This window comes from Ferrimonas sediminum (assembly GCF_900100175.1).
In the GTDB taxonomy this organism is placed as follows: domain Bacteria; phylum Pseudomonadota; class Gammaproteobacteria; order Enterobacterales; family Shewanellaceae; genus Ferrimonas; species Ferrimonas sediminum.
The window spans coordinates 57672-115342 of the sequence record NZ_FNEM01000009.1 but is presented as its reverse complement, the minus strand read 5'-3'; the positions used below and the strand labels follow the sequence as shown (position 1 = coordinate 115342).

The 57671-nt window shown below is 53.8% G+C and carries 42 protein-coding genes and 2 tRNA genes (1 of these 44 only partly in view); 20 read left to right on the top strand and 24 right to left on the bottom strand.

Translation table 11 applies throughout. The annotated features are described in order from the left end of the window. Window positions 1-765 precede the first annotated feature (765 nt). On the top strand, window positions 766-1746 hold the full coding sequence (locus BLT77_RS11775) for a Solitary outer membrane autotransporter beta-barrel domain (RefSeq protein ID WP_090365464.1): 981 nt from the start codon (window positions 766-768) through the stop codon (window positions 1744-1746). A gap of 54 nt (window positions 1747-1800) precedes the next feature. Here the strand turns inward: BLT77_RS11775 and BLT77_RS11770 are convergent, their stop codons facing one another. The 4 genes from BLT77_RS11770 to BLT77_RS11755 are packed head-to-tail and all read right to left on the bottom strand — an operon-like array spanning window position 1801 to window position 5990. Continuing rightward, window positions 1801-3609, bottom strand: coding sequence for a hypothetical protein (locus BLT77_RS11770; protein ID WP_090365463.1), 1809 nt, complete (start codon window positions 3607-3609; stop codon window positions 1801-1803). 8 nt (window positions 3610-3617) lie between these two features. After that, window positions 3618-4511: a hypothetical protein gene (locus BLT77_RS11765; RefSeq protein WP_090365462.1), complete on the bottom strand. Its 894-nt coding sequence runs from the start codon at window positions 4509-4511 to the stop codon at window positions 3618-3620. 1 nt (window position 4512) lies between these two features. Further along, on the bottom strand, window positions 4513-4917 hold the full coding sequence (locus tag BLT77_RS11760) for a hypothetical protein (RefSeq protein ID WP_090365461.1): 405 nt from the start codon (window positions 4915-4917) through the stop codon (window positions 4513-4515). A 56-nt stretch (window positions 4918-4973) separates the two neighbouring features. Then, window positions 4974-5990, bottom strand: coding sequence for a hypothetical protein (locus BLT77_RS11755; RefSeq protein ID WP_090365460.1), 1017 nt, complete (start codon window positions 5988-5990; stop codon window positions 4974-4976). A 325-nt stretch (window positions 5991-6315) separates the two neighbouring features. Here BLT77_RS11755 and BLT77_RS11750 point away from each other — a divergent pair, with 325 nt between their 5' ends. Both BLT77_RS11750 and BLT77_RS11745 read left to right on the top strand, forming a co-directional pair. Next, window positions 6316-7167, top strand: a complete 852-nt coding sequence (locus tag BLT77_RS11750) for a BrxR family helix-turn-helix transcriptional regulator (protein ID WP_090365459.1) — start codon at window positions 6316-6318, stop codon at window positions 7165-7167. Window positions 7168-7319: 152 nt separating this feature from the next. Then, window positions 7320-7853: an outer membrane beta-barrel protein gene (locus BLT77_RS11745; protein WP_090365458.1), complete on the top strand. Its 534-nt coding sequence runs from the start codon at window positions 7320-7322 to the stop codon at window positions 7851-7853. Window positions 7854-8072: 219 nt separating this feature from the next. On the opposite strand, the gene BLT77_RS11740 is transcribed toward BLT77_RS11745, so the two are convergent. Further along, entirely contained in the window at window positions 8073-8963 is an 891-nt protein-coding gene (locus BLT77_RS11740; protein WP_090365457.1) for a LysR family transcriptional regulator, read from the bottom strand. A gap of 100 nt (window positions 8964-9063) precedes the next feature. Here BLT77_RS11740 and BLT77_RS11735 point away from each other — a divergent pair, with 100 nt between their 5' ends. Both BLT77_RS11735 and BLT77_RS11730 read left to right on the top strand, forming a co-directional pair. Then, window positions 9064-9522, top strand: a complete 459-nt coding sequence (locus BLT77_RS11735; protein ID WP_090365456.1) for a CidA/LrgA family protein — start codon at window positions 9064-9066, stop codon at window positions 9520-9522. A 4-nt stretch (window positions 9523-9526) separates the two neighbouring features. Further along, window positions 9527-10219, top strand: coding sequence for an LrgB family protein (locus tag BLT77_RS11730; RefSeq protein WP_090365455.1), 693 nt, complete (start codon window positions 9527-9529; stop codon window positions 10217-10219). A 225-nt stretch (window positions 10220-10444) separates the two neighbouring features. Here BLT77_RS11730 and BLT77_RS11725 read toward each other — a convergent pair. The 3 genes from BLT77_RS11725 to BLT77_RS11715 form a co-directional block, all read right to left on the bottom strand. Continuing rightward, window positions 10445-10521 (bottom strand) — tRNA-Pro (locus BLT77_RS11725). Between the two features lie 562 nt (window positions 10522-11083). Continuing rightward, a tRNA-Pro gene (locus tag BLT77_RS11720) sits at window positions 11084-11160 on the bottom strand. Window positions 11161-11293: 133 nt separating this feature from the next. Continuing rightward, complete coding sequence (locus BLT77_RS11715) at window positions 11294-12424, bottom strand: succinylglutamate desuccinylase/aspartoacylase family protein (RefSeq protein ID WP_090365454.1); 1131 nt, start codon at window positions 12422-12424, stop codon at window positions 11294-11296. 205 nt (window positions 12425-12629) lie between these two features. On the opposite strand from BLT77_RS11715, the gene BLT77_RS11710 reads away from it, so the two are divergent. After that, window positions 12630-13154 (top strand): DUF2058 domain-containing protein, encoded by a 525-nt coding sequence (locus BLT77_RS11710; protein ID WP_090365453.1) that lies wholly within the window; start codon window positions 12630-12632, stop codon window positions 13152-13154. Between the two features lie 186 nt (window positions 13155-13340). Next, a complete protein-coding gene (locus tag BLT77_RS11705; RefSeq protein WP_090365452.1) occupies window positions 13341-15107 on the top strand; it encodes a sensor domain-containing diguanylate cyclase in 1767 nt (588 codons plus the stop codon). Between the two features lie 55 nt (window positions 15108-15162). On the opposite strand, the gene BLT77_RS11700 is transcribed toward BLT77_RS11705, so the two are convergent. Beyond that, the gene (locus tag BLT77_RS11700) at window positions 15163-16002 is read right to left on the bottom strand and encodes a 23S rRNA (adenine(2030)-N(6))-methyltransferase RlmJ (protein ID WP_090365451.1); all 840 of its coding nucleotides are present in this window, start codon (window positions 16000-16002) and stop codon (window positions 15163-15165) included. Between the two features lie 175 nt (window positions 16003-16177). Here BLT77_RS11700 and BLT77_RS11695 point away from each other — a divergent pair, with 175 nt between their 5' ends. Both BLT77_RS11695 and catB read left to right on the top strand, forming a co-directional pair. Beyond that, the gene (locus BLT77_RS11695; RefSeq protein WP_090365450.1) at window positions 16178-16729 is read left to right on the top strand and encodes a hypothetical protein; all 552 of its coding nucleotides are present in this window, start codon (window positions 16178-16180) and stop codon (window positions 16727-16729) included. Between the two features lie 99 nt (window positions 16730-16828). Continuing rightward, on the top strand, window positions 16829-17458 hold the full coding sequence (gene catB / locus BLT77_RS11690) for a type B chloramphenicol O-acetyltransferase (protein ID WP_090365449.1): 630 nt from the start codon (window positions 16829-16831) through the stop codon (window positions 17456-17458). A gap of 8 nt (window positions 17459-17466) precedes the next feature. Here the strand turns inward: catB and BLT77_RS11685 are convergent, their stop codons facing one another. The 5 genes from BLT77_RS11685 to BLT77_RS11665 are packed head-to-tail and all read right to left on the bottom strand — an operon-like array spanning window position 17467 to window position 22370. Next, a complete protein-coding gene (locus BLT77_RS11685; RefSeq protein ID WP_342707543.1) occupies window positions 17467-17820 on the bottom strand; it encodes a cytochrome C oxidase subunit IV family protein in 354 nt (117 codons plus the stop codon). Next, the gene (locus tag BLT77_RS11680; RefSeq protein WP_090365448.1) at window positions 17798-18445 is read right to left on the bottom strand and encodes a heme-copper oxidase subunit III family protein; all 648 of its coding nucleotides are present in this window, start codon (window positions 18443-18445) and stop codon (window positions 17798-17800) included. The genes BLT77_RS11685 and BLT77_RS11680 overlap by 23 nt, the downstream gene beginning before the upstream one ends. 9 nt (window positions 18446-18454) lie before the next feature. Further along, window positions 18455-19111, bottom strand: a complete 657-nt coding sequence (locus tag BLT77_RS11675) for a cytochrome c oxidase subunit 3 (protein WP_090365447.1) — start codon at window positions 19109-19111, stop codon at window positions 18455-18457. After that, complete coding sequence (locus BLT77_RS11670) at window positions 19108-20874, bottom strand: cytochrome c oxidase subunit I (RefSeq protein ID WP_090365446.1); 1767 nt, start codon at window positions 20872-20874, stop codon at window positions 19108-19110. The genes BLT77_RS11675 and BLT77_RS11670 overlap by 4 nt, the downstream gene beginning before the upstream one ends. A gap of 32 nt (window positions 20875-20906) precedes the next feature. Next, window positions 20907-22370: a cytochrome c oxidase subunit II gene (locus tag BLT77_RS11665; RefSeq protein ID WP_090365445.1), complete on the bottom strand. Its 1464-nt coding sequence runs from the start codon at window positions 22368-22370 to the stop codon at window positions 20907-20909. 361 nt (window positions 22371-22731) lie between these two features. Between BLT77_RS11665 and BLT77_RS11660 the strand changes: the two genes are divergently transcribed. The 3 genes from BLT77_RS11660 to BLT77_RS11650 all read left to right on the top strand — a co-directional run bounded on the left by BLT77_RS11660 (window position 22732) and on the right by BLT77_RS11650 (window position 25253). Next, complete coding sequence (locus tag BLT77_RS11660; protein ID WP_090365444.1) at window positions 22732-23835, top strand: phosphoribosylaminoimidazolesuccinocarboxamide synthase; 1104 nt, start codon at window positions 22732-22734, stop codon at window positions 23833-23835. A gap of 231 nt (window positions 23836-24066) precedes the next feature. After that, window positions 24067-24669 (top strand): TetR/AcrR family transcriptional regulator, encoded by a 603-nt coding sequence (locus BLT77_RS11655; RefSeq protein ID WP_218126934.1) that lies wholly within the window; start codon window positions 24067-24069, stop codon window positions 24667-24669. A gap of 89 nt (window positions 24670-24758) precedes the next feature. Further along, window positions 24759-25253, top strand: a complete 495-nt coding sequence (locus tag BLT77_RS11650; protein ID WP_090365443.1) for a DsrE family protein — start codon at window positions 24759-24761, stop codon at window positions 25251-25253. 50 nt (window positions 25254-25303) lie between these two features. On the opposite strand, the gene BLT77_RS11645 is transcribed toward BLT77_RS11650, so the two are convergent. Next, complete coding sequence (locus BLT77_RS11645) at window positions 25304-27448, bottom strand: methyl-accepting chemotaxis protein (protein WP_176819299.1); 2145 nt, start codon at window positions 27446-27448, stop codon at window positions 25304-25306. 439 nt (window positions 27449-27887) lie between these two features. Beyond that, the gene (locus BLT77_RS11640) at window positions 27888-30020 is read right to left on the bottom strand and encodes a methyl-accepting chemotaxis protein (protein WP_090365441.1); all 2133 of its coding nucleotides are present in this window, start codon (window positions 30018-30020) and stop codon (window positions 27888-27890) included. A gap of 667 nt (window positions 30021-30687) precedes the next feature. Between BLT77_RS11640 and BLT77_RS11635 the strand changes: the two genes are divergently transcribed. The 5 genes from BLT77_RS11635 to BLT77_RS20040 all read left to right on the top strand — a co-directional run bounded on the left by BLT77_RS11635 (window position 30688) and on the right by BLT77_RS20040 (window position 41900). Continuing rightward, window positions 30688-31704, top strand: a complete 1017-nt coding sequence (locus tag BLT77_RS11635) for an HNH endonuclease domain-containing protein (protein ID WP_090365440.1) — start codon at window positions 30688-30690, stop codon at window positions 31702-31704. After that, on the top strand, window positions 31704-32294 hold the full coding sequence (locus BLT77_RS11630; protein WP_090365439.1) for a class I SAM-dependent methyltransferase: 591 nt from the start codon (window positions 31704-31706) through the stop codon (window positions 32292-32294). Before BLT77_RS11635 ends, BLT77_RS11630 begins: the two co-directional genes overlap by 1 nt. Before the next feature lie 1079 nt (window positions 32295-33373). Further along, window positions 33374-39217 (top strand): P-loop domain-containing protein, encoded by a 5844-nt coding sequence (locus tag BLT77_RS11625; protein ID WP_143026624.1) that lies wholly within the window; start codon window positions 33374-33376, stop codon window positions 39215-39217. 260 nt (window positions 39218-39477) lie between these two features. Then, window positions 39478-41046 carry an AAA family ATPase gene (locus tag BLT77_RS11620; protein ID WP_218126933.1) on the top strand — a complete coding sequence of 523 codons (1569 nt, stop codon included), beginning with the start codon at window positions 39478-39480 and terminating at the stop codon, window positions 41044-41046. Between the two features lie 2 nt (window positions 41047-41048). Next, window positions 41049-41900: an HNH endonuclease gene (locus BLT77_RS20040; protein ID WP_143026623.1), complete on the top strand. Its 852-nt coding sequence runs from the start codon at window positions 41049-41051 to the stop codon at window positions 41898-41900. Window positions 41901-42286: 386 nt separating this feature from the next. Here BLT77_RS20040 and BLT77_RS11615 read toward each other — a convergent pair whose 3' ends face one another. The 8 genes from BLT77_RS11615 to BLT77_RS11580 all read right to left on the bottom strand — a co-directional run bounded on the left by BLT77_RS11615 (window position 42287) and on the right by BLT77_RS11580 (window position 51679). Next, window positions 42287-43519 (bottom strand): phenylacetate--CoA ligase family protein, encoded by a 1233-nt coding sequence (locus BLT77_RS11615; RefSeq protein WP_090365436.1) that lies wholly within the window; start codon window positions 43517-43519, stop codon window positions 42287-42289. 10 nt (window positions 43520-43529) lie between these two features. Further along, the gene (locus BLT77_RS11610) at window positions 43530-44351 is read right to left on the bottom strand and encodes an ABC transporter ATP-binding protein (RefSeq protein WP_090365435.1); all 822 of its coding nucleotides are present in this window, start codon (window positions 44349-44351) and stop codon (window positions 43530-43532) included. A gap of 66 nt (window positions 44352-44417) precedes the next feature. Next, entirely contained in the window at window positions 44418-45659 is a 1242-nt protein-coding gene (locus tag BLT77_RS11605; RefSeq protein WP_090365523.1) for an ABC transporter substrate-binding protein, read from the bottom strand. A 99-nt stretch (window positions 45660-45758) separates the two neighbouring features. Then, window positions 45759-46832, bottom strand: coding sequence for a branched-chain amino acid ABC transporter permease (locus tag BLT77_RS11600; protein WP_028114769.1), 1074 nt, complete (start codon window positions 46830-46832; stop codon window positions 45759-45761). A gap of 59 nt (window positions 46833-46891) precedes the next feature. Continuing rightward, window positions 46892-47785 carry a branched-chain amino acid ABC transporter permease gene (locus BLT77_RS11595; RefSeq protein WP_090365434.1) on the bottom strand — a complete coding sequence of 298 codons (894 nt, stop codon included), beginning with the start codon at window positions 47783-47785 and terminating at the stop codon, window positions 46892-46894. Continuing rightward, on the bottom strand, window positions 47782-49734 hold the full coding sequence (locus BLT77_RS11590) for a long-chain fatty acid--CoA ligase (protein ID WP_090365433.1): 1953 nt from the start codon (window positions 49732-49734) through the stop codon (window positions 47782-47784). The genes BLT77_RS11595 and BLT77_RS11590 overlap by 4 nt, the downstream gene beginning before the upstream one ends. Continuing rightward, window positions 49734-50531: an ABC transporter ATP-binding protein gene (locus BLT77_RS11585; protein WP_090365432.1), complete on the bottom strand. Its 798-nt coding sequence runs from the start codon at window positions 50529-50531 to the stop codon at window positions 49734-49736. Before BLT77_RS11585 ends, BLT77_RS11590 begins: the two co-directional genes overlap by 1 nt. Before the next feature lie 107 nt (window positions 50532-50638). Continuing rightward, a complete protein-coding gene (locus BLT77_RS11580) occupies window positions 50639-51679 on the bottom strand; it encodes a DcaP family trimeric outer membrane transporter (protein ID WP_090365431.1) in 1041 nt (346 codons plus the stop codon). A gap of 222 nt (window positions 51680-51901) precedes the next feature. On the opposite strand from BLT77_RS11580, the gene BLT77_RS11575 reads away from it, so the two are divergent. From BLT77_RS11575 to BLT77_RS11565, 3 genes are all read left to right on the top strand, one after another. Further along, on the top strand, window positions 51902-55369 hold the full coding sequence (locus BLT77_RS11575; RefSeq protein ID WP_090365430.1) for a hybrid sensor histidine kinase/response regulator: 3468 nt from the start codon (window positions 51902-51904) through the stop codon (window positions 55367-55369). Window positions 55370-55459: 90 nt separating this feature from the next. Beyond that, window positions 55460-56644 carry a potassium/proton antiporter gene (locus tag BLT77_RS11570; protein WP_090365429.1) on the top strand — a complete coding sequence of 395 codons (1185 nt, stop codon included), beginning with the start codon at window positions 55460-55462 and terminating at the stop codon, window positions 56642-56644. Window positions 56645-56823: 179 nt separating this feature from the next. Then, on the top strand, window positions 56824-57671 hold the 5' portion of the coding sequence (locus tag BLT77_RS11565; protein ID WP_090365428.1) for a flavocytochrome c. The gene runs 676 nt beyond the window's last position; the window shows 848 of its 1524 coding nt (coding positions 1-848); its start codon is at window positions 56824-56826; its stop codon lies off the right edge, out of view.

Below are 57671 nucleotides of genomic sequence, written 5' to 3'. Positions count from 1 at the left end.
TTTAAGACAACGCCCCGGCCGCTCAGCGTTCGGGGCGTTTTTATGCCTCCCCCCCTTGCCAGGGCTCATCCATATTGATGATTTGTGGCCAATTCAGCCGCCAAAACTTGACTACAATGGCCCCAAATCTAACGATGGCCAGACCGTGCCTATGGCCGCCGGTGAGCTCTGGTACATTAACGCCGATCTGGAGCATGAAGTGCATCACCTCGGCCAACGGCCTCACACCAGCCTGGTCGTGGACTGCCGGGTTACCGACGCCCTCAGGCAACTCATCGAGACAGCCCCGTTGAATTCAGCACCAACCCCGCGAACATCAATAACCTAAACCAAAATCAGTATACCCGGATGACACAGCCCCGAGTCATCACCAACGGATAACCGAATCCACTAATTGACCATGACCAGTTATGATGCAAACCAGATTTACGCGAGCTATTAAGCTGTTCTTATTTGGCAATTTCAATCAAATAAATTAATGGCTTAGCTGTTCGAATCACTGCACCCGGTGTTCCGCTCATCGAAGACGACACCGGGCTCTGTTTCTTTGCTCCGGGAGCATGTATGTCAAACAAGAATAACCAGAAGATGGTCGACTGGATCGCCGTGGCCTTCGCCGCTTTTTGCCCCGCCTTCATCCTGGCGCTGCTGGCCGGCATCAACTGAATCCCCCGGGCCAAGGATGGCCCAACCTCCTGCCTGATACTCAAACGCCACCATTGCCGCTATAGTAAGGATTGCAGCCCGACTTACAGGATGTAATCTTTGGGATTTCGACTACTTTGCACCGGTTTACTCTATGTGGGCATCGCTCAATCGGCGACGCTGCCGGGCCTGGAAGCCGCCGCTCGTCAACAGCTGAACGAAGTGTTTGCCACCACCGCCCTGTTAACCGATTCCGATGCTCTGACTCTGGGCTTTGTCAGTTTTGATCCCAATGAATACCTGCCCATCGACAACCCGGATTTCGGTGATGGCAACTCAGTATCGCTGCGAAACGAGCTGGAGGTATACACCCTGCCATGGAGCTGGAATCTGGGGCTGTGGCAAGGGTGGCGCAGTTCATTGAAGGCTCGGCTGAGCTACGTGCGCAGCAAACAGGAGTTGTCGCTGTTTATTCTGGATGATCCAACCCTGGACCTGAATGACGATCGCATCTACTCGCTGTTTCTTCAGCCGAGGCTCAGTTACCCGTTGAGTTCGCGTTGGCGGTTTCACCTGGGTCTTGGCGGTCACCTGATGCGCTACGACAACGAATTCACCTTTCGAAACCGGCAAAGCAAGCTGCTGCAACCTGAACTGGATGGCTCCCTGACCAACATCTCCGTCAACGCCTGGATGGTTCAGCCGGAGGTAGGACTGGATTACCGCTTTGAACGCGGCCGCTCCTACTGGCATTACGAAACCAGCTTCAACTACCTGTGGGGCAGAAGTTTTGATGTAGACCGTCCGGCGCTGCGAGCCGAGCCAAAATCCTGGCGCTGGCTCAATGGCGTCTCTATGCGCCGGCCGTTTCCGGCCTTGATGACCCATCAGGATTACCGGCTCAGCCTCAATCGAATCGACATCGGTGGCGACAGCGTCCGCCCCTTTGATACCCATCATTATTACGAGTTCAGTGCCGAGTGGCTGCTGAATACCAAGACTCACCTGCCCCTGCTGGACAACATCGGTATCGGCCTGCAGCTTAACTACGGCAGCGCCCTCAAAGGAGCCAGCCTGATTCTGGTGTATAACGTCGACTGACAAAAAGCCGGCCACAAAGGGTCGGCCGCGATCACGATCATGATCATCCACCAATCACACCACCAGGGCGTCGCTGTTCTCCAGCAGGTTGAGAAACTCGTCGGTGGTTTTAATCTGCAGATCAATCTTGAACTGATCTGCCAGGGCATACACCGCCGGATTCACGTCCTCATCGGCATCGATGGCCTGTTGCATCTGCTCATCGATGGCCTTAAAGCGCAGTTTATCCTGGGCCAGTTTACGGACACTCTCGGCGCTGAAGGCATCGGTGTTGATCTTTATCTGCTCGACCCGGTACTCGAACACTTCGGCAACCCGCTTGGAGCGCAGCTCCACTTTGGTTGAGAAGATGTCCGCCTTATCGAGCAGATAAACCACGATAGTCGACGCCACGCCACTCAAGGTCGTCAGGGCGATCTCTTTCACAAAGTCAGGCATCGCCGCCAGCGGTCCTTTCAGCAGGGTGTTTTCAAAGGTAAACACCGCAAAAGTCACCGCCGTTGCCGCAAACAGCTTCACAATAGCATCGGCTTTCTGTGCCTTACTCATCTGGTCGCGACTGCTGCTCAGAATTTTGGCGGCCCCGATCAGGGCTGAAAAGCCCTCGGAAATCACCTTCATGACGCTTTTGAACATACCGGTGACCAGATCGGCCACCGCTTCTATCATCACTTTGGCAAAATTCTGCAGGAACTCTTTGGCGCTCTGAAGCAGCGTCGGCAGGACTTCCCGCTTCAGGTAGGCCATGACCCGAGTGAAGCGAAACTTCAACCCCTCCAGGGTGGACGACTTGCCGACCCCGTCACTAAACCCATTTTGAATGGCATCGGTCACCTCAAACAGCAGCGGCTTGATAAACAGGATGATGGCATGGCCCAAAGCCTGGTACCCGGTCTGCTCTGCCGCCTGGGTTCCGGCCTTTTTCGTTACCTGCCACTTCTGTTCTTTGACATTGTGCAACGCTTTTTCCCTGGCCTTGTTCAAGATGGCTTGCTCCGACTCCTTCTGTTTCTGAACCCCTCCTTCAATGCTCTGATCACTGTGCCTGGAAAGGTTTTTCAACTGGGTCTTCTCCTCCCGGCTGAGCTTCTCTCCTCGCGCCTGTTTAGACTCAAGGGTTTGCTTCTGCTGCTGCATGTCGGAGAAGTTCTTGGCCCCCTTGGCCCGGTTAAAGCTGTTGGAGATCTCGATGAAGTTATGGTCACCATCGGTGATGGCCATCAGATCACTCTGGGTCAGCAGAGCATTGTTGGCATAGTAGTCATTGATCTGTTTAACCGGAATCACATGATCCGTATCTGAAGCTTTCCACTTATGGCCCTTGTTCTCGGCCACCGCCTGTTTTCGATAGACGGTAATACGACTGCCATCCTCATTGGTTTCAATGGAACTGTAAGCCTGAGTGTTGCCCTTGAAATGGCGATCCTTGTTCTGTTCAAGGTGCTTACGCTTAGACATGGTCTTGCGCACCTCTTTGCTGTATTCACGCGGCTGGCGCATCGCCTCAAGTTGCTGCTTTTTACTGACCGCGGTATCAACCACGTTGATATTATCACCATAGTCAAACCCCTGAATCTCCTGCCAGACCCGACTGGCACTGACCCCGGTACGGTTCAACTTAAGATCCTTGTGGCTGATCACACCATCAAGAACACTCAACGCCAACGGTGTTACCAACTCATCCATCAGGTTGCTTTTCGACTCAAACTCCTGATAGATGTCGTTCAGTACCGTCAGCGAGTCCTGCTGTTCATACAACTCCATATCAATCAGCACCCGGCTGGCCTGCAGCGGCGACGCCCCTGACAAGGCCTTGGTGACCTGATTCACTTCAAATTTTGTTTGCTGATACTGCTGAGTCATTCTCTGTCCTAGGCGGCCTGAATCTGTTGGGCTTTTTCAAATAGTGCTTCGGCAGCCTCGGTATCCCCATGCACCACTTCGCCCTCTTCGCTCAAGTACGCCATCTGAGACATCTGCTTTAACACCACAGACAGGTTGAACAGCGCCTGGAACTCCTCGAGGTGGGCCACCGGCAACAAGCGGAAATCCAGCTTATGGCTGAACAGCTCCGGGCTTACTCCCATCTGGACGATGCGCTGAGTATTGATGCCATACTCGAATCGCTCCAGCAGCGCCGCGTAGTTGCTGATAAGGCGCTCAAAATAGAGGGCGACATTATCGATGGAAGCCACAACCTGATCGATCTTCGCCAATTGCGCAGCCATCTTGGCAACTTCTTCATCGATACGGCAGACTTCATCTTTCACCTGTTGCAACGATTCCGCCGCTTTCTTGCGGGAAAAGATCCCTAACGTGAGTATCGACAACGCCAGTTCTTTAAACGACAGGTTGTTAAAGTCGATCTCAAACAGCTGCTGTTTACTGCGAACACCAGTGTCCGACTTCACTTCGAGGATGTTGTCGTCAAAAAACTCTTCGAAATGGCTGCCAGCAACCCGCACATTGTGCAGACGGTTGGCCAGAGTCACGAAACGGGGAAACTGCTGTTCGAAAATGCTCAGCTTAAAACCGTTTATCGCCTTAAGCTGAGTTTCAATCTCCAGGCTCTTAGACTGTACCGCTTCCTGATAACGGCGCTGCTCCTTCTCAAACCGACGAATGGTTTGCTTATGCAGACGCTCGGCTTCCAGAAACTTGTCTTTACCGCTGATCGCATTCCAGGCCTTTGAGCAACCCTGTTTCACCTTATCAACTACCGCCGACACTCCGCTGCTGACGGCGTTCCAGACTCTTCCCAGCATCTCAGGCGCCCACCATCTGGTAACCTTCGGCTACCATGTCGTTCATGGCAGACACCCAGCGTTCAATCTTGCGAACCTCGTACTCCTCCAACTCAAACGCGGTTGCCAGACGCCCCATGAATGCGCGTTCGTTGTCACAGATGGTGCTGTCGGCCAACATAATGCCGCACAGCTCAATCATCACCGCACGCTTGTGCCCCACAGGCAATGTCACCAACCCCTGAATCGAGCTTTCAATCGCCTCGTCGCTAGTTTTGGCCTGATAACCGTGAAGTTCACACTCATGGACGAACGACTGGAAAATCTGAACCTCTTCGGCCTTGTCTTCGCCGTTCAATCCCATGGCGAACCGCGCCAGATTCAGAAAATGTTTGCGATCGTTTTTCGCCAGTACATTAAGAAACATGTGTCATTACCTTATTCAATCTGAGTGCCGTGATGGCAAAAGAACACTCGCCGACGTTAAAAATCAATGCGGTTCGTAATTTCGCCAGCAGCATTGTATTGGTACTCGAATACCATATTTCCCTGGTCATCAAATTCCTCACCTTTGGTCAACTTTCCATCAGAATCAAAGGTCATTTGATATTTAAGCAAACCATCGGCAAAGGTCTGCGAGGCGACTTTTTTGCCTTCGTTATAGATAATCTCCGTCACCTGATTTGAGGCCTTATCCTCCATTCTGGTGACTTTGCAATCGCCCAGATGCTTAATGAAGTCGGCCGTCTCAACCTTCAACTCCTTGCCGCTTGCCAATCCATTGGTCAACTCGATGGCGTTCTCGATCTTCAGTGCCTGAATCACTCCGGACAACTGTTCAATCATGCTGCGTTCGCCCTGCTTACGGCCAAATTCGCTCTGTCTCTGAATCCGTTCACCGGCTTGTGCCAGTTCATTCAGAGCCTGCTCCGACTGCTGCTGGTGCTGGTTAACACTCTCAGCCAATCCCTGCAGCCACTGTTTGTTCGCATCGCTATCGCTGCGCATCCGCTTGATCAATTCTTCTTTGGCATCAGTCATTTCAGCACCAATCTGCTGCGCCCCTTGCTGCACCTTCAGCATCAACTCCTGGGCACTCAAGGTCTGAGCTTGCAGAACCCGATCCTGACTGTTGGCGATCGACTCAAGCAGTCGTTGTTCACCCAGGCGGTGACGCTCGGCGCCCTCCTGGTGCAACTGTTTTATGGTGCCAACCAGGGCCGTGTCACTCTGTTTAAGCGCCTGGTTTTGCTCAGCCAGAACCTTAAGCACATCGCGGTTATCTTCGCTGATGACCTTTTGCAGAGAGGAACCAAAGTTGGCAATCAAAGAGGAAAGATTCCCCGATACCTCTTTTAATTGTGCATCGGCATCAATTTGATGCTGCATCTGCCGCTCTTTTACTGCATTCAACTGCACCACCAGATAGATACAAACAATAAAATTAATGACGCAAAAACTGACGGTCGCAATGCCGATCTGAATTGAAGATATTTCCATGATGACTACTTATTGTTCAATAGGATAAGGCGGGACAAGCCCATATATTGACGTAATGAACGCCGAAAAACAGTGATTTGCAATATGTTTATTTCATTCCTTTTTCAATATCGGTTCTATCTCCGGCACACCGTACCAGTAACACTATTAGACCTGCCATTTATTCTCCAGCCCACACAGTCCTGCCTGTTGCATCGCATTCGCTGACGGCACATTCGGACTTCACCACTCAATCTGTTAAGGTGCATAATATGTATGCTGAGACGACATGTCATCACTGGCTACATGAACATGTAAACTTTTCAGGCAGGTAGGAACCCCGAACATGCGCGTTGACCAGAAACTGAGATATCGATTGATAGAGATCATTGCCCTGTGGGAGGGCCGATTGACCACCAACCACCTGTGCCAGGCTTTTGACATTGGTCGCCAGCAAGCGTCCAAAGACATCAACACCTACATTCGGGAGTTTTCCGGTGCGACTCTGGTGTATGACCGCCAACTCAAAGGCTATACCCCCGGCGACGGATTTGTGCCTCAATTCTGCCAGGGTCACGCCCATGAGTACCTGCAACTGCTGGACAAACACGATGAGTTGGGCGGCATGTTGTCGCTGACCCACATTCAAAGTGGCGGCACCCATGTGATGGATGCCCCGTCCCGCTACATCGAGCCGCAAATCATACGCACCCTGATCAAGGCGGCCCGCAACCGCCTGACACTGGAAGGCCACTATGACTCACTGGCCCACCCCAGCCCGGCTGACGACCCCGGCCGCCTTTTTGCTCCTCACACGTTGGTTTTCAACGGCTTTCGCTGGCACGTTCGCGCTTGGTGTGAGAAAAACCAGGAGTTTCGCGATTTTGTCATCAGCCGCTTTCGTGGCCAACTCAGCATCGAAGACAAGCCTGCGGCCAGGCAGAAAGAGCAGGATGAGGAGTGGAACACAAAACAAGCCGTCACCCTGATGCCCAACCCCCGCCTCAGCCACCGTCAACGGGTCATCATTGGCCGGGACTATGGAATGGACATGGATAGCTTGTCACTCACTCATCACGTCTCCAGGGCGCTGCTGCCCTACTACCTTCGACGGTGGGCGGTGTCAGAACCTTATAATGATGCCCTGCCGGCCGAATATCAGCATGTTGTGGTGGCGAAACAGCAGCAACTGCCATAAAAATCCTGCCAACATCGGCAAACTTGCTTTTATCTGGTTGTTTACTACGCTCATATCGCAGCTAAATCACCGCAGTGTGGTGGTTGCCGAAGAATCGCACACGCCAAGGGGGCGATGTGCAATAAAGGAAACGTGATACCAAGGAGTAAGTGATGATGAAATGGACAAGCTCATTCGGTTTAGGCGTAATAATCGCAATGGCCTGTGGTGTCGTTCAAGCCAAAGATGAAGGCTTCTATGTTGGTGCTTCCCTAGGCTCTGCCACCATTCAGCAGAGTGGATCCGATCCGGACATCGGTGATTTCGATTTCGATGAAAATGATTTCGCCTGGAAGATCTTCGGTGGCTACCAGTTTAATGGCCTGTTGGCTGTAGAGGGCGGGTATGTTGATCTGGGCTCTCCCTCTAGCTCCGGCACCAAGGTCGACCCCTATGGGCTGGATCTGTTTGCCGTTGCCGGTATTCCCCTGGGCCCGGTTCGGGCCTTTGGTAAGCTTGGCGGCATCTACTGGGATTCGGATCTGACCGATAGTGGCGATAAAGTCAGCGACGATGGCTTTGACGTCGCCGCCGGCGTCGGGCTTGAATTTGAGCTCGGCAGCTTCGCCATTCGCGGTGAAGTGGAATACCTGGATGTGCTCGATGACACCTGGATGTACACCCTGGGTGCGACCATCACCTTCTAAGCCCTGAACCGACACAGCAAGTCGTCTCCTCGACGACTTGCTGTTTTCACCACTCAATCAACAATCCAGCCACCGGAGTCAGAATCACCTCGACCGCGCCCCTCACAACCCGAGCAAATACCTTAACAAGGGCGACCACAGAGCGCCAACTGCGCCATGAGACAGGCAGAGTCCTGTTAGCAGTACCTACCAACGTTAAAAACCAACGCTGCTACCTCTTTAGCGAGTCGCCAGTTGCTCTTTGACCAGGCTGACCATCGCCTGAGCCGCAAACGACAACGGCTGGCTACGTCGCCAAAACAGGGATAACTCCCAACTGAGATCACTGGCCGCCAGGGGGATTCGAACCACACCGGTGACCGCATGTCGCTCGGCAATAAAACCGGGCAGTATCATAGCCCCCGTTCCGGCCGCCACCAGGGCGATACCAAAATCGGGATGGCTGACCCGGGTGACGTCCTTTGGGGTAAACCCCGCCCGCAGGCAGGCGTTGACCACCAACTCGTGGAGTACATACTCAGGCTCGAACAAGATCTGCGGCGAGTCCGCCAACTCACTCAGGGTAAGCTGTGGCCGGGTCGCCAGTTCATGTTGCCTGGGAAGAATCACCACCATGGGATCCTGACGGATCAGCACCCCATCGAACTCGTCGCCAAAGTCGATGATGCCGGTAGCCAACTCAATCTCACCTTTGAGCAGGGCGCTGGTTTGTTCCACCCCTCCCCGAACCATCAGATCCATATGCACTTCGGGATAGAGGTGTCGAAATCTGGCGATCACCGGCGCAAACAGCTCAGCACTTCCCAGTGGCGCCAGACCAATGTGCAACTCACCGGAGGTCAGGCTACGCTGCGCCGACAACTCCCTGAGCATGGCCCGTCGAACATTCAACAGCTCTTTCCCATGTTGATACACCACCTGACCGTAGGCCGTCGGCCGCAACTGGCTACCGCGCCGCCCTCTCTCCAGCAAAACCAGATCCAACTCCTGCTCCAGTTGGCGTATGGCTTTAGACAGGGCCGGCTGAGTAATGTGAATCGCTTCTGCGGCTTTGGCAAAGCCGCCATGGTCAATGATCTCGACAAGATAACGGATGACTTTTAGATCCAACTGATTAACCCATAGTTATGCATTCCATAATTAATATTCATTATTTTTATATTGTTAGCAAGGCTACACTGTCGTTCCATTGATATTAAGACACACCGTTATGACCCGTCATGCTCGCCCTTCCCTGCCCTCTCCCCGCAATCCATCATCACTCCGTCTTGGCAAGCGCCTAGGCCTGACGCTGCTGCAAACTGCAGCGCTCTGCCTTCTGGCCTGGTTCACCCAGCAACTGGCATCCTGGATGGGGCTGCCATTTCCCGGCAGTGTCCTGGGAATGATGCTGCTACTGTTGGCCCTGAAGTTGAAACTCTGTTCTGAGCAGGCCCTGGCACTGGGAGCCGCCTGGTTGATCGGCGACCTGATGTTGTTTTTCATCCCCTCCGTCATCGGGGTTCTGAAATACGATTCGTTGTTTCAACAGTACGGCGCCAGCCTCATCGCCAGCCTGATCACCGGCAGCATGGTGGTGATCGCCGCCACCGCTTTGGTTGTGGACCGCCTGTTCCGGTTTGAACAGCGACGAAACCGACAACTTTCCCAACACCCACAGAGCCGATGATCCCATGCCCCATACCAGCCTATTGGCTCTAATGAGCCTGTTCCTGACCCTAGCCAGCTATTACGGCGCTAAAGCCCTGTATCACCGTCGCCGACGTTGGTGGCTGGCTCCTATTATCCTGGCACCGTTAACGCTGATCGGTCTGGTCAGCCTGCTGGCGATTCCGTTGCCCACCTACTACGTGTATACCCACTGGTTGATGGCGTTGCTGGCGCCGGCCACCATCGCCTTCGCCGTTCCCATCTACCGAGAGCGCAAGCTGATTCGCCAGTACCCTCTGACTCTGACTTTGGGCGTGGCCTCCGGGCTGTTGTTTGGGCTATTGTCATCCTGGTGCACCACCAAGCTGCTTCCTCTGCCTGCCGACGTCGTTCACAGCGTACTGGTGCGGTCGGTGTCGACCCCTTTTGCCGTCGAGGCCACCACCGCCTTTGGCGGCATACCGGATCTCACCGCCATACTGGTACTCCTGACCGGCATCATCGGCATGCTGATTGGTGAACCGATATTGAAGCTGGCCCGAATTCGTTCCGCCCTGGCACGAGGAGTGGCACTGGGCGCCAGTGCCCATGGCGCCGGCGCGGCCAAAGCCACAGAGATGGGTCAGCAGGAGGGCGTCATCGCCAGCCTCGCCATGGTCTTTACCGGGGTTGCCATGGTGCTCAGCGCCCCGCTGTTTGCCGCCATCTTGGTATAGCCGAGCACCGGTTCCACAGTGCGCAGCGCTTTCCAGGGAGCGGTGAAACGAAAAAGGCTCCAACCTTTCGGTTAGAGCCTTTCTCTAAAATAAATGGTCGGCCAGAAGGAGTTCAGCCGGCCGGCGTCCCGGTCCGCCCCCAAAGTGCGCAGCGCTTTTCAGGGGCGGAGGCGTATAAACGAAAAAGGCTCCAACCTTCCGGTTAGAGCCTTTCTCTAAAATAAGTGGTCGGCCAGAGAGGATTTGAACCTCCGACCCCCGACACCCCATGACGGTGCGCTACCAGGCTGCGCTACTGGCCGACAACGCAAGCGATAATACCTTGTCCCGGAGGAAAAGCAAGGGCTGTAAAGTTAAGTGCCTCTTCTTTGGCCAATTAACTACTTCCACCAGTCACGACTTACCCGCAACAGCTACAGCCGGGTTCATCAACCCACTTCCTCTCCTTTACCACTTAAGCCTCCAGAGAAGATTTCTCCCGGGCGGCGCTCCGTCGGCCGGCGTCCCGGTCCGACCCCAAAGTGCGCAGCACTTTCCAGGGGCGGAGAGACAAAAAAGGCTCTGACCTAGACGATCAGAGCCTTTCTCTAGAATAAGTGGTCGGCCAGAGAGGATTTCGCCCGAGCGGCGCTCCGTCGGCCGGCGTCCCGGTCCGACCCCAAAGTGCGCAGCACTTTTCAGGGACGGAGATACAAAAAAGGCTCTGACCTAAACGATCAGAGCCTTTCTCTAAAATAAGTGGTCGGCCAGAGAGGATTTGTCCCGGCCGGCGTCCCGGTCCGACCCCAAAGTGCGCAGCACTTTTCAGGGGCGGAGATGCAAAAAAGGCTTCAATCTCACGACTGAAGCCTTTTTCTGAATAAGTGGTCGGCCAGAGAGGATTTGAACCTCCGACCCCCGACACCCCATGACGGTGCGCTACCAGGCTGCGCTACTGGCCGACAACGAGGCAAACAATACTCTGTCTTCGCAGAAAAACAAGCGCGGCAATGCCGACTGCGCTTTCTTTCACCAAATTACCACTCAGACGCTCATATGATGACCAAGTTGAGCCCTGGTGTCGGTGCCTAATGCCTATGAAACATCAGAGCCGGACAATCGATAATAGTGAGTCAGCACCTTATACAACTCCGTTCCCTGACGCACGCTGGCAGAGGCAAAATGCAGCACCGGAATCACATCCACTGGCAGGCGCAACTCCCGACTCTGCTGCAGAGAGGTGGCCAGGGCATCGAAGTGCCAAATTCTGGCCAGCGGGTGTTCGGCACTGACCGGTTCCCCCAGCGGCGCCAGATACTCAATCTGACCACCGCACGGACTGTAGATGGCACGGTAGTTATCCAGCGAGCAGGCGTATTGAGTGGTCTTAGGCAAGGTCAGCTCAAACGGATCCAGTACGCCGCGGCTCTGAAGGTAGCGGGCAATCCCCAGGGCGTCATCTCGGGCCGATGCCACATTCAGGTACTCCTGAGAGCCCAGCTCCAGGGTAAAGGCATCCACCAACACCGGCAGTGCCCGCCCACGGGCGGCCATGGCATCACTCAGTTGCCACCATGGGCTAAAACTGGCTTCATCCAGCGCACCGGCAAAATCACTGGGAATCACGATGTTGAGCGGAATGTTGAACAGATGCGCCCGTTCTTCCGCGTAACTGGGCACATACAGGTGACGGGCGGAGATGGGGCCGGTATGCAGATCCAGCACAATGTCGGCCTGCAGCGCCATCTTTTGTAATCGTAGCGCCAGATGCTGACCGCTTTTCACCCCGAAGGGCGACGCCAGTTTGGCATCAATCTGTACCCCCATGGCCTGGCGCAATGCCGCCGCCACCTCGGCCTCTGGCGCGTTTAGGTGACTTTGCGCCAACTGGTCAATCAGGCTGGCATCAAAATGATACTGTCGATTCCAGTTTTCGCCGGTAATGGGATCGAACCGCCCCAAGGTAAACTCTCCGCTTTTTTGATTGATGCCCAGAGGGTTGGCCATCGGCACCAGGCACACATCCCCTTTAGGAGGGTGGCAATTAAACAGCTCCACCAGATGGTGGATTACGGCGTTACCCTGGACTTCCGCCCCATGAATGTTGGCCTGAATGTACACACTGGGGCCGTTACCGGTTCCAGTAAAACGGATCACCGGCACCGTAATGTCGGTGCCGGTGGCTTGCTGCCCTACAATCAGGGTGTCAGATGAAACGGTGGTCACAATGAAAAAAGATCCTGTCACTATTGGCCGACTGATGGTTCACCCTAGGTCAGGTGACGCTGAAAATCCACGACTTTTCGAGCCAGCCGCTCCAGACTGCAGTGGCGATGAGGCCGGCACTTAACACCCGCTGCGGTTGGCAAAAACCGCGGAACTGATACACTTCAGCCAAGAAACGATCATTGTTCCCATGGCAGGAGTTCCCATGTCATTAGCAGACCAACTAATGAAAGCCGGTCTGGCCGATAAAAAATCGGTACAGAAGGCAAAAAAAGAGAAGCACAAGCAGCGCAAATCCAAGCAGGTCGTCACCGACGAGTCTAAACTCGCCGCCGAACAGCGCCTAAAAGAGCAGCAAGAGCGCGACCGTCAGCTAAACCAGAAGCGCAAGCAGGAAGCCGACGCCAAAGCCATTCTTGCCCAGATCAAGCAGTTGATTGAAACCAGTGCTCAAACTCGAAGCCGCGGCGACATCGCCTATAACTTCAGCCACAACGGTAAGATCACCAAGATCTACGTCACCAAGACTCAGCAGCAGCAGTTGATTGCCAACCAGTTGGCCATTGTTGTCAAAGGCGACAGCTACGAGTTGGTGCCCACCAAGGTGGCAGAAAAGATTGAGCAGCGCGACCCCAGCATCGTCATCGAGCTGCCGAAGTCAGACAGCAGCGAAGTGGCCGAAGACGACCCTTATGCGGACTATCAGATCCCTGATGACCTAATGTGGTAAGTTACGGATATTGCTGGTCTAATTTAGGTTAGGCCAGCCAACAACCGATAAGCACTGTCACAGCCAACCCCCCATTTCCTAGATTTGGATCACAAAGCGGAATTTTGACGGTGCATCAAAATTTTGACGGTGATAGATTTCACAAAAATTGTAGTCGCCAATGGATTTGGCAGAGTAAAATGTGAGATGAACCGGACACCGCTCGTCCTATTAGCCCTGCTGCTCCTGCCTTTATTATTACGGGCAGAGCCGGTTAATCTGCGCATCTCCTACTACGAAGACAGCCAATCGAACCTGCTGGTGTCAGATGTGGTGCGCCTGGATCCACAACAATGGGTTCCCCTCGATGGCCACCTCGCCCACTTCGGGATCTCCCGCTCCTCATTTTGGCTGAAGATCGCCGTTACCAATCAAGCCGACAGCCCCAAAAACCGATTGCTGGAGTTTCGCTCCGCCACTCAGGATCAGATCGAGGTGTTTTCTGAATTGGCGGGCCACTTTCGCATGGGGGACCAACAGCCCTTCGATAATCGCCCGGTTCAGAGCGTCACTCCGGTGGTGGAACTTGAGATGCCGGCTAACAGTACCTCTGTGGTCTGGGTTCGGTTGAGCAACAAACACGGCTTTTTTGAGTTGTTGCCCATCAGCCTCTACTCTCAGGAGGAGTGGCAACGACATCAGTTGGAACGTAACTTCCTGTACGGCATGTTCTTTGGTTCCCTTGGCATTATGCTGCTGTACGGCATCGCTTTATCGGCAATTATTAAAGACCGCAACTTCTGCTGTTACACCCAATACTTGCTGGCCGCACTGGTCTGCACCTTCATCTATTACGGCTTTGGCTACCGCTGGCTGTGGCCAACCCAGCCCGAATTGAACTACTGGGCCCTGCATATCTCTTTTACCGCGCTGATCCTCTGCGCCACCCGATTTGCGGTCACGTTCCTGGTGCTTAAGCGCCGCGCCCGCAAGCTCTATCGCACACTGCAAATCCTTAGCGGATTGTTGGTTCTTGCCCTTATCGCCACGCTGTCAGGGTTCCCGCTGGGCTCGCTGACCCTGATGGTGCCACTGGCGCTGATCATTCTGGCACTGCTCTGTGGCTGTGCAGCCATTGCCACCTGGCAGCGCCCCGACTGGACCACCTCAATGTTTTTCTTAGCCTGGCCCTGTCTGCTGGTGTGCATCGGCCTGAGCTTTTCCAACGCGCTGGGCTGGATGCTGCTGCCTTTCGACACCAAGTATCTGCTGACCTTCGTGTTTGCCTTTGAGATGCAACTGCTGGGCTTCCTGATCTCGCGACAGTTCCGCCAACTTAAAACGGATCTGGTGATTGCCAAAGCCAATGACTCGGGGAAGGTCAACCTGGATATGCTGGAGCGCAATCGCGAACTGGAAAACCTCAATCAGCAGCTCAAAGAACAAGCCTACAAAGACTCGATGACCGGGCTGGCCAATCGCCGCAGTTTTCGCTACGAACTGGACAAGCTGGAGATTGAAGTCAGCAACCAGACTCGGGCTCTGGTGCTGATCGACCTGGACCACTTTAAGCTGATCAATGATCAAAACGGCCATCACATCGGTGATATGGCACTCAAGCACGCGGCCCGGGTGATCAATCAGGCGGTCCAGCTGGTGCACGGTCGAAGCTATCGGGTCGGGGGCGAGGAGTTTGCCGCCATCTTGATGGCGCCGGATACCCAGGGGCTAATGGCCCAGTGCGAGCTGATTCGGCGCAAGCTGGCCACCACCCCGATGCAACTGGATAACATGACCCTCAACATCACCGCCTCCATTGGCATCAAAGCCATCGACCCCGGCCAGTACCTGTCCTCCAGACAGATCTACCAACTGGCGGATAAGGCGCTGTATCAGGCAAAAAAGGAAGGCCGCAACCGGATCTGTGCCAGCGACGTCAGCGCCCAGTTTGAGGTCAGCCCCACCCTGGCCTGATTTTCGGCACAAAAAAGCGCGGACCAGGCCGCGCTACTGCAGTTCGAGCATTCCGTTACTCAGGCACAATCCAGTGCACCCGGTGGCTGGCCAGCTCGGTCTGAGCCAGCTTTGGCGTCAGCCAGGGCAGCAACTCTCGCATCTGCTGTTCCAGTGTCCAGGGCGGGTTGATCACAATCATGCCGGAGCCGGTCATGCCGTAATCCATGTTATCGGCATCCACATTCATCTCGATCTGCAGAATGTTACGGATACCGGTACGGGCCAGCGCCCGCTCCAGAGTGGTAATCTCCTGGCGACGCACCACAGGATACCAGATAGCGTAGGTACCGGAGGCCCAGCGCTGCACCGCCTCCTTAATCCCCTTCACCAGGTCTTTGTATTCGTTCTTGAGCTCATAGGGTGGATCGATCAGCACCACACCGCGACGCTCTTTCGGTGGCAGCGACGCCTTCAGGCGAGCATAGCCATCCTCCTGATACAACTTGGCCCGGCGGTCGCCACGAAACTCCTGCCGCAGCCGGGGAAAGTCGGTGGGGTGCAGTTCGGTCAGAACCAAACGCTCATGTTCACGGGTCAAAGATTTGGTCAGCAGCGGGCTGCCCGGGTAGTAGCGAAGTTCGCCATTGGGGTTCAGCGCCTTAACCGCCTTAAGGTAGGGGTGCATCGATTTCGGGCAATCCAGTCCCCAGATGCGGGCGATGCCATCGACGTACTCACCGGTTTTCTCCGAGTGCTCAGACTGCAGGTCGTAACGACCGGCTCCGGAGTGGGTATCGTGAACCACAAAGGGCTTGTCTTTGCGTTTCAGGGATTCCAGGATCAGCGCCTGAACGGTGTGTTTCAACACATCGGCATGGTTACCGGCGTGGAAGCTATGGCGATAGCTCAGCATAAGAAAGGGCTCTTGAGTTTAGCAATCGGGCAAGTATACCAAGATGCACTGTAACAGGTGGACGAATCTTTGCATTGCCACCAAAAAAGACGAATTTCGTGGCGCTGTTTATACTGTATGTTTGGCTTTAGGTATTCTTTGTCAGTATCACGGACGATCCCATTGGGAGAGGACCATGACCAGACATTTTTATCTCGCCAGCAGCCTGTGGGAGCTGGAACAGATTGAGCAGCAACTGGAGCGCCGGGGTCTGAGTCCGGCACAGATCCACGTGGTCAGCAATAAACCCAAGCTGGCAGCCCGCTTTCACCTGCAGACCACCTCATCACTGCTGTTTCTGGAGCTGGCCCACTGCACCCTGAAAGGAGCCAAAATCGGCCTGCAGCTGGCACTGCTGTGTCTGGCGGCAGCCAGCCTGTTTGATGTGGGTAACTCCGACTACGGCTGGTCGCCGTTTTTGATGCTGGCGGCCATACTGCTGGGGTTCTGCATCTGGGAAGGCGGCCTGATCGGCATCAATACGCCGGATCAGCTGTTGCGAGACTTTCACCGGCCCATCGCCGGCGGCCAGCACCTGCTGGTGGTCGACATCGAGCAGGCACAAGAACCGCCACTGAAACAGGTAGTCAGCCAACACCCGATGCTGGCCCAGGCCGGCACGGGTGCCGGCGTCGAGTCCGGTGCCGTACGTCTGCAGCACTGGTGGCTGCAACACCCTTTATGGTAAAAGCGTTTATCACTACACAGACAACCGTCACCACCGGCGCTATATTGCCCGCTCCGGTGGTAACCCCACCTTCAACACCAATAACTGATAACCACTCCTATGCAAAACCATTTCGACAGCCCTTTTGTGGGCTCGCTGATACGGGATCAGATCACCAACCCCAATATCATCGCCGGTGAACACAGCTACTATTCCGGCTACTACCACCAACACAGTTTCGATGACTGCGCCCGCTACCTGATGCCGGATCGCAGCGACGTTGACCGCCTGATCATCGGCCGCTACTGCTCCATCGGATCCGGTGCCGTCTTTATGATGGCCGGCAATCAGGGGCACCGGGGCGACTGGACCAGCACCTACCCATTCTTCTACCAGAATAATCCCGCTTTTGAAGGGGCCAAAGACGGCTTTACTCCTGCCGGTGATACTCAGGTGGGCAATGACGTCTGGATTGGCTCGGAGGCGATGATCATGGCCGGGGTCAGCATCGGTGACGGCGCCATCATTGCCAGCCGCGCCCTGGTCACCAAAGACGTGGCTCCCTACACGGTGGTTGGCGGCAACCCGGCCAAGGTGCTCAAGGCCCGCTTTAGCCCTGAGCAGATCGCACAACTGCAACAGATGCAGTGGTGGCACTGGCCCGACAACCGGGTGCAGCAGGCGATGCCGTTACTGTGCAGCGCCGACATCGACGGGCTGTTTCAACTGTGGCTCGGCTGGCAGGAATAACTCCGGCCTCAGCCGCCACTGAAATAGGTCAGGCGGCTGAGGTGGGTGTAATCGGACTCCAGCAGCATCAACAGCATTAACACCAACAGTGCCAGTGGCGGCAACAAGATGGCGTAGATCAATGCCAGTCGCTCCCACATCATATGCATAAACACCGCTACGATCAGGCCGGCCTTTAACACCATAAAGATCACAATCAAACTCCAGCGCAGCATCCCCTGCAGCGCCATGTAGTCGACACTGTAGGAGAGCGCACTCAGTACAAACAGCAACCCCCAGACCTTAAAATAGAGGCCAATGGGGTGCTGGGCGGGTTGTTGCATGGCCATCATCGCCCCCTTACCACAGGTAGAAAAACGCAAAGATGAACACCCAGACCAAATCCACAAAGTGCCAGTACAGGCCGGTGGTTTCGACAATGCCGTAATCACCACTGGCATGGTAATCGCCGCGACGCACCCGGTTTGCAACCACCAGCAGCAGAATTACCCCGATGGACACATGCAAACCATGAAAGCCGGTGATCATAAAGAACGCCGCCCCAAACTGGGACGCCCCCATGGGGTTGGCCCAGGGACGCACCCCTTCGCTGATCAACTTGGTCCACTCAATGGCCTGCATGCCCACAAAGCTGGCTCCCAGAATGGCGGTAATCAGCATCAACCGGGCCGCTATAATGGGTTTATGGCGATAGCCGTAGTTCACCGCCATCGCCATGGTGCCGCTGGAGGTGATCAGGATAAAGGTCATGATGGCGATCAACAGCAACGGTACCGAGGTGGCACCGACCTGCAACGCAAACACCTCGGTTGCCAACGGCCAGGGTTCGGTGGTGGAGGTGCGGGCCACCATGTATCCCACCAGGAAGGAACCAAACACAAAGGTGTCGCTGAGCAGGAAGATCCACATCATCGCCTTGCCCCAGGGCACGCGAAACGTCTGTTTATCCGCCGACCAGTCGGTTACAAACTGCCGTAAATCCGCCATGCTCCGCTCCTAATTCACCGCAATGCCACACAGGGCCGCCAGAGTTTCATAACGGCCCGGCGGCTGACTCACCAAGGCAAACAACACACACCAGAGGCCAAACAGGTAATGCCAATAGCGGGTCAACAGCCGCAACTGGCCCTGGCCACGGTGGTTTTGCCACAACTGGGGCAACAGCCACACCACCACCAGCAGCGCCGCCAGCAAATGCACCGCATGCAAGCCGGTTAACAGATAATAGAAACCGGCACTGGGGCCACTGGTCAGGCCGAAACCGGCCTCGGCAAAGCTTTGCCAGACCGACCACTGACCTCCCATAAACCCCAGTGCCAATACCAGTGCCACCATCAACGCCCAGCGGCCCTCATTCTGATGTTTCTTTAAATACGCCAGCTGCATGGTCATGCTGGAGGCGAGCAACACCAGGGTATTGATCCACAGTGGCTTTAGATCAAACAGGGGTTGCCAGGGCTGCTCGGTCAACGATTGCCAATCCGGCGACTGAGACCGCATGACCGAGGACAGCATAAACAGAAAGAACAGTGACGTGATCACGACCAGGGTTACCCACAACCCCACGGAGCCAGCACTGCTGCGCCTGATCGTGGGCAACACTTGCCCGCCCTGCTCCCAGGGTTTGGTCGCCAGCACCTGAAACGGTTTCATGGCCCACCTCCCGAGTTCGGTGCCAGGGGCGACTCGGTGCCGGTTGGCACCGTTTCACCGGCCTGCCAGGGATCAGTTTGAGTCACCACATCCTTCGGATGGCCGGGAACGCTGTAGTCATAAGGCCACCGGTATACCACCGGCAAGCTGGCGCCCCAGTTGCCGTGGCCCGGCGGCAGCGTCGGCGTTTGCCACTCCAACGACGCCGCCTGCCAGGGATTGGCTTTCGCCAGCGGGCCACGGAAATAACTCCAGGCCAAATTAAGCAGAAACAGCAGCTGCGCCACCCCGACGATCAGCGCCGCCACCGTGATAAAGGCGTTGATGGCATGGGCTTCCGGAGGAATAAAATCATAGTTGTCGTAGGCGTAGTACCGCCGCGGCAACCCCAGAACCCCGAGGTAATGCATCGGGAAATAGATGGCCCAGGTGCCAAGGAAGGTGATCCAGAAATGCAGCTTCCCCAGACCGTCGTGCAGCATGCGGCCGGTGATGCTGGGGTACCAGTGATAGAGGCCGCCAAAAATCACCAGGATCGGCGCCACTCCCATCACCATATGAAAATGGGCCACCACGAAATAGGTGTCCGACAGAGGCAGGTCCACCACCACATTGCCGAGGAACAATCCGGTCATGCCGCCAAACACAAAGGTCAATACAAAGGCGATGGAGAACAGCATCGGCACCGTCATCCGCACATTGCCACGCCACAGGGTCAACACCCAGTTGTAGACCTTAATGGCGGTGGGCACGGCGATGATCAGGGTGGAGACCGCAAAGAAGAAGCCAAAATAGGGATTCATGCCGGAGACGTACATATGATGCGCCCACACCACAAAGCTGAGTACGCCGATAATGACAATGGCCCACACCATCATGCGGTAGCCGAAGATGGTTTTTCGGGCATTAACGCTGATGAGGTCCGACACGATACCAAAGGCCGGCAGGGCCACAATGTACACCTCGGGGTGGCCGAAGAACCAAAACAGGTGCTGAAACAGAATCGGGCTGCCGCCGCCAAACTCGGTGGCCTGGCCGAGTGAGATCAACTCAGGCATAAAAAAGCTGGTGCCCAGCAGCTTATCAAACAGCATCATCACCGCACTGACAAACAGTGCCGGAAACGCCAGCAGCGCCATGATGGTGGCGATAAAAATCCCCCATACCGTCAGCGGCATCCGCATCAGGGTCATCCCCTGGGTGCGGGCCTGCAGCACCGTGGTCACGTAATTCAGTCCGCCCATGGTGGCGGCGACGATGAACACCGCGAGGGACACCAGCATCAGCACAATGCCGCCATCGACGCCGGGTGTGCCAGGCAGAATCGCCTGGGGCGGGTACAGGGTCCAACCGGCTCCGGTGGGGCCGCCGGTGACAAAAAAACTGGCCATCAGAATCAGCACCGCCACCAGATAGGTCCAGTAGCTGAGCATATTAAGAAAAGGGAACACCATGTCCCGCGCGCCAACCATCAACGGAATCAGGTAATTACCAAAGCCGCCAAGGAACAGCGCCGTCAACAGGTACACCACCATGATCATGCCGTGCATGGTGATCATCTGGTAATAGGACGCCGGATCAATGAAGTCGAAGGTCTCCGGAAACCCCAGCTGCAGCCGCATCAGCCCGGACAGCACCAACGCCACCATGCCCACCGCGATGGCCGTCAGGGTGTACTGAATCGCAATGGTCTTGTGATCCTGGCTGAAGACGTATTTTTGCCAGAACCCTGTGGGTTCCGGGTGCGCCTGTTCCTGACTCATGGTCTCTCCCGTTGTCCACAGAGCCATCGCCCTCAGGGTGACAGCTGTTTCATATAATCGATAAGGGCCTGCACCTCGTCGTCACTCAGAGGCATCGGCGGCATCAGTGGCTGATAGCCCTGCACCAGCTCCGCCGCCGGCTCCAGCATCGCCCGGCGCAGGTAGGCATCGTCGGCCACCACCACCCGGCCATCGGCCAGGGTACGTTCACTACCGGCCAGACCGAGCCAGCTGGGACCAATGCCGGCGCGGCCATCGAGGCTGTGGCAGGCGATACAGCCTTTGGTCTGTGCCAGCGTTGCCCCGTCCAGTTCGGTGTCGGGCGCAGCGGGCTCTTTGGGCTGTGGCGGCGGCGGACTGATCGGCGCGGTGTCAGGTTGGCCGCTCTCGGCCCCATCGCCGCCTCGCTCTTTGATGTAGGCGATGATCGCCGCCAGTTGCAGCTCGCTAAGGGCGGTATAGGCCGGCATCACATTGGTGTAGCCCTGAACCAACGAGGCGGCCGGCTCGACGATGGCCTCGATCAGGTAAGCGTCATCCACCAGGCGCTCTGAGCCATCGCTAAAGGATTCGGTTTTGCCGTACAACCCCAGCCAGCTCGGCGCCAACGGACTGGTTTCAAAACCGTGACAGGCCAGACAGCCCTGGGACTGCGCCAGCGACTCCCCTTCACGGGCCTGAGGCGACAAACCGGCATTGGCCGCCGTCGCCGCACCCTCGGCGAAGGTCGGCAGCGTCGCCAACCACTGCTGATACTGCTGCGGCGGTTGAACCACAACGGCACCGCGCATATTGAAGTGGCCGACTCCGCACAGCTCGGCGCAAAGAATCTCAAACTCCCCCAGCTCCACCGGCGTGAACCACAGCGACGACACGATGCCCGGAACTGCGTCCATCTTGTTGCGGAACTGGGGCACATAGAAGTCGTGCAGCACATCCTTGGAACGCAACAACACCTGTACCGGCTTGCCGAGCGGCAGATGTAAACGGTTACTCACCACCAGCCGGTCGTCCTGGCCCATGGGATCGACCGGATCGATGCCAAAGGGGTTGTCCGGGCCGATGCGTTTGATGTCGGTTTTGCCCAGCACACCGTCATCCCCGGGCAGGCGGAACTGCCAGCTCCACTGCTGAGCCAGCACCTCAACCTGATGGGCATCATCGGGAACGGTGACAATATCGGAGTAGACGTACAGGCCCGGCACCAGCATGGCGGTAATGCCAACGGCGGTGAAACCGGTCAGCCACAACTCCAGGCGTTTGTTTTCTGGTTGGTATTGGGACCGGCCCTGACGACGGTATCGAAACCGGTAGACGGCGTAGGCCATAAACACCACTACCGCGATGAACACCAGGCCGGTAATGGCGAGGGTAATGCCGATGGTGAGATCGATGTCGCTCCAGTTAGACGCAAGGGGGGGCAGGCTCCAGCCTCCGGCGAAGTGGAACCATAAGGACACCAACAACAGAGCTATCAGCGCGATGGCGATGGTCATAGGCGACATCCAAAACCGCTTGCAATGGAATCCGAGGCAGAACTCTGAGCTGCTTAACGTTTCCGCCTTAGCGATAACCACTAAGACTAGAAGCAGAACCGTGCTCCCGCCAATGGAGGCCGCGATCGACACCGCAAAACGGCCCCGGAATGTTGCCTAAATCCGCCTCATTGGCGCCAGTTTGCGAACACTGTGTTTTCCAATTTATGGCTAATATATCAACAACTCCGATGGAGCAGAGGTCAATATCTGGTATCATTCTGGCCACTGAAAGCCGGCCGTAGAGCCACACCAACAACCATAAAATAAACTTGGTGAGCTTCAGTACTACCCTACAACCTCTAACAACAGGACAGTTGCAATGAGTCTTGCTGACACCGTATTGGCCGTTAACGACGATCTTCCCATCCGTACCGACAAGCCGGTTCACAGCGGCAAAGTCCGCAGTGTTTACTGGCTGACCGAAGCCGACAGTGCCCGCCTGATCAAGGAGAAAGGCTACGACGTCGCCGCCGATGCCCCGCTGGCGATCATGGTCATCAGCGATCGCATCAGTGCCTTCGACTGCATCTGGCATGGCGAGCAGGGCCTGAACGGCGTACCGGGTAAAGGTGCCGCCCTCAATGCCATCTCCAACCACTGGTTCAAGCTGTTCCGCGAACAAGGGCTGGCAGACAGCCACATTCTGGACATTCCCCACCCCTTTGTGTGGATCGTTCAGAAGGCCCGCCCGGTGATGATCGAAGCGATCTGCCGCCAGTACATTACCGGCTCCATGTGGCGCAGCTACGCCAAGGGCGAACGTGAGTTTTGCGGCATTCAGATTGCCGATGGCCTGGAGAAAGACCAGAAACTGCCTGAGCTGCTGATCACCCCCTCCACCAAAGGCGTTCTGACCGGCATTCCCGGTGTGCCGGCGGTGGACGACGTGAACATTACCCGCTCTGACATCGTCAACAACTACCCCGCCTTCAACTTTACCAAGCTGGACGACATCGACCGCTACGAGCGTTTGCTCAAAGAGGGCTTTGATGTGATCAGTACAGCCCTGGCAGAGCTGGACCAGGTGTTTGTCGACACCAAGTTCGAGTTTGGCTACGTCACCGACAGCCAGGGCCAGGAGAAGCTGATCTACATGGATGAGGTGGGCACACCGGACTCCTCCCGCATCTGGGATGGTGCCCAGTACCGCGACGGCGTGGTGGTGGAAAAATCCAAAGAGGGCTTCCGTCAGATGCTGCTGAACCACTTCCCGGATCCGGACATTCTGCTCAACAAAGACCGGATGGAGGAGCGCAGCGCGCTGGCACGGGATAACGCCCTGCCGGAATCGGTACTGATGGACGTCTCCAAAACCTACATCGATATCGCCGAGAAGGTCACCGGTGAACCGCTGACGCTCTCTGCCAATCCCAAGGCGGAGATCATCGACATTCTGCGCAGCCAGTACGGTCTGATCGACTAAAACCCGCTTCTCCCAGCCAGGCCAGCATCACGCTGGCCTGGACTCCTGAGCCTACTCAGGCACCGCTATACCCTCGTTGCTCCTACGACCGATAAAAAATAAACCCGTCCCCTTCCAAATCTGTGACCCATACATTACAATCAGCTTAATTAGAAAACTCTTATATTAATTATAGCTGCAGTTGCCTACTCTATGAATCACGATTTCCGCTGCAGTTGGCAGCACCCAACCATGATGACATTTGCCACCGTCAAAGACCCGAAGGTACTGAAGAAGCAGGAGCTGATTCTGGCTACCGCACTGAGGCTGTTCACCGACAAAGGCTATTTCAACACGTCGATTCATGACCTCCAGCGTGAAGCCGGCATCAGCATTGGCGCCATCTACCACCACTTCAGGAGCAAAGAGGCCATCGCCGCGGAGCTGTTCCACCGCCTGCTGCAGGCTATCGACGCGCAACTGGAGCAGATCCAGGACTGCCACCACAGCGCCCATGACCGCTGCCGTGCCGCCCTGGGCTGGCTGATGTCACTGAGCCACACCAGTCCGGCAACGATGCAGTTTGTGCTGTATGCCCGCCACCGTGAATTCCTTCCCGACGAGCCGCCCATCTGCTCATCGGTTCCCTTTATCCGGCTAAAGAGAATGATCGCCGACGGCATGGACAACGGTGAAATCCGACCGATGGATCTCAACGTCGCCTCGGCGGCGCTACTGGGGGGCGGGATTCGCCTTATCCAACTTCAACTCGACGGCGTGCTTGATGGCCCCGCCAGCGATCACCTGGATCTTATCTGGGATTGCGCCTGGCGCTCGGTTGCCATGGAAAACTGAAGTGCAACAAAGATTCAAACCAAACACGTTTACCCCGAAAACCGAACGAGCATTCGTTTTGTTTTTCCATCCAACAATAAGGAAACACCATGAAACTCTTTAAATCTCTGTCTTTGTACGGTTTGGCGTTACTGGCGTCGCTTACGTTGCCACTAATGGCACAGGCTGCTCCCGCGGACACCGACGCGCTTAAGGGCGTCACCAACGGCAAGGCACTGTTCGACATCAACCTGAGTAACATCAATCAGGTGCCCTTATACCTGCAGGTGATCGGCATGACCCATGACGGGCTGGTTGGGCAAGGGGTAGAGCCGAAGTTTGTGGTCGCTTTCCGCGGCGCCTCGGTACAGTTCATCAGTAATCAGGGCGGGAACGACGACACTCAGGCCATAAAACAACAGATCGCCAAGAGCGTCAGTGAACTGGCGTCAAAAGGCGTAAAATTCGAAGCCTGTGCCATCGCCACCAACCTGTTCCAGGTCGACAACGACAGCCTGCTTCCCGAGGTCAAGGTGGTAGGGAATACCTTTATCTCGCTGATCGGTTACCAGGCCCAGGGATACGGCACCATTCCGGTAATGTAGAGGAAACCGCCGGACGGGGCCGACGACTGACGCCGGCCCGACTCACCAGACTACACCTTAAACTGGGTGACGATGCCACGCTGCTGCTCCGACAATTGCTGCAACTCTTCACTGAGAGCAGCGGAAGACTCCGCCTCCTCGGTGATGCTGCGGCTGGCTTCGCGGATATTGGTGACATTGAGGCTGATCTCGTTGGCAACGCTGCTTTGCTCCGCCGCCAGGTTGGCGATCTCGGCACCGTTCTCGGTAATGTGCTGAATGTGGTCGACGATCACCGCCAGGGCACTGTTCATCTCATTGACCTGGCTAAGGGTATCCCGCGCCTTATCGTTGCCACTGCTGATGGCGGAAACCACACTGCGACTGCCACTCTGTAATACCTCAATCAGAGCCCGAATCTCACCAATGGAGTTCTGGGTTCGCTCGGCAAGGCCACGGACCTCGCTGGCGACGACCGCAAACCCGCGCCCCTGCTCCCCGGCCCGGGCCGCTTCGATGGCGGCATTGAGTGCCAGCAGATTGGTTTGCTCGGCAATCCCCTGAATCACGGCGAGAATCGATTCGATATTCTCACTATCCTGGGCCAGCTTTTCCACCATCGGCATCGCCGCCGACACGTCCCCGACCAACGACTGCACCGCAGCCCCGGTTTGGGTCGCCACCTGCCGTCCCTCAACGGCCGCCCCCTTGGCTTCATCGGCGGCGGTGGCCGCCTGGGCGGCATTTTCCGACACGCTACTGGCGGTAGCGGTCATCTGCTCCAATGCCGTTGCCACCTGCTCCACCGCCAGAAACTGTTGCTGACTGCTGCCACTGGTGCGCACCGCGATCTCCGAAGCACGCGCCGACGTCGCCTGGCCGTTATGCACCGACTCATCAATCAACTGAACCGTGGTTTGCAGCTTTTCCAGGAACTGGTTGAAACGATCCGCCAGAATACCGATCTCGTCGCCGGTCTCTAAGGTCAGCCTCTGGGTCAGATCCCACTCACCGGAAGCGATGCTCTGCAGCCGGCGGGTAACCTTCCAGATCGGGTTAACCAGATAGTGGGAAGCGCCCCACACCAGAACCAGGGCTATCACGGCAATGACGGCGGCAGCAATCAACTCCTCCCGGGTGGCGGTGGCATTTTGCTGTGCCACGGCCGCATCCAGCTCCAAGGCACTGGCCAGCACCCGCTCTGCAGGAACGCTGGCAACCAGGCCCCACGGTTCATCTACGCCGCGGAACGAAATCGGCATCGTGGCCTGCAAACGGGTGTTATCGCGGCTCCACTCAATGAGTTTTGTCGGGCTTTTCAACCAGGCGCCTATGCCGGTCTGGGTGCCCAGAGACAGCGCCTGGATCGGACTGCCCAGTCGTGTTCGCCCCTGGTCATGGGCAACGAGCAGCCCCGCCTGGCTAAACAGCGCCACCTCGCCAGCGCCTTCCATAAACTGACCATCGACACGCTCGATCATCGGCTGCAGAGACGCCAGCGAGATGTCGAGCCCAAGCATACCGATGACCTGCCCCTCATCCAGCAAAGGTAGGGTAACCGAGGTCATCAGCAGCTCCGTTGTGCCGACATCATCCAGATAAGGATCCAGGACACAGGCTTTGCGACTGTTGATGGCACAGGTGTACCACTCGCTCTCGGCAATGCCGTATTGATTCAGGCTGGTGTCGGAGAGTTCCTCCTCGGCAATCACCTCCAGTTCGACCTCTCCACCATCACCGCGGTACCAGTAAGGGGTGAAACGGCCGACACTGTTGGAGGCCAACCGGGAGGAGTCGGCATACAGCGAATCCTCGCCATTAAGCGTATCGGTATCCATGACCACATAGACGCCGAGAAGATCGCGATGCTGCACCGCCATTCGCTTCAGATACAAACTGAGGCTACGGCGTAGCTCAGCACTGTCGACGCCTTTGGCCATGGCATCACTTCTCATAAACAGCAGACTGTTTGCCAGCACCTCGCCACGAAACAGATTTCGCTCAATGACGGACTGAACCACCTGGGCCTGCTCGGCGACCATGGCCTCGGTATAGGTTCGGGCTGACTGGCGCAAGTTAGTCAGGGTCTGGTCGCGAATCAGTGCCTGGGTTTGGCCGGAGTGATACAGGGAAAAACCCACGATGGCCGACAGTGCTAATAACAAACACGTACCGGCAACCAGTGAAAACTTACGACGAATAGAGATGTTTTTCATTAATAAATCCCGCTGACCACCAGCGCAAACAACAGCCAATAAGATCGCTGCAAAATATAACAACGGTGCAACTCTATACGACATGAGAGTATTTATTAAGATATATGCAACAGCGAATCCCGACGATACAGATGAGATCACGGTTTGGAACTTCAGCCAGGAAAAATGGCTAAATTGCCGACATATATGGGATTTTTGGATTGAAATGCAGCATAAAAAATGATTGCCGTGCTAAATCTTAGAGGTTTATCCACACAATCATTCATAATTATTCATATTTTTACACAACTGCAGGGTAGGCGGGGCTGACAGGCAATATAATTAATGAGTGTAATCTTGCTAAATAATTTAATCTAAAATTATTTAATCTAAATAAATGCAGGGCCATCGAAACTGAATCGACGACCCTACTTATATTTACCCGTAAATGTTAGCGAGCCTACACCTTAAACTGGGTCACGATCTGTCGCTGCTGCTCCGACAGCTGCTGCAACTCTTCACTGAGGGCAGCGGAGGACTCCGCCTCTTCGGTGATGCTGCGGCTGGCTTCGCGAATGTTGGCGACATTGAGACTGATCTCATTGGCCACACTGCTCTGCTCCGCCGCAAGATTGGCGATCATGGCACCATTATCGGAGATGTGGCCGATGTGATTAACGATCACCGCCAGGGCAGCGTTCATCGCCTCCACCTGCTTCTCGGCATCGAGCGCTTTGTCGTTGCCGCTGCTGATGGCCAGCACCACACCCCGGGTTTCCGACTGCAACAGCTCAATCAGCTCTCGAATCTGACCGATGGACTCCTGAGTCCGCTCTGCCAGTCCGCGCACTTCACTGGCCACCACCGCAAAACCCCGGCCCTGATCGCCGGCCCGGGCCGCTTCGATGGCGGCGTTAAGTGCCAGCAGATTGGTTTGTTCGGCAATCCCCTGAATCACCCCGAGAATCGACTCGATGTTCTCGCTGTCCTGGGCCAGTTTTTCCACCATTGGCATCGCCGCCGACACATCCCCCACCAGCGATTGCACCGCCAGGCTGGTGTGCCGGGCCACGTCCCTGCCCTGCTGCGCCGCGTCATTGGCATCGTCGGCGGCGGTGGCGGCCTGGGCGGCGTTTTCCGACACGCTGTTGGCGGTGGCGGTCATCTGCTCCAGCGCGGTAGCCACCTGCTCCACCTCCAGAAACTGCTGCTGACTGCTGCCACTGGTGCGCGCGGCGATGGCCGACGCCCGATTGGAGGTGGCCTGGCCGTTACTGACCGACTCGTCGATCAATGACACGGTGGAGTGCAGCTTCTCTAAAAACTGATTAAACCAGTGCACCAACACGCCGACTTCGTCTTTGCTCTCCACCACCAGCCGCTGGGTCAGATCCCACTCCCCCGAGGCGATCACCTGCAGCCGCTTGGTGACGTTCCAGATGGGGTTCACCAGGTAATACGACGCCAGCCAGATCAGTCCCAGGGCCAGCACGGTGATCACCACCGCCGCCAGCAGCATCTGCCACATCGCCTTGCGGTTGTGCTCATCCACCTGGGTGTCCAGCGACAGGGCACTGGCCAGCACCTGTTGGGTGGGGGCACTGAACACCAGGGTCCAGGAGGTGGTACTGCCCTCGAAGGTCACCGGAACCCGGGCGTACAACTGGCTGTCGTCGCGATTCCAGCCAATGGCCGAGCCGGTGGCCGCCAGACTGAACTTCAGATCGTCACTGAGCTGCTGCGAAGACTCGCCCAACCGGCTGGCATCACCGTCACAGGCGACAATAAAGCCGTCCTGACTGATCAGGGCAACCTCACCGCTGCCATCGACAAACTCGGCATCCACCGATTCAATCAGGGGCTGCAATGTCGCCAACGACAGGTCGATGCCCATCACCCCGATCACCTTGCCGTCGGCTTTCAGAGGCAGGGTAACCGAGGTAATGAGGTTGCCACCGGCGCCCACCTCATCCACATAGGGGTTGAGCACGCACAACTCGCCGGTGCGGGCCGGGCAATCGAACCACTCGTTCTCGGGCACGCCCTGCTTATTGAGCTGACGGTTATGGATGGCGGCTTCGTCGACGATCTGCAGCTGCAACTCGCCGCCGTCGGCGCGGTACCAATAGGGGGCAAAACGGCCGGCCTCGTTAGACGCGGTCTCGGACTGGCCGATAAAGGGGGCATCACTGCCATCCAGGGCATCGGGATTCATCACCACATAGATGCCACGGACGTCCGGATGCAGGGCGACCTGCTCGGCGATGAACGCCTTCAGATCCCGCCGCAGACTGCCATCGGACACGCCACGCCGCTGCGCCTGCTGACGCATAAACTGCAGCGACTGGGCCAGTATGTCGCCGCGAAACAGATGCCGCTCGATGACGCTCTTGACCATCTGCGCCTGCTGCGACGCCAACGCGCCCACGTGGGCTCTGGCGGATTGACGCAAATTGTCTGAGGTTTGCTGCCGAATCAGGGTCTGGGTCTGACCACTGTCGTACAGAAAGAAACCCACCATGGCCGACAGGGCGATGATCAGGCACACCCCAGCCACGATGGAAAATTTATGACGAATAGAGATATTCTTCATTCAACAAGGTCCGGTCGCTCCCTTGTTGTCCTACCTGTTATTGCTCTCTCACCTGCAATGAACGGCGCAGCATACGCCAACAGAACACTCCATTAAAGCAGTTAATACAACAATTTATATGAATTCCAACTGGCTCACAGATCGAAAAAATCCTCGGTTAACCGCTACAGTTCTCCCAATCGCCCCCAGTACCGAAAAACCGCTCACTCCATCGCCAAAGGTGATGGAAATCTGCCCGGCTGACCCGAACGGCGCCGTTGAGGTATAGGCGAATACCCTTTACTTCAGAATGGCTGGTAAGGCGCCAATAGCGGTCATCGAAGTAAACGACCATGACTCTGCGGGTTCAACATACCTGGGCTCATCATCTCAACCGGTTCAGCAAAGCATATCCCTAGCTTGATGAACCTACACAGTGCCGCTTGTGCACGGGTTCATTTAACGGTCGTTAGTTGGCCCCATCAGACCCGGGACTGTGTGGTGTAGGGAGAGCCCGGGTGAAAAATCATGAACACAGGTCGCGGCTTAGCGACTCTGTTAGGGAGAGCGAAGCCAAAGCTCGATAAAGGCATTGGTCCTAAATGATTGTTTCTCAGACACAGTGGGTGGTACGACGCTGTTGCTTGTGAGAGTCTAAGGCATCACTTCCAGAGCACGAATATCAGATTTGAGTAGCTTTGTTCACGTCGAGCCCACACTGGAGAACCAGTGGAGGGCAATCATCCTGTTTGGTCGAAACGTCGCCTCGTACAAGTTTGCATTGGCTAAGTCGCTTCATGAGCTGGCCGGAGTAAATAATGATTTGGTGCGATTGGACCAGCTCGCAGAGCCGTTCAGCCGTCATATTTGCGCGCACTTAGGCCATTCTCCAAAGCAGGCAACGTCTCGCAGTAGCAAGTTTCTAGAGGCTTGTGGCTCGCATAATAGAGGCGACATATCTGATGAACAGTTGATTGGTCTAACGACAAAGCTCGGGTTTGCCAATGTCATTGACGCCTTCCATAACGTCAATGGCTCCGAAGTCCCTCAACGCTTCTTCATTGACGAAAGAAAGACCCATGGTGGCATCAGGTTGACGGAGCAATTTTACCAGCTATCCGAGAGCGTCCAGTTTGCGAGTATGAATCACGAAACTGAAGCCAGGTGGCGATTGGTGGAAGAGGGTTGGAAGATGGGGGTGTCACGAAGCCTGATTCGCGTTGATGCAGAACCCGAGCTGGATTTGCTGTTCACCGGTGGAGGCCAGCGACGGGTTGCCATTACATCATGTCGTGACAGTCTCAATGGGTATCAGAAGGGCCGGTGTTTTTACTGTTATGACGAGATAAGTGTTGAGCCAGGGCATGAAAAGTTGGCGGACGTGGACCATTTCCTTCCGTGGGCTTTAGGGGACTCGTTAGCCAATCCAAATGGTGTCTGGAACCTTGTGCTGGCCTGTCGTGAATGCAATCGGGGTGAGGGAGGCAAGTTTGCTCGCGTACCTACATTGGGGTTGTTAAAACGACTGCATAATCGAAATGAATACTTAATAGGCAGTCATTTGCCGCTTCGTGAGACATTGATCCAGCAGACTGGTCAAAATGGAGTAGCGAGACAATCCTTCCTTCAGGGACAATACCAGATTGCAAAAGAGGCGTTGATCCATGAATGGGAGCCGCCGGTTCGAGGAGTGATTACCTTCTGATGAGTACCAAGTTTTACAACGAAAACGCCGAAAGCTTTTATGCCGATACAGTTGGTGTGGACATGAAGGAACTGCACCAGCGATTTACCAACCGCCTTCTAGCCGGGGCTCGAATCCTCGATGCCGGTTGTGGGTCTGGTCGGGATAGTTTGGCGTTTTTGAAACTGGGGTTTGAGGTTGAAGCCCTTGATGCGTCCGAAGCCCTGGTAAAGAAGGCTTCAGTACTAACTGGCTTAAATGTTGAACTGAAGCGATTTGATGAGGTGACTGAATCGTCACGTTACGATGGCATCTGGACTTGTGCTTCTCTCCTGCATGTCCCCAGAGCTGAACTGCCTGTCTCCATGAAGGCCTTAGCCAGTGCTCTTAAGCCTGGGGGGATCTGGTATGTATCGTTCAAACATGGGGTACTTGATCGCACCAAGGATGGACGGCAGTTTACAGATCTGAACGAGACGTTGCTAAGAGCATTAGTCGCTGAAACAGGTGGGCTGTCAATGTCGGAGGTTTGGGTGACTGAAGATAAGCGACCTGAACGCGATGACACTTGGCTGAACGCGTTGCTGGTTAAAACTAGCATTGAACCTTAAAACCCTGAGTAAATGGCACAGAACGGCTCGTTACGCCATAGATTGATACGGCATAGGAACCAGATCAAATGTAGAGTTAAGAGCCTAGTGCCTTTGGTTCCTAGCAACTTATTCTGCTTAGACAGTCGCTGCCTATGGGCGTCATTTGATGGGATTTTCCCTCGAGGTGTACCAAGCCCTGTCACAGACACTGGCATAGCGTCCGTTCTCGAACTTCCGCCTCATATGTCCTGCTAGCCAGTCCTGGTGAACAGGTGCTCTTGCGATAAGGCGATGAAACCACCTTGGCCAACAGTGCTGGGCTAAGCCACTTTTGTATGCTAATACACAGGCCTCTTCTTGAATAGTCATCTGGCAACTCCTTTGCCAAAAGATGTATGTTGAGTCTAGACTGCGAAGTCTAATGTGGCTAAACCAAATGTATAGACTCGATGAGAACAGAGTCATGTCCCTGATGGTTCTCTAAGACGTTTTAATAATCAAAGGTCGCTTTATCATTGAATTGAGTTTTGACAAGGCTGCTCTGTACCAGTTGTGTGAGCATTCCCCTATAAAACCCTCACGGGAGAGTGTACCTTGATTACTCGATACAAATCAGTTTGTTGAAGTTAGTGTTGTGAAGTTGACGTGCTCTTATGTTCGTCGATGGCGGAGCTTGTCCTAAAATTGAGCGGAACAATAATTATTTCCTTTAATATCAGTATCTTGCTGGTATGTGCTTACTAACATTTTCTTGCCTTGATACCACGAAACCTAAGAGACCTTACTTAGCCAGTTTGAGTGGATATGTAAGCTTGTCCATTTGTCACTGTGTACAACAAAATGGAAACGTACGGTGAGAGTAAGTTGATCAATTGGCGCTTATGGGTTCTTTGAACGTTAATATAAAATATTGAAGCTTTGATAAGTAACGGAAATGACAACTGACGAATAGGTAATAAAGTTAGCACAGCAAGATAAAATTTATGTTCTATTAAGACAAATGTACCTTTGAGTATCTAAGATGAAACCTTGAATGTTTTTTACCTTTCCATCTAATAAATTTGATGAGAGGAAAAAGAAATCCTTAAGGAAACGAAATGAATGCACCAATTAAGAGTACGCAGTTAACCCGTCTTGGATATGAGTATCAAGACTTAATATGCATAAAAATTTTAGTGGATTGGTATCATAATAGAGACAAATACCGATGGGTAAAAGTAGAAAGCTCGTCGTTACCTGATACAGAAATTTCAAGCTTGGATGATGTTATTGCCTTAAGGAGTGATGGAAAGTATGAATTGACACAAGTCAAATTCACTATCGATGCAGAAAGAGAAGATTTATCCCTTTGCTTTGATTGGCTTACTAAACGTAAAGGTAAGGGCACTTCTTTGATTCAAAAGTGGTGTAATGATTTAATCCAAGCAGCAAAGGATGATCGGATTGGAAAAGCCGAACTGATAACAAATAGAAAACCTGATCAAGAGTTATTATCTTGCCTAATAGACGGAAAGATCGATCCAGCACTTATTCCTGCTGAACATTTTAATAAAATTGAATCTCAGCTTGGTGGAAAATCAAATGTTGAGATGTTCTTTAGGTATTTCGATTTTATACATAGCCAACCGACGATCGATGATCTTGAAAATAAACTTCATGATTCATTAGTTCCTGATCATACTAATGAAGAAGGATGGCATAGATTTTTAGCAAAAGTCATGAGATGGGCTACTAGAGAAGGTGAGCCAAATTCTGATGGACAAATCACATTTACCGATCTTCATGAGCTATTGAGTCATGGTATTATCAGAGATATTTCGCAATATTTCATCATCCCAGAAAAGTACAGCCCGCCTACTATTAGTTTTCACGATAGCGTTCTAAATAAGCTAGATGAGGGAGGTGCATGGGTGGTATCTGGGGCGCCAGGGATGGGAAAAAGTACATACTTATCCTATTTATATGAGTGTCTACAATCTAAAAACTACTCATTAGCTCGTCATCATTACTCATTAAGCACTCAGAGCTTAATAGACAGAATATCTTTTTCTACATCTGCTACCTCGATAATAAAACAAATAAAAGCGTCTAAGTTTAATTCCTGTGAAGGCTTAAAGGAAGAGCCGGAGTATTTAGATGAATGGCTTACTTCCGTCGGAAGAGATGCTAAAAGGTTCGGTGAGAAATTCATACTGATTTTGGACGGATTAGATCATGTTTGGCGGGAAAGATCCGATATATCTCAGCTAGAACACTTGATAAATAAAATACTCCCTGCTCCTGAAGGCGTTACAATCATTTTTGGTACTCAGCCAGTGAGTAGCTCAAAATTACCTGACAGATTGCTTTATAATTGTCCTGTTGAGGGTGAGCGGTGGCTAAATATTCCTTATATGGATTTGTCTTCGATTGGGTCATGGTTAGAGGGATTAAGAAATTCAGGCGTTGTCGATATTGATGATAACTATTCATCAAACTCTATATCTGAATTGGCTGTGGCTTTACGTAAGATTTCAAGTGGATATCCATTGCATCTTATTTATTCTTTCAGAGCCCTGATAGCGAAAAAAATAAATATTTCGGTATATGATATTGAGAAACTAGATCGATGTCCTGATGGTGATATTAATGCTTACTATTGGTCTATTTGGAGTAATTTAACTGAGCAGGCTAAAGAAATATTGTTCTTGATGTCGGTTACTGAGTTTCCATGGCCAAATAAAAACGCATTTTCAAATTGTTTTTCCAACCCAAGCATTGTTCTAGATGCATACAAAGAAATAGAACATTTGGTGGAAAATCGCCGTAGTGGAGTATTCCCGTTTCATAATAGCTTGTTAGTCAATATACAACAGAGGGATGAGTTCGAAGAGGTAAAAGAAAGGCTTTATCCATTTATATGTAATTGGCTAAGCACCTATTCTCCTCCGTTCTGGCGTTGGGCTTGGAGTTGGATTGTTCAAGCCGAAATGGGAAATGTAGACCCAATCATTAAAGGGGTTACCAAAGAATGGGTTATTGACTCTTTGTGCGAAGGATATCCCTTAGAGCATATAGAACATATAATTTCCTATGCGGAGAAGGTAGCTTTTGCGCAGAAGAACTACAGCACGCTTGTGGACATACGCCTTTTAAAACTGAGGTTTTTAAATGGTCCGGAGTATCAGATTCAAGACTTTGCTGGTTTTACGCGAACAGCAATGAAAAACTCTAATGATGAGTCTGGATTACTCTGGAAGTCTGACAATATCAGAGAACTAGGTGTAGATGATATAGTTGTAGTAGCTTCTTTGTGCCGAAAAAAATATCCAGAGGTAATAGAAGAGTGCTATCAGGAACTTTACAAAAGAGCATTGTTTTACGCGAATATCTATGTGGGGACTGATAATAGATTCGAGTCAACAGTCAATGCACTGATTAAAGTACTTTGTGATACTGATGCTCCTGATATTGAAAGGGTAGTTGAACTCATTAGCAGAGTAACACCTAAAGATGGATTGTATGAGAAACTATTTTCAAACTTATTAAGCTGTGATAATGCAGAGTTTATATTTGATGTTGATTATCATAATCTTCCAGAATACACAAGGAGAGAATTTCTTGAGTACGCGATTATAGCTTCTTGTATCTCTGGTGTAGATATTATAAATGAAAATTTTTGGTTGGAAATGTTATCCTCCTCTTTTGGCGTCTGCTTTAAATTAATAAATGATAACCTCAGAGGTAATCAAGAGTTTGTCGGCCCAATATATTTTATACAAGGGGCAATATCAACTAGTAAACTTGAAGAATTCTTTTTTCATACGCTAAATGAACACTTGCTCAATGATGTATTGGTATTAGAAAAGGACAGATTATTAGAGGATATAGAAAATGACTATGATTTTTCCATATGGTACGGATTCTATCTTGCTGCAGTTGAGCTAGCTAAGAAAATAAAACTTCAAGAAAAGTTTAATCCCTTAGATTTATATTCAATCATAGATGCGGCAGGTTGTAAAATACACGATGGATACGATTATAAACTACGTGATAAAACTTCTACTGTTCTCCATGTTATTCCGGACATATCGTTAAAACTATCTTTGCTTCTTAAAGAAAGTAATTTGTGTGATTTTATCAATTCTGACTCCTTGAATTCCGCTCAAAATTATTCCTGGTGGAAGCCGCTAATTTTCTTTGAAAAATCAATAAAATATTCTTTTATCCCTGCGGAGCTGGATGATATAGATGAGTATTGGTGTAATTATTTAAAAGAAATCCTTAAGAGAAGAAGTGATACTTTAGAGCTCTGTAACGAAGTGGCAGATATACTATCTTTCTGTTCCCAGCTTAAGTTAGAACGAGCAGTAGAGTTAGGGTTGAGTACAGCCTGCAGGTATATTCTTGGTTATGGATATAGAAAAGATATTACACTTCATGAGGTTTTTGAAGCAATACAAGCTTGTTCTGATGCGAACATCGGTGAGGTATCTGATTACTTGAAACGAGTATCATGTTTTGTCGTGGATATGTTCAGCTTCACTGAAAGAGAAATTAGGCACATTCCTTCATGGTATATGTCTTTATTAAGTAAGAATCTTCCAAGAAGAATTTTAGACGAGTTTTCATTTCATCTGGATCAACACAATTGGTACGTTCTAGAGGACATACTAACTTCCTATATAAAATATGGGGATGTTGGGATAAAGGGTGCCAAGGAGTTGATAAGTTGCTTCTATTCCCACGATATCATAGAAACCGTTAAAGAAAGGTCTGAGGAAGATGCTTCTTTAGATATTGTATACCGAGAATTGACTGAGTACTTTGGTGAAGAACCTCCCGGCCCCAGGGATAGAGCTAGCTCAAATAGCTTAGACAGCAAGCCTGTAGATATACCATTTGGATCATTTATTCCAGAGTACTTAAGTGATTTAGTCCATGTTCTGAGAAATAAGAATAGATACTCTGATGGAAATTATCTATCTGGATGGGTAGAGTTTTGGTGCAGTAAAGGTCAGAGTTCGCGCATCATTAAATCCTATGAAGAGTATTTCAAAAATCCAGAGGAACACCCATACTTGTATGGTCTTAATGAAAGCCTTAATTCTGTTTATGAGGTTAGCAAAAAACAACAAGGTAAAAGAAGAGCATATGCATGGGCCGTTAAAAGCATTAGAGCTAATGATTATTGGAGTAGATACTCTGGCTCAAAAGCAGAAGAGAAGATTTGTTACTATGCTAGAGAGTATAGCAATAGGTGGGAGGAACTGCTATCTGATACTACTCATGGTGGAAGCGTAAGGTTAAAAGGTGATGAAGAAAGAATAATTCCAACAAGCAAGTTGGTGATGTATTTGATTGCTGCTGGTCAAGAAAATTTGGCTGTGGATATAACCAATGTATTGGTAACCGGCTTGGAAAGGGATATAGAGCACTTGCCAATTCGAGGGTCATACTGGATAGAGAACGAAAAGCCTGTGGAAGTTTGGGCTTTTAGTTTTGCATTGAAATATTATCAATGGCCCGATAAGGCAATCAAGAAAAAGACAGCATTAACGATTGCTGGCATGATCGACTCAGATGATGATGGTCATTATAAGATCGAGTTCTTGAATTTCATTAGTAGCTTGCCGAATGAAATTGCAGTAGTTGAATATTTGTCTATACTCCAATTGAACAAAAGTAACCCATTTAGTTCGGCTGAAATTTCAAGTGTGGTCCCTTATCATTCTCTTGCATTAAAATATTTATATGACGATCTGGGATTTAAGTATGATGTGAAAAATCTAAATGGAGCATATCTCGCTAGTCCGAATTTGACTGGGACTAGTGAGAGGCTGACGAAATCCTTAAATGGTCTCCCTTCGATAATTAGTACACGACTAGAACAATTAGGGGAGGAAATTGGGGCAGATCTACTTGCTCATATGTCTGAAGAACTTGAGTATGTTAATAGACGAAAGACTTATAGATACTTTGATCACTATGCATATTGCAGTGATGTTTTTGGGTTAAGACAGCGTATCTCATGTAGTTTTTCATCTACTACAGAAACGGCTTTATTATCTGCTTACATTAGAACTGTTCTATATGTAACATCGAATTTTTCTGTCAGTAAAGCTTGTGAAAATGACTTAGTAAAACTAGTTTTGCCCTTTTGTAAAACTCTTAAATTTGTCAGACCTTCAATGAAACCGGATTTTTGGCCTAAAAAAGACATTATTAAGCAAAATGGCAAAACTCCTTCAGCGTGGTTATTACAGAGACTGTTAGATAACATTGCTCGAGATGACAACGTAATCCTTGGTGCATCTGGCCCTCTGGTTCAAGATCCAGATGGAGTCAATGTGGACTTGGACTTGTATGCCGTGTCAGTTAATGATGGTTGTACATTGAATGCTGAAGAAAAGTTTAATGTTATTGAGTCTACTCTATACCCTGAGTTATTTGGTATTAGAACTCTATCGGAACCTATCCACCCAAAGTTTTATGGTAGATTTGAAACTGATACGGCGTTAAGAGGTGTTTATGCACCTGAATTTAATTTTGGCTTAGGGTCTAGCGAAGTAGTTGAAACTTCAAAAGAACTGATTTTTACTGATAGCGGAGTCGATGTGGCAAAATGGTGCTACTGGTATCAGGACTGGTATCCTGTCCGTCATTATGACTTAAAGCCTGCGTTAGGAGTCGTAACTATCGCAAGCCAGAGAACAAAAGAGCTTATTGAAAATGATGATTCTAATTGTTTTCTGATTGGAAAATTTAAGATTATTAAAAAAATAGGATTTGGTTCAGATGCCGCTATGCCAGAAATATATCATTTCGAGTCCGAGTTGAAGCCAGGTACTCTTGCAAAATTAACTGAAAGATATACAGCGCCTTCAGTTGTTGAATATATGAAAAAGCATACTAAAGGAAATCGACTCCCCAGAGGTAAGAGATTTGAAAAGTTTATCTAGAATTCATTTTAAAATGAGCCTAAATAAGGGGGCGTATACCTTACTTAAGGTTTAACTCTTCAAAATTTTGTCTTCCTAGCTGTTCATTGTTTTAAAATCAATAGAACAAAGCCATCTTGTCCTTTTAGGGTAAATTTGAAATAAGTTAATTACGATTTTAAGTATAGTGTTTGTCATAGTGTTCATCAATCAATACGACCGATACTTGAATAGTCTGGAAAATAGTTAAGCATAAGTGCTTTCAGTATGGGGTATAATGCGTGCCAATAACATTTTGCGTAATCTCAAAGAGAGAAGAAATTCAAAATAGAACTTTAGGAATGGCTTACTTAATTCCTAATAGTTGGGATGATTATGGACATAAAACGCTCTTCACTCTTATTGTTTTTGATGAGTATCATAAAGAGATACATATAGGGGATGTAAAGATTGCATATATTGGAAAGACTTTTGGATGGACAGGTGAAAATCTACCAGAAGCATTCAACTATTTGGCAGAGAATTTTTATTCCTTAGGTCAGGATGCAGACTACTATAAAAGATTAATGGAAGAAGCTAGTGAATTCTTGAGGACTGAGATCCTTAGAGCACTAGGCGATGTCGCTTATGATCCAATAAAATTGGATATTGTAAAAAATGATGTTGTCTTTATTAAGTCTCTTATGAGAAGTGTAGATTTCTCTACAATAGAACAACAATTCAGAAGGATCCTTGCTGGAGGAGCTCCCCTTACTGCTTACGAGTTCACATATGAAAAAGTGCAAAGTGAAGAATATGCCGGGCTATCTATTAAAGTAGATGTTTCACCCGAATCTACGCCTCCATCAAATGTACATATACTAATTGGGAGAAATGGTGTAGGAAAAACTACCATACTTAATAATATGGTAGATACTCTCATTGGTGTCCAAAAGCACGAAGATGCGGGTCAATTTACTATACCTTCTTTTTTCAACCCAAACGGGTTACCGCTACCTGCAGGTTACTTCTCCGGAGTCGTTTCAGTGTCGTTTAGTGCTTTTGATCCTTTTGTTCCACCAGACGACCAGACAGATATTTCTGCGGATATACGTTATTGTTATGTTGGGTTAAAGAAGAAAGTTGGCGAGGTAGGAAATGAGCATTGGGCAATTAAGGGTGATGAAGATTTATGTGGAGATTTTATAAATAGTTTGGGCTTGTGCTTATCTTTGACAGCAAAAAGGGCCAGATGGATAAACGCAGTAGCAAGATTGGAATCTGATGTAAACTTTGCAGATATGAATTTAAGCCAATTAGTAAATCTGTATGAACAAGATAGAAACCTTTTCCTTATAGCGGCTTATAAAATTTTTAAAAGAATGAGTTCTGGCCATTCAATTGTACTGTTGTCAATCACTAGGTTAATTGAAACTGTAGACGAAAAGACACTTGTTTTAATTGATGAACCAGAAAGTCATCTTCATCCTCCTTTGCTTTCTTCGTTTACACGTGCATTATCGGATTTGTTGCTCGATCGTAATGGTGTAGCAATTATTGCTACACACTCTCCGGTAGTTCTGCAAGAAGTTCCAAAGTCATGTGTGTCAGTAGTTAGAAGGTCCAGGCTAAATTGCATGGTGGAAAGACCAGAGACTGAGACTTTCGGTGAAAACGTCGGAGTTTTAACTCGAGAAGTATTTGGTTTGGAAGTAACTAATTCTGGTTTTCATAATTTGTTAAACAGCTCCGTAAATAAAGGGCTGAGTTATGAGCAAGTTGAAGAGGAATACAGTCATCAGATAGGCTTTGAAGGGCGTGCCATTCTACAATCAATGATATTTACGAGAGACTTGCAAAAAGGTTCATAAGTGTGAGGTTTATTTCTGTACCTGTTGAAGATTCAAGAGATGTCTATCAGTCTTGTGTGGATAGTATCTCTGACTCTAATTTAAAGGCTCGACTCAATGCTGTAATTCAATATATTGATCTCGTTGATGTTGAATATAGGTCAAGAGCTGAAGTCAGTAGTCTGTATACAATTCCTCCTAACAATAGTGGCAATGACGATGTAGTCTTGGGTTCGGTTACAAAAAATGAATTTAAAAATTTGTACAGTACTCATATGGTTTCTCGGTCAAAGCCAGCCAGAGCTATTTATGATTCTATATTGATGGGGGCGCCTAAAGGTAGGTGCCCATTCTGTGGGTTTGGGCATGCTACGACTTTAGATCATTATCTTCCTAAAGCAAAGTATCCCGAAATGTCAGTTTTACCCGTAAACCTTATTCCTTCTTGTAAGGACTGTAATACAGGAAAGAGTGCAACTATAGCAGTTGCTGCCGAAGATCAGTGTTTGCACCCTTATTATAATCATCAGCGATTTATTGAAGAGCAGTGGCTTTTTGCTGTAATTCACCAGACAACTCCTGTAACTGTGACTTTCTATGTTAAAGCACCAACGCATTGGGATTCAGTATCTCAAGAAAGGGTAAAAACTCACTTTAAGGATTTTAATCTCGCATCTAGATACTCAATAGAAGCTGCCTCTCAACTATCCTTTTTAAAACACAATCTATCAACCTTTATAGAATATACTGGCGCTAAAGAACATCTTAGTAAGATGGCTCAATCACATGCTAGTGAGAACATAAATTCTTGGCAAACGGCGATGCATCAGGCTCTTGCTCAATGCGATTGGTATTGTGAAGGAGGTTTTGCGTAACTTGCAATGGTTAGGACATGAATATACTGTCTGGTGGTATTAGTATTACTTTTGTATCTTAACGAGAAGCCCGATAATCAATTCGATTCAGTGCAGTATCTAGATCAGGGCATTCGCTACTTGGAGCATTCTCCATGTGGGTATTCTGATGAAGAGGGTAGGGAAGCGGAAACAACGTGTTGATTATCCCGATGGTTTCCGGTTTTTTCGTTCAAAATCGCGAGTGCCATATTTAAGCTATTGTATATAAAGACAAAACATAGGATTTAAAAGCCCTTGAGTTGTCCTTGCCAATGACCCTTTTGTGACGAAAGCAGTCCTCTTTTCTGCCACACAAAAAAGCCGGTGCAGCTGCACCGGCAAACAGGCAGAGAGAGTTGTGAAAACTAGGAGGGAACCGGGCGTCGATCCTCGATGACAATGCCGTCGGCCGGCAGGCTGCCTGGCGCCACCCAGCTGACCTCGGCGCCCAGTTTCAGTATTACCCGAGCCAGATCGGCCACTTCAGGCTCCGGCAAAGGCACCTCGCCCGTCGGTTCGCACAACAGGGTCAACTGGTCGTTGTGCCCCTGGTGCTCTACCAACGCGCGGATGCGGCTCATACCCGCAACCTGTTGGCGCAGCTGCTCCAGCTGGCGGGGATGAACGAACATCCCTTTTACCTTAGTGGCCTGATCCGCCCGCCCCTGCCAACCCCGAATCCGGCCATTGGTGCGCCCGCACGGGCTGGGGGCCTCGAGCATCGACGACAGATCGCCGGTGGCGAAACGCAGCAGCGGGTAGTCGCTGTTGAAGCTGGTTACCACCACCTCCCCTACCTCGCCGGCGGCCACCGGCTGTTCAGTGCCGGGTCGAACGATCTCCACCAGCAGATCTTCCGCCAGCACCAGGCCTTCACCGGGCCGGGTTTCATAGGCGATCAGGCCGATGTCGGCGGTGGCATAGGCTTGCAACACGGTAATGCCGGCTTCGGCAAAGCTGGCGCGCAAGGTGTCCGGCAACGCCTCGCCGGTCACCAGCGCCATTCTAAATGACAGCCGCTGTCCCGCCTGCTCGGCTTTATCCAGCAGAATCTTCAGAAACGAGGGCGTGCCGCAGTACCCCTCCGGCTGCAGCCGGGCGTTGATCGCCAGTTGCTGGTCGGTCTGGCCCGGCCCCGCCGGGATCACCACACAGCCGCAGGCGCGGGCACCAGAGTCGAGAATAAAGCCCCCGGGGCTGAGGTGATAGGAGAGGCAATTTTGCACCCGGTCGCCTGGTCGAAACCCGGCGGCATAAAACGCCCGGCCCATGCGCCACCAGTCCGGCTGATTGCACTCCGGCTCACAGATGGGGCCCGGCGACAGAAACAACCGATCCAACGCGGCCCCTTCGTTCTCCATTCCTGCCAACGGCGACTGCACCTGCTGCAGATCAATCAGATCCGATTTACGGGTGATGGGCAGCGTCGCCAATGCCTGGCGACTGGTGATCTCATCCACGGCCGTGCCCGCCAGCAAACGCCGGTAGTAGCTGCTGTGCTCACGGGCATGGCCGAGAAATTCCGGCAGTTGCGACAACAAACGCTGCTCGCGATTGTCGGCGTCCTGGCACTCCCTGGCATCAAAAAATCCGTTCATGGCGATCCCCTTACAGCCAGCGCTTACGGCGCTTGTAGGATTTCAGGTTCTTAAAACTCTTACGCTCTTCGTTGCCGCCGCCCAGATAGAACTCTTTCACATCTTCGTTGTTGAGCAACTGCTCACGGGTGCCGTCCAGCACGATCTTGCCGGACTCCATAATGTAGCCGTAGTCCGCCGCCTTAAGGGCGTAGTTGGCATTCTGCTCCACCAGCAGCATGGTAATGCCCTGCTCCTTGTTGATCTTCTCGATGATGCCAAACACCTCTTTCACCAGCAGCGGCGACAACCCCATGGAGGGTTCATCCAGGCAGATCATCTTCGGCCTGGCCATCAGTGCCCGGCCAATGGCCAGCATCTGCTGCTCACCGCCCGACAGGTAACCCGCCAGGCCGGTACGCTCTTTCAGGCGCGGGAAGTACTCAAACACCATCTCAATGTCCGCCGCCACCTCGTTGTCGCTGCGGGTATAGGCCCCCAGTTTGAGGTTTTCAATCACCGTCATGTCCTCGACGATGCGCCGCCCCTCCATCACCTGAAAGATGCCATCGCGAACAATGGCTTCCGGCGACTGGCGGTCGATGCGCCGGCCCATAAAGTGAATGTCGCCCCGGGTCACTTCGCCATCTTCCGACTTCAGCAGCCCGGAGATCGCCTTCAAAGTGGTGGACTTACCGGCGCCGTTGGGGCCGAGCAGGGTCACAATCTGCCCCTGGGGCACATCGATGCTGACCCCTCTGAGCACCTGAATCACCTCGTCGTACACCACCTCGATGTTGTTGATGCACAGGACCGGCTTCGCCACCTGGGTTTGTACTGCTGCTTGGCTCATAAATACTCCAAATTCGATGGGGGAAAACCGCAGGAACGGCGCACTTCGCCGCCCCCGCAACCGGGATCAGAAGCCCAGCCAGTCGTCACGGCGTTCCAGGGTCATCTGGCTGACGCGCTCAATCTGAACGTCGCCGTTGTTGTAGTTACCTTTGTAGATGTTGACCTGGTTGACGCCGCGGTGGTCCTCTTCGGTCCAGTTGGCCGCAAGGCACACCCCATCCAGCCCCTGGGGCACCCAGTTTTGACGGACGTACATGCCCTTTTTGATGTTCTCGCCGGTGATGCCGCCATTGGCCTTGGCCCACTCCATCGCCTCTTTCATAAAGAACGCCGAGCACACGCCGCGAATGTAGTGGTGCAGCCGCTGCTCTTCCCCGGAGGGATCGGACATTTTGGAGACCTCGCGCACCAGTTTCATGCCCGGCACCTCGTCGCTCCAGAACGGGTTCATGGTGGGGAAGATGTAGTCTTTGATCCCCTCGCCCGCCGCCTCGAACACCTTGCGGTCGCCGCCCCAGATGTTGGACATAAACTGGATGTCGGTGCCGACGGTGTTGCAGGACTTCACCAGCGACAGCACCGAGCCGCCAAGGTTGCCGATGTAGCCGTAGTTGGTGCCGGAGCTTTTCAGGCTCAGGCACTGAGCTTTGAAGTCGCCGGGTTTCATGGAGATGACTACCGGTGGCTGAACCTCAAAGCCCAGTTCGGTGGCGTAGGCCGCACAGGCTGCCTTAGGCGCATTCGGATAGGGGTGGTTGGCCCCGATGTGGGTAAACTTGGGTTTGCCGGACTTGCCTTTGCTGTTCCAGTCTTCGGCGGCCCACTGCACCAAGCCACGACAGGAGTCGGAGTAGGACGCGCCATAGAAGAAGTTATAGGGCGCCGGCTTCTTGGTGTTGGGGTTTTTACCGGTGGGGTCGGTCAGGTGGCCGGAGTAGGACGCCGAATAGACCGGAATCTTATCCTTGGCCACGAAGGAGATCAGCGCCTCGGTATCGGCGGTGCCCCAGCCCTGCATCGCCACCATCCCCTTGCGGGATTTCCACTTCTTGTACGACGCGATGGCCTGGGGCACCTTGTAGGCGTAATCGATGGTTTCAAACTCCAGCTGGGTGCCGTTAATGCCGCCGTTGGCGTTGATGTAGGCCAGAGAGTCGCGCACGCCATCGGCGTACACCTTGCCCACAAAGGCGGTGGGGCCGGACATGTCGGCCAGGTGACCGACAAATACCGAGTCCTGTGCCTGGGCCGGTGCGGCCATCATGGCCATCGCCACTGCGGATGAAACAAACAGAGTCTTGTGCATGTTAGTGTCCTTTTGGTTCAGGCCATGGGCCTGGCTGTCCATAGGTGCCCGAACGCGGCCATGCCGGTGCCCGGGCAAGAGTGCTTACTGTCCACCGCATCAGTAAGAGAAGGGATAAAACTTCCAGTAGTTCTTAATCTGCTGCCAACGATGAGCCAGCCCTTCCGGCTCAAAGATCAGGAACAGGATGATCACCAGGCCGATGGCCATCTCTTTGATGTAGGCCAGGCCGTCCACCACCATGGGAATGTTGCCCCAGTCAGTCATCTTCATCAGGCCAACGCCGCCCTCCAGCGCTTCCGGCAGCAGCACCATAAACACCACCCCCATCAGGGTGCCCTTGATGGAGCCCAGGCCGCCAATAATCACCATCGCCAGGAACTGCACCGACATGAAGATGGTGAACCCCTCCGCCGACACGTAGCCCAGGTAATGGGCGTACAGGGCGCCGCCGATGCCGGCGTAAAACGAGGAGATGCCAAAGGAGAGCAGGCGGTACTTGTTGAGCTTGACCCCCATGATCTCCGCCGACAGGTAGTGATCCCGTACCGCCACAAAGGCACGGCCATCGCGGGAGCGCATCAGGTTGCAGCCCCAGATGAACATGAACACCAGGGCAAACAGGGCGATGTAATAGAACTTCTCGTCGGTATCAAACACCACGCCAAACAGGTTGATGGGCTCGGCCATGGAGCCGGCGCTGCCGCCGGAGAACCACTCGGCGCGGCCAAAGAAGTCTTCGATAATGAACTGGGCCGCCAGGGTGGCGATGGCCAGGTACAAGCCCTTAATCCGCGCCGCCGGCATGCCGAACATCATCCCCACCGCCATGGTCAGAAAGCCCGCCAGCGGAATACACAGGAACACCGGAATGCCGAAGCTGGTGTTCATCCAGGCCGAGGCAAACGCCCCAAAACCGAAGAAGGCGCCGTGGCCCAGGGAAATCTGGCCGGTAAAGCCCACCAGAATGTTCAGGCCCAGGGCGGCAATCCCCAGGTAGGAGATCTGAATAAACAGCGTCAGGTAGTAGGCATCCAGCACGAAGGGTGCCAGACAGGCCAGGGCGATGACCAGCGCGGTAAACCAGCGAATGGTGCGGGTTTCAAAAATGGTGTTGTCCTGCTTGTAGCTGGTGCGAAAATCGCCGCAGGGACGCATGGCCAGACTAGACATATCGCACTCCTTGTAGTGTCTGTATTGGGGTAATCATTGCAGCTGTCATGGTCTGCTCCTTAGATCCGCTCGATGTCACGGGTACCGAAAAAGCCGTAGGGCTTAAACCAGAGGATCAGCAACAGCACATAGAAGGGCGCAATGTCGTACATGTTGCCAAAGTGCAGGTACTGGCTGTCGAAGAACTCTGCCAGGTTCTCCAGCACACCGATGGTGATGCCGCCGACAATGGCGCCGACAATGGAGTCCAGACCACCCAGAATCACCGCCGGGAACACCTTGATGCCGATGGCCGACAGCGAATCGGAGACGCCGTTGACCATGCCAATCACCACCCCCGCCGTTGCGGATACGGTGGCGGCGATGCCCCAACTCATGGCAAACACCTGCTTCACCGAGATCCCCAGGCTTTGTGCCACCTGCTGGTCGAAGGCGGTGGCCCGCATCGCCAGGCCGTGCTTGGAGTGTTTGAAGAACAGGTAGAAGCCCACCATGATCATCAGCGCAATCACGGTGCTCATCAGGTAGGCCAACTCGACGTTAAGGCCAAACACGCTGACGCTCTGGGTGTCGAACACCTGCGGGTAACTCTCCGGCGCCACCCCGAAAATCCACTTGGTCAGTGACTGGAAGAAGATCGACAAGCCGATGGTCACCATGATCACCGAGATAATAGGCTCACCGATCATCGGCCTGAGCACGATCATCTGCAGCGCCACCCCGAACAGGGCCATGAACGCCAGGCTCATCAAAAAACCGATGAAAAACGGCAGTTGCAGGTACACCAGCAGCGCCCAGCAGACCCAGGCCCCCACCAGCAGGAACTCGCCCTGGGCAAAGTTGACGATCTGGGTGGACTTGTACACCAGCACGAAGCACATGCCTACCACCCCGTACAGCAGGCCCACAATCAGGCCATTAATGATCAGTTGCAGTAGCAGCTCGAAATTCATGAGGCTCTCCTTTGCTCGGTGTGCTCCAGGGAGTCCACCAGCGTGGCCACCTGCAGCTGGGTTTCCACCCGGGTTTTGGTGCCATCCTGGAAGGTGATCACCGTATCGATGTCGACGTGGTCGCTGCCGCCGTAGATGGCATCGATGATGTCGCCGTACTTCTCGGCAATCACGCCGCGGCGCACCTTACGGGTTCGGGTCAGCTCGCCGTCATCGGCGTCCAGCTCCTTGTACAGCAGCACAAATTTGTGGATCTTCTGCGCCTCAGGCAGGCTGGCATTGACCTTCTCCACCTCCTCAGACAGTTTCTGGTACACCTCCGGCAAAGTGGCCAGGTTGGTGTAGTTGGTGAACGCCAGTCCGCGCTGCTCCGCCCACTTGGAGACGATGCTGAAGCGGATGCACAGAATGGCCGACAGGTAGGGACGGTTCTTACCGAGGATCACCGCCTCGCCGATGAAGGAGGAGAACTTCAGCTTGTTCTCGATGTATTGGGGCGAGTACTGAATGCCGCCACTGGTGTGGGCCAGATCCTTGATGCGGTCGATCACCACCAGGTGACCGGACGGCTTGAAGTAACCGGCATCGCCGGTGTGCATCCAGCCCTCTTTGACATCGTCATTGAAGGCGTCGGCATCGCCCAGGTAGCCACAGAACATCCCTTCGGTCTGGGCCACCACTTCGCCCAGCCCTTCGGAGTCGGCGTTGATCACCTTGACGCTGGCGTTGTCGAACGCCACGCCGACGCTGTCGTAATCCACGTCATCGGCGTCGTGAATGGTGTAGGCGCCGCACATCTCGGTCTGGCCATACAGCTGCCTGAGTGGCACGCCGATGGCCTGGAAGAAGCGGAAGGTATCCGGCCCCATGGCGGCACCGCCGGTGGCGGCGGACTTGAGGAAGGAGAAACCGAGGCGATCCCGCAGTGCCTTCATCAGCAGCCACTCCGCCAGCGTCGAGCGCTTGCCCTGATCCAGCGCCTGCTGGGCCCGGGACATGGCAAAATCAAACAACCTCTGCTTCAGCGGCGATGAGTCCATCATTCGCGCCTGAACGTCGGCCAGAATCCCCTCCCACACCCGCGGGGCCAGCAGCACGAAGCTGGGGCCGATTTCACGCAGGTCGGCCATCATGGTCTCCTGCTCCTCGACAAAATTGACCACCTGGCGGGCGATCAGCGCCTGGCCAACGGCGTACACCTGCTCCATGATCCACGGCAGCGGCAACACCGACACGTAGTTGTCGCCGGGGCTGCGGGGATCGGCGCGCAGATAGGAGCTGCAGTGTTTGACGAAGTTGCCGCCTTTGAGCAGCACAATCTTGGGTTTGGAGGTGGTGCCCGAGGTGGTGCAGTAGATGGCGATGCTGTCGGGATCGGTGCGGTCCACCATGGCGTCGTAGCGGCCCGGATCCTGCTGGTCCTGATCCCGGCCCAGCTGGTACAACCGCTCCACATCCACCAGGCGGGGATCATCGTACTTGCGCATCCCTCTGGGGTCGCAATAGACAATGTGCTTCACCCCGGGAATGGCGTCACCCAGCTCCAGCAGCTTGTCACACTGCTCCTCATCTTCGGCAATCACCACCGAGGCACCGCTGAGGTTCAGCAGGTAGGCCACCTCTTCGTGCAACGAGTCCTGATACACCCCGAGGGAGTAACAGCCCATGGCGTGAGCGGCCACCTCCCCCCACACCCACTCGGGGCGGTTGTCTCCCAGCAGGGCCACGGTATCGGTCGCGGTGATGCCCAGGTGGTCCAGTGCCAGCGCCATCCATTTCACCCGGTTGTGGTAATCCAGCCAGCTGAATTCGTTCCAGATGCCAAACTCCTTTTCCCGCATCGCCACGTCCTCGGGCCAGTGGCTGGCGTTGTGGCGCAAAATCTTGGGAAAGGTGTTGAGACTGCCCATCTCAAAGCCGTTATCGGCCGCATTGGTTGCCTGGCTCATTAACCTGCCTCCTGCATCACTTCATCCTCTTCCAGGCCCAGATAGGCCCGCTTCACGTGCTCGTCGTTCATCACGTCGAGCGGCAAGCCGCTGATCAGCTTCTTACCAAAATCCAGCACCATGACTTCGTGGGAGATGTCCATCACCACCCCCATGTCGTGCTCGATCATCACCACCGTGATGCCGAACTCCTCGTTGAGATCGAGGATGTAACGGGCCATGTCCTCCTTCTCCTCCAAGTTCATGCCCGCCATCGGTTCATCCAGCAGGATCAACTTGGGTTTGAGTGCCATCGCCCGGGCCAGCTCGACCCGCTTTCGCAGACCGTAAGAGAGGGTGCCCGCCACCGCCTTGCGCACGTGGGTGATGTCGAGAAAGTCGATGATCTCCTCCACTTCTCGGCGGTGGGCCAGCTCCTCTTTCTGCGCCGGCGAGGCCCAGTACAACGGCCCGGTGAGCCAGTTGTTCTTCATCAGGTGGTGGCGGCCGACCATGATGTTGTCCAGCACCGACATGTGGCCGAACAGCGCCAGGTTCTGGAAGGTGCGGCCAATGCCCATGTCGGCCCGATCGTTGGGTCTCAGATGGGTGACATCGCGATCATTGAACTGAATCCTGCCGCTGTTGGGGCGGTAGCGGCCGGAGATGCAGTTCAGCATGGAGGTTTTGCCGGCGCCGTTGGGGCCGATGATGGAGAACACCGCCCCGCGGGGTACCTCAAAACTGACGTCGGTCAGTGCCTTTACCCCACCAAAGGCCAGTGAGATGTTATCAACCTTGAGTATTGAATCGGTCATACCCGGACTCCTGATACTTGGGACGAGTGGGCATTGCTGCCCGGGCAGGCCGCCCACGCGGCCTGTAACATTAGCCCCCGCCGCCAGGGCGAGGGCTCGATAGGGTGTTAAAGGGCGTAACGCATGGAGAACTGACCGTAGACAGAGTCCTTGTCGACCTCCTCCATCTTGAACTGGCCCACTTCGAAGCCGATGGCCAGCTCCTTGGTGAGGTTCTGGAACAGGTTGACGCCCCACTGGCTGCGTTTCACGTCGCTGACGTCGGTTTCCACCTGGCCATAGAGGGCGGTGGAGCGCAGGGTGTCGGTCCAGTAGTGGCGGTAGGCCGCCAACCAGGCGGTGGTGTCCTCCACCTCTTCACCCACTACGTCCATGGACGCGCCGCCGGAGATGTAGCGGCCCAACTCGCCCTGATGGTATTGGAAGCGGAAATCGTCTTTGCCGAAGGTGTAGATCTTACCGGCGACCGAGGCACCAAACGCGGTCTCACTGTTGCCGCCTTCGGTGTTGAGTTCACGACCCAGCACGGAGACGTTGACGTTACCCCAGTCCCCCTTGAAGGTGTATTTACCGATGACGTCCGGAATGCTGTCGTTGGAGGTGTCACCGCCGAAGGTCTCGGGGTTTTCCACCGCCACCTGAAAGCCGCCCATGGAGTAGCGAATCTGCCCCTGACGCACAAAGGAGAGGCCCACCAGGGCACCGGCAAAGTCGGCCGACTCCGGAATGGCGCTGGTGTTCATAAAGGTGGTCCAGGTCTGGCCGGCCAGCACCCCTTTGTAGCTGACAAAGGCGTGGCGAATACGGGGACTGGTGGAGTTGGACACCACCTGGTTGCCACCGCTACCGAAAAAGTCCATCTCGATAAAGCCGGTCACATCGCCGTGGATGTACTTGGTGTTGAAGCGGGTTTCGTTGGCGAAGATGCGAAACTGCGAGGCGCTCTCCTCCAGAGGAGTACCACCGCCGGTCCAGAAATCCTTGTAGGCCACGTCGCCGTCGACGTAACGGGCATCAACCTTGATGTAACCGCCGAAGATCAGCTTGTTGTCATTGCCGAGGTCGAACTCGTAGCCGGACAGTGCCGAGCCGGAAAACGCCAGCAGAGATCCGGCGAGAGCAAATGATTTAGCGTGTGAAGCGAGCATGGTAAGTCCCCTGTTAAGTAGTGCCCTCAACATCGGGAAAAGCCGGCGCAGTCACAATTGGGAATAGGTATTAGTGAATCCGTCTTAATACGCAGGTCTTACGACTTAAGTCGAGGGGCATCCATGCCGGTGTGTCCACCAATCTGTGGTATTACTGGTTACAGAATAAAGTCGGCCCAGGGAGTTGGCCGACACCAAAGCATGAACTTGGGGAAAGGACGCATGTTTCCAAACTGGCTGCTGGTGGTGATCAGCGTGGGCTACATCGGCCTGCTGTTTTTTATCGCCTTTATGGGGGATCGCTACCGGCATCGACTGGTGGCACGGCAACAGCGGCTGATCTACGCCCTGTCTCTGGGCGTGTACTGCACCTCCTGGGGCTTTTTGGGCACCGCCGGTCAGGCCTCGGTGGGGGACTTCTCCTACCTGCCGGTGTACCTCGCCCCCATCCTGCTGTTTGTGTTTGGCTGGCCCTTCATTCAGCGGCTGATTCGAGTCAGCCTGCGCCTTAACATCACCTCCATTGCCGATCTGCTGGCGGCCCGTTTCGGCAAATCGCAGCGCCTGGCGGTACTGGTGACCCTGGTGGCCCTTATCGGCACCCTGCCCTACATCGCCCTGCAGCTAAAGGCGATCATCAACTCCTACGAAATCCTGCGTCAAACCCAGACCCTGGCCTCGTGGCAACTGGGACTGGTGGTCAGTACCGTGCTGGCGGGTTTTACCATCATCTTCGGGGTCCGCGCCATCGACGTGACCGAACGCCACCCCGGGGTGATGGTGGCCATCGCCTTTGAGTCTTTCATCAAGCTGGTGGCCTTCCTGATTGTCGGCCTGTTTGTCTCCTACGTGGCTTTCGACTCCCCGGGGCAGATTTGGCAACAGTCAGTACAGGCGATGCCCGAGGCGTTTGAGTTTGACGGCAGCCAGCTGGTGTCATTGATCGGGTTGACGGTGATCGTGCTGTGCGCATTCCTGTGCCTGCCGCGCCAGTTCCAGGTCACCATGGCGGAGCTCAAAGACATCGACCACACCCGCTGGAGTCGCTGGATGTTTCCCCTCTATGTGCTGGTGTTTGCGTTCTTCGCCGCCCCGCTGGGTCAGGCAGGCAGCCTGTTGTACGGCGACTCGCTGCAGCGGGACTCCTATGTGCTGTTTCTGCCTGCCTACCACGGCCAGTCCTGGCTCAGCCTGCTGAGCTTCTTAGGCGCCATCTCCGCCGCCAGCGCCATGGTGATCATCTCCACCATCGCCCTGAGCACCATGCTCAGCAACGAAGTGGTGTTCCCGACCCTGTTCCGCCGCAGCGATGTGGAAAACACCGACTTTCTGCGGTTTCGCGCCCGGCTGCTGATGGTGCGTAAGCTGCTGGTGGTGCTGGTGATTGCCCTCAGCTACACCATGTTTCTGGTGGCTCCGCCCCACACCCTGGCGTCGCTGGGGGAGGTGGCCTTTGGTGCCATCGCCCAGATCGGCCCACCGCTGTTCGCGGCCTTTTTCTGGCGCAAAGTCAGCCTGAGCGGCGTGATGGCCGGGATCAGCAGTGGCTTTGCCATCTGGCTGGGTTTCAATATGCTGCCTCAGTTGGGAGTGTATCCGCACCCTCTGGCGGGCATCGACTACTCCATCACCACCATGGCCACCCTGATGGGGCTGGGCATCAACATCGCCCTGATCGTGGTGGTGTCCCTGCTCAGCCGCCAGACGGTGAAAGAGCAGATGCAGCTGGAGCACTTTTTTGAACGCCCCGGCATTCACGACCGCAGCCCGCTGAACCCGGGCAAGATTGATCCCAGAGAGCTGCAGCTGCTGGCCGCGAGGTTTATCGGCGATGACAAAGCCCGCCAGGGGTTCGAGCGCTACTTCAGCCAGCACCCCCTCAGCGACTCCCGCAAGGCCAGCAGCAATCCGGGCCTGGTGCTGTATACCGAAAACCTGCTGGCAACGGTGATGGGGTCGGCCTCGGCGCGGCTGGTGATCTCCTGCGCCCTGCAGGGACGGGACATCGCCCTCAACGAAGTGGCACAGTTGATGGCGGAAGCCACCAGCCAGCGCAACGCCGAAAGCCAGGAGGTACTCCGGCGCGCCATCGAAAACGCCTCCGAAGGGATCTCGGTCACCGATCACAACCTCAAGCTGGTGGCCTGGAACGACCGCTACCTGAGCCTGTTCCAATACCCCAAGGCGCTGATCTATCCCGGCTGTCCGGTGGCGGATCTGATTGAATACAACCTCAGCCAGAGCATCGACGATGCCGCAGTGGTGCGCCAGCAGGTAGACAAGCGACTGAAATTCCTACGCCAGGGCAGCCGTCACAGCTCCGAGCGACAACTGCCGGACGGCACCGTGATTCGCATCGAAGGCAACCCCATGCCCGGCGGCGGCTTTGTGATGCTGTTCTCCGACATCACCGTCTACCGGCAGGCCGAAGCACTGCTGACCGAAAAGAACCTGGACCTGGAATCACTGGTGTCGGAGCGCACCAACAAGCTGGCGATGGCCAACGAGCAACTGGCCCGATCCAATGCCAAGCTGGCCAGCGCCCGCGAGCAGGCGGAGCTGGCCCACCACAAAAAGAGCCAGTACCTGAAGGCCTGCAGCCACGACCTGCTGCAACCGTTGTCGGCTGCACGGCTGTTCTCCTCCACCTTAATGGAAGACAGCCAGTTACCGGAACGAACCCGTGGCAAGTTGCAGCAGATTGACCACTCCCTCAAGGTGGCCAATGACCTGCTGCTGGATCTCAATGAGGTCTCCCGCATCGACAGCGGCACCGTGGTGCCGAAGATGGAACCCTTCCCACTGCAGGAGTTGCTGGATTGCCTGCATGGCGAATTTGCCGCCATCGCCGAACAACATCAGGTAACGCTACGAATGGTGAACTGCAAAGCCTGGATTCGCAGCGACCGTCAACTGCTGCGCCGAGTCCTGCAAAACCTGCTCAGCAACGCCTTTCGCTACGCCCACGGTGGCAAGGTGCTGCTGGGCTGTCGCCACGGCGAACAGCTGGAGATTCAGGTACTGGACACCGGCCCCGGCATTCCCGAAGACAAACAGCAATGGGTGTTTGAGCAGTTCACCCGACTGGAAAACAGCCAGGGGCTGGGGCCCAATGGCCTGGGACTGGGACTGAGCATCGCCAAAAGCCTGTCGGATCTGATGGGCCACACCCTGACCCTGCACAGCCGTCCCGGCCACGGTTGCGCCTTCTCCCTGGCGGTCACTCCGGCCCCCAGCCGCCCACAAGTGAACGCGGTGAGCACCGATACCGTCACCCTGCACGGCATCAAGGTGCTCTGTGTCGATAACGACCCCAGCGTGCTGGCAGGCATGGTGGAGCTGCTGGAGAGCTGGGACTGCCTCGCCCTTGCCGCCCGGAGCCCACAACAGGCGCTGCAACTGGTGGCCAGCCGCCAGTACGACATCGACATCATGCTGGTGGACTATCAGCTGGACAACGGCGAGGATGGCCTGACCCTGATGACCGAGCTGCAGCGTCGGGCCCGGCGGCCACTGCCCGGAATACTGATCACCGCCACCACCGACGTACCGCTGCAGGAGCAGGCCCGAGCCGCCGGATTCGGCTACCTGAGAAAGTTGATTAAACCCATGGCGCTGAGGGCTCTGATGAGTGCCATGCTGGTGAAAAATCTGCAGCAGAACTACGCTCAGGAAACCGAGCCCCAGTAACCCCAGCCGAAATCACAGACCGCTGAAAAGTCTGGGTTCAGCCAACCTATGTTAGGGTTTTTCAACCTGGGTAAAGAGAATGGAGAGTCGATGACGTTTGAACTGGCACTGGTGGTGATCGCCGCCCTGGTCGCAATGGGCATTTTGCTGCATAAGCCCTCCTCCACTCTGGGGATCCCCTCTCTGCTTATCTTCATCGGTGTCGGCCTGGCTTTTGGCAACGGCGAGTTCAATTTTGTCTACGACAATCTGGCCCTAACCTCACTCATCGGCGCCATGGCCCTGAACGCCATCGTGTTTGTCGGTGGTCTCAACACTCCATTTCACAACATTCGCATCGCCTGGCGCGAAGGGGGCATGCTGTCGAGCTTTGGGGTACTGTTCACCAGCCTGATTCTGGCGGCGCTGCTGTTGATCATCACCGATTTCCCGCCCCTGAACTGCCTGCTGTTTGCAGCCATCGTCTCCTCCACCGATGCCGCCGCCGTGTTCTCGATACTGGAGTCGAAAAAACTGAGGCTGAAGCACAACACCGATACCGTGCTGGAGTTTGAGTCGGCCACCAACGATCCGGTGGCGCTGCTGATGGTCACCCTGCTGACGGCGATCATCGTCGCCCAGGGCGCCCTGCCCGATGGATTGGCCGTCACCACCTCGCTGCTGCAGCAGATTGGCGTCGGCCTTGGTGTCGGCCTGGGCGTCAGCTGGATCGGGGTCAAAGCCCTCAATGCCATCAAGCTGGAGGAGTATGGCCTTATCCCGGTATTTATCCTGGCCTGTTTCCTGATGGCGACCTACGGCGCCGAACTGCTCGGCGGTAACATTCTGGTGGCCTCTTACGTCGCCGGCGTCATGTTTGGCAACCAGTTGCAGCGGGGGCGGCAGGTCAGTAAGCACTTCTTCAACAGCCTCTCCTGGCTGGCCCAGGCGTTGATGTTCATTATTCTCGGCCTGCAGTTTTTCCCTCGCTCATTATTGGAGGATGCCGTCAGCGCCATCCTGCCCGCACTGGCGCTGATGCTGGTCGCTCGACCGTTGGCGGTATTCTTAAGCTATCTGCCCTTTCGCCGCGCCAGTAACAGAAAGAAGCTGTTTATCTCCGCCATCGGCCTCAAGGGCGCCACGCCCATCGTGTTTGCACTGATCCCCGCTGCCGCCGGGATGGAGGGGGCCCAGCAGATGGTGCATATGGTGTTCTTTATCGTGGTGATCTCGCTGGTGGTGCAGAGCATTGCCCTGGAGCCCCTGGCGCGGGTACTGAAGCTCACTCAGTAGACCTTTAGCACCAACGCCCTGTAAGGCACTGACATCATTTACTTCTGTGGAGATTTACAGGCTGCATCCTTTCCGCTGAATCGGGCCAATATCCCAAAAGTGGTAGAAAACTTCCGCAACCACCCATGAACCACCTTCAGGACATCTATACTCAAGCCTGCAGTTAAACGGAGGTGATCATGAAACGCTCTAGTTATGACCGAGGACGACGCAGCTTCCTAAAGGGGGTAGGTGCTGCCGGGTTAGCAGCAATGGCAGGTCCGACGCTTGCGGCCAGTGATGAAGGAGTGGAATGGGATCAAACCTATGATGTTGTCATTGTAGGCTCGGGTTTCTCGGGTTTAGCCGCGGCGATTGAGGCCAAACGCAATGGTGCGAACTCGGTGGCGATCATCGAAAAAATGCCGGTCTTTGGTGGCAACTCGGCCATCAACGGTGGTCTCTACGCAGCACCGCAAACCCCGCTTCAAAAAGAGGAAGGAGTCACCGATTCCCCCGACACCATGGTCTCGGATCAACTGAAAGCGGGACGAGGCATCGCCGATGAAGCCCTGCTTCGCCATGTCGCGGCTCACGCCCGAGAAGGGCTGGAGTTATGTCTAGACGTCGGCGCCAAATTTCACCCCTACCTACAGCAACTCGGCGGCCACAGTGTTCCTCGCACCTATCAGACAACAGTCAGTTGTGGCGCAGGCATCACCCAACCCCTTTATAAAGAGTGCAAAAAGCTCGGGGTAATTCTGGTGAACCGCGCCAAGCTGAAGCACTTCATTCGTGCCAGTAACGGCCAGGTAGAGGGCATTGCCATTGAGACCCGCTACTACTATGACCGGGATGTTGCAGAAGGCCCTCAAAAACAGATTCGGGCAACTAAGGGTCTGATCATGGCCACCGGTGGTTTTTCACAAAATGTCAGGTTACGCATGGCTCAGGATCCCACTCTCACAGCAGATGTGGGCAGTACCAATGCCGCTGGCGCCACCGGTGAAGGCCTGCTGCAGATGCTCAAACTGGGGGCAATTCCGGT

Excerpts from the sequence above, each read along its gene's own strand:
- BLT77_RS11770 (WP_090365463.1), bottom strand. The coding sequence starts at position 3,609 with ATGACTCAGCAGTATCAGCAAACAAAATTTGAAGTGAATCAGGTCACC.
- BLT77_RS11765 (WP_090365462.1), bottom strand. The coding sequence starts at position 4,511 with ATGCTGGGAAGAGTCTGGAACGCCGTCAGCAGCGGAGTGTCGGCGGTA.
- BLT77_RS11760 (WP_090365461.1), bottom strand. The coding sequence starts at position 4,917 with ATGTTTCTTAATGTACTGGCGAAAAACGATCGCAAACATTTTCTGAAT.
- BLT77_RS11755 (WP_090365460.1), bottom strand. The coding sequence starts at position 5,990 with ATGGAAATATCTTCAATTCAGATCGGCATTGCGACCGTCAGTTTTTGC.
- BLT77_RS11750 (WP_090365459.1), top strand. The coding sequence starts at position 6,316 with ATGCGCGTTGACCAGAAACTGAGATATCGATTGATAGAGATCATTGCC.
- BLT77_RS11745 (WP_090365458.1), top strand. The coding sequence starts at position 7,320 with ATGATGAAATGGACAAGCTCATTCGGTTTAGGCGTAATAATCGCAATG.
- BLT77_RS11735 (WP_090365456.1), top strand. The coding sequence starts at position 9,064 with ATGACCCGTCATGCTCGCCCTTCCCTGCCCTCTCCCCGCAATCCATCA.
- BLT77_RS11730 (WP_090365455.1), top strand. The coding sequence starts at position 9,527 with ATGCCCCATACCAGCCTATTGGCTCTAATGAGCCTGTTCCTGACCCTA.
- BLT77_RS11710 (WP_090365453.1), top strand. The coding sequence starts at position 12,630 with ATGTCATTAGCAGACCAACTAATGAAAGCCGGTCTGGCCGATAAAAAA.
- BLT77_RS11705 (WP_090365452.1), top strand. The coding sequence starts at position 13,341 with ATGAACCGGACACCGCTCGTCCTATTAGCCCTGCTGCTCCTGCCTTTA.
- BLT77_RS11700 (WP_090365451.1), bottom strand. The coding sequence starts at position 16,002 with ATGCTGAGCTATCGCCATAGCTTCCACGCCGGTAACCATGCCGATGTG.
- BLT77_RS11695 (WP_090365450.1), top strand. The coding sequence starts at position 16,178 with ATGACCAGACATTTTTATCTCGCCAGCAGCCTGTGGGAGCTGGAACAG.
- catB (WP_090365449.1), top strand. The coding sequence starts at position 16,829 with ATGCAAAACCATTTCGACAGCCCTTTTGTGGGCTCGCTGATACGGGAT.
- BLT77_RS11680 (WP_090365448.1), bottom strand. The coding sequence starts at position 18,445 with ATGGCGGATTTACGGCAGTTTGTAACCGACTGGTCGGCGGATAAACAG.
- BLT77_RS11675 (WP_090365447.1), bottom strand. The coding sequence starts at position 19,111 with ATGAAACCGTTTCAGGTGCTGGCGACCAAACCCTGGGAGCAGGGCGGG.
- BLT77_RS11670 (WP_090365446.1), bottom strand. The coding sequence starts at position 20,874 with ATGAGTCAGGAACAGGCGCACCCGGAACCCACAGGGTTCTGGCAAAAA.
- BLT77_RS11665 (WP_090365445.1), bottom strand. The coding sequence starts at position 22,370 with ATGACCATCGCCATCGCGCTGATAGCTCTGTTGTTGGTGTCCTTATGG.
- BLT77_RS11660 (WP_090365444.1), top strand. The coding sequence starts at position 22,732 with ATGAGTCTTGCTGACACCGTATTGGCCGTTAACGACGATCTTCCCATC.
- BLT77_RS11655 (WP_218126934.1), top strand. The coding sequence starts at position 24,067 with ATGATGACATTTGCCACCGTCAAAGACCCGAAGGTACTGAAGAAGCAG.
- BLT77_RS11650 (WP_090365443.1), top strand. The coding sequence starts at position 24,759 with ATGAAACTCTTTAAATCTCTGTCTTTGTACGGTTTGGCGTTACTGGCG.
- BLT77_RS11645 (WP_176819299.1), bottom strand. The coding sequence starts at position 27,448 with ATGAAAAACATCTCTATTCGTCGTAAGTTTTCACTGGTTGCCGGTACG.
- BLT77_RS11640 (WP_090365441.1), bottom strand. The coding sequence starts at position 30,020 with ATGAAGAATATCTCTATTCGTCATAAATTTTCCATCGTGGCTGGGGTG.
- BLT77_RS11630 (WP_090365439.1), top strand. The coding sequence starts at position 31,704 with ATGAGTACCAAGTTTTACAACGAAAACGCCGAAAGCTTTTATGCCGAT.
- BLT77_RS11625 (WP_143026624.1), top strand. The coding sequence starts at position 33,374 with ATGAATGCACCAATTAAGAGTACGCAGTTAACCCGTCTTGGATATGAG.
- BLT77_RS11615 (WP_090365436.1), bottom strand. The coding sequence starts at position 43,519 with ATGAACGGATTTTTTGATGCCAGGGAGTGCCAGGACGCCGACAATCGC.
- BLT77_RS11610 (WP_090365435.1), bottom strand. The coding sequence starts at position 44,351 with ATGAGCCAAGCAGCAGTACAAACCCAGGTGGCGAAGCCGGTCCTGTGC.
- BLT77_RS11605 (WP_090365523.1), bottom strand. The coding sequence starts at position 45,659 with ATGCACAAGACTCTGTTTGTTTCATCCGCAGTGGCGATGGCCATGATG.
- BLT77_RS11600 (WP_028114769.1), bottom strand. The coding sequence starts at position 46,832 with ATGTCTAGTCTGGCCATGCGTCCCTGCGGCGATTTTCGCACCAGCTAC.
- BLT77_RS11595 (WP_090365434.1), bottom strand. The coding sequence starts at position 47,785 with ATGAATTTCGAGCTGCTACTGCAACTGATCATTAATGGCCTGATTGTG.
- BLT77_RS11590 (WP_090365433.1), bottom strand. The coding sequence starts at position 49,734 with ATGAGCCAGGCAACCAATGCGGCCGATAACGGCTTTGAGATGGGCAGT.
- BLT77_RS11585 (WP_090365432.1), bottom strand. The coding sequence starts at position 50,531 with ATGACCGATTCAATACTCAAGGTTGATAACATCTCACTGGCCTTTGGT.
- BLT77_RS11580 (WP_090365431.1), bottom strand. The coding sequence starts at position 51,679 with ATGCTCGCTTCACACGCTAAATCATTTGCTCTCGCCGGATCTCTGCTG.
- BLT77_RS11575 (WP_090365430.1), top strand. The coding sequence starts at position 51,902 with ATGTTTCCAAACTGGCTGCTGGTGGTGATCAGCGTGGGCTACATCGGC.
- BLT77_RS11570 (WP_090365429.1), top strand. The coding sequence starts at position 55,460 with ATGACGTTTGAACTGGCACTGGTGGTGATCGCCGCCCTGGTCGCAATG.